Raw genomic sequence first — 57671 nt, 5'->3', positions numbered from 1 at the left:
ACTTGTCCAAATCGATGGCATTGTTGGTACCTTCTCCCACTTCCCTGAACGTGACCTCACGCTGACGCCCGATCTCGTTCAAACAAAAGGGCATATCCTTGGCCTGGGCCAAGAACACCTCATAGTTCTTGCTCTGGAGCATACGGCAATCCTTCTCGCGCAATTTTTCGATTTCGCCCTCCAAAACCTTTGCACTGATCGCCGAGGCAATTTTTTTGGGCGGCTTGGGGATTTTGAGGGAGGTCGGCACCTTGTCCAAGAAGCGTTCCTTTTCAAAAACATTGGCCAACAAATAGGTTTTCTTTCGGAGCAGTTCCGCAAATCCTTCTAAAGTATCCTCCTCATTTTGGGTTTGGACGGAAATGGGTTGACCAATCCGCACTTTGATGGGACGACGGCTTTGGGATGTCAATTCCGAAGGTAATTTGGCCGTTCGGAATACATCGTCAATTTTAGAGAGGCGATAGAACAACCTACTATTTCGGGCATGAAAATAAATGGGTACTACGGGCACTTCTGCCTTTCGAATCAGTTTTATGGCGGCCTCTTCCCATGGTCGGTCCACCACCAACTTTCCATCGCGATAGGTAGACACCTCGCCGGCAGGGAAAATCCCGAGCGGATGCCCATCGCGTAAATGTTGTAGCGCATTTTTAAACCCTACGATGCTGCTCTTGGCATCCTTATGGTTCTCAAAGGGGTTCACCGGCATAATGTAGGGCTTCAAAGGCTCGATCCGGTGCAACAAAAAATTGGCAATTATCTTATAATCCGGCCGCTCGTTCAATAATAACTTGAGCAACAGCACGCCATCAATACCGCCCAAGGGATGATTGCTAATGGTAATATAGGGGCCCGATTTAGGGAGTCGCTTTAGGTCTTCTTCGGGAATCTCAAAATCTATTTCATAATGTTCTAGAATAGCATCCAGAAACTCAGGACCCGAAAGGTCTTTGTTCTTATCGTAAAACCTGTTGATAGTGCTAATTCGGGTAGCCACCATTAAAAGCCATCCTACAAACGTGCCCAAAAAGCCATATTTGTCCAGATGGATGACCTTCGCCACCTCTTTAGCAGAAACCAAGCCCATAGAAAACGTATTTAGGTACGCGTAAAGATAGAAAATAAACCCTATAGGGTTTTTTACCCAAATATTAAGGCTAAATAATTACTTCACAACCAATTGAACCGTTTCCTTGCCTCGCTGCTCCACCAGTACGGACTTTCCATTTTGAAGGGATTTGACCGAATCGTCGTTAAAATGGCGAATGGTGTATAACGACACATCCTCATGGCAAACCACCTTAAATTTGCGTTTAAGCTCTTCCAGCAATGGCGGAAGACCCCTAAACTTATTGTCCAAACAGACCGAAAAGCTGATGGCGGAATTTTGGATCAAATCCACTTTTAAGCGGTGGTCATGGAACAACTTGAAGATTTCGCTGATGTTATCCTCCACGATAAATGAAAAATCCAGTGAAGATAGTTTGAGCAACACTTGGTTCTTCTTTACGATAAAGCAGGGCACCTTGGGCTCAATACCGTTGCCCTTGCCCACAGTAGTGCCCTTATCCTTTGGATTCACAAAGGATTTTACATGAAGGGGTATCTCCTTACGCTGAAGCGGCTGTAAGGTTTTGGGGTGGATTACCGAAGCCCCATAAAACGCTAGTTCGATGGCTTCGCGGTATGAAATCTTGTCCAACAATTGGGCGTTCTCAAAATTTCTGGGGTCGGCGTTCAACACTCCGGGAACATCCTTCCAAATGGTAACGGATTCCGCATTGAGGCAATAGGCCAAAATTGCAGCAGAATAATCGGAACCCTCCCTTCCCAAGGTGGTCGTAAAGTTGTTGTCGTCACTTCCCAAAAAGCCTTGGGTAATGTTCAATTTGGAAACGTCGACACGGGAAAGTACTTCTGCTTGGGTACGGTCCCAAAGCACTTGCGCATCCCTGTTGGTCGTATCGGTCTTGATAAGGGTTCGGACATCCAACCATTGATTGGAAATCCCAACCTCGTTCAAATAGGCACTGACGATGGTACTGGACAATAGTTCGCCATAACAGACCACCTGATCGTACACAAAGCCATATTTGGGTGACTTATTCCAAGCCAAAAAGCCTCTTACTTCATCAAAGAGAATCTTTACTCGGTTATAAACCGGGTGGTTTTGGTTTTGAAAAAGTTCGGTAATAATATTATGATGATACTCCACCACCTCTTGTAGCGATGACTGTACATTGGCCTTGTCATTAAAATAGGACTCCACCACCTTTTCCATGGCATTGGTCATCTTCCCCATCGCAGAAATGACGACCAAAGTATCTTGGTAACCCACCTCTTTTAGCACATTCACCACATTTCTCACTGCGTCGGCATCCTTCACCGATGCTCCACCAAACTTAAATACCCTCATGTATCTTATCTTCTATAAATTGTTGGCCTAATTAAGGCTCTCCATGTAATTTTTTATTCCTTCTTCATCCAGTTGTACCACGTCCCAATCCCTTAGCACATGGGCCCCTTTCTTTTCATAAAATTCGATAGCAGGCTCGTTCCAATCGAGCACTTCCCAACATATCCGTTTTACCCCAAGATTGTGTCCATATTTAACGACCTCATCCAGCAAAGCGGTTCCCAAACCACTTCCACGCATCTTCTCGGAAACAATTAAATCCTCCAAATGGACGGCAGGTCCTTTCCATGTGGAGTACCTTGGGTATACCAAGGCAATGCCCGCGATTCCATCGTTGGTATCGGCAACAAAGCAATGGAACATCTTTTGGTCGCCAAAACCGTGCTGTACCAAATCCTCTTCGGTAATCTCTACAGCATCGGGCTCCTTTTCATAATGCGCCAATTCCTGAATCAGTTGAAAAACTTGCCCCATGTCTTCGGGTTGGGCCGCCCTGATTGTATACTCCATAATTGTTACAAATAAAACTCAAAGTTATAAAATTACATAATTAAAGTCTTTCGAAAACGTTGTAGTTTCACAAAATGCCCGATATTTGTCCTCAAATAAAACAGCCTTTTCATGTTTGAAAAACAACATCGCACGCTCGGTGAATTCATCATCGCCAATCAAAATTCATTTCAATACACTTCTGGGGAACTTTCACGACTGCTCAACGGGATTCGCTTGGCCGCTAAAGTAGTGAATCACGAAGTGAACAAAGCGGGATTGGTAGATATTATCGGCGCTGCGGGAGATACCAACATTCAAGGGGAAAACCAACAAAAATTGGATGTTCTGGCCAATGAAAAATTCATCCAGACCCTTAAAAATCGAGAAATTGTTTGTGGCATTGCTTCGGAAGAGGAAGATGACTTTATCAGCATCAACAGTTTTGACAAACAGCACCAAAACAAATATGTGGTTTTGATAGACCCTTTGGACGGCTCTTCCAATATTGATGTAAACGTTTCGGTGGGGACCATTTTTTCCATTTACAGAAGGGTCACTCCAGTAGGAACCCCGGTGACCTTGGAGGACTTTTTACAGCCCGGAAAGAATCAGATTGCGGCGGGTTACATTATTTACGGCACATCGACCATGCTGGTCTACACCACTGGGGACGGGGTAAACGGTTTCACCCTAAATCCAGCCTTGGGCACCTTTTACCTATCCCATCCAAACATGAAATATCCCGAAACAGGAAATATCTACACTATTAACGAGGGCAACTATGTCCATTTTCCCCAAGGCGTAAAGGATTTTATCAAATACTGTCAAATGGAAGAAGACGATAGGCCCTATACTTCACGGTATATCGGTTCGCTGGTCTCGGATTTTCATCGGAACATGATCAAGGGGGGAATTTACATCTATCCCAAAACCAGCAAGGCGCAAAATGGAAAACTTCGTTTGCTTTACGAATGCAACCCCATGGCGTTTTTGGCCGAACAGGCCAATGGTAAGGCGAGCGATGGCTTTCAGCGAATCATGGAAATCCAGCCCACCAAATTGCACCAAAGGGTTCCTTTTTTCTGCGGAAGCAAAAAAATGGTAGAGAAAGCGGAAGAATTTATGGCGAAATACTAGCTTTCGCGCCTTACCAATTCGTGATAATCCTCGAATGGGATTCTTCCTGTAAAAATTTTGATGGATTTATCGACGAGTTCTGCTGCCGATTTCGGTGAGAAGCCAAGGCCAATAGCATATTTCTCCACTATGCGCCTCTCTTGTTCGTCAATATCATGGTCTGAGAAAATAATCTGAAAAAATTCGAATAGCCTCTTATATCGTTGCTCGCCACTGTGAGGAGTCTCGATTGGATATTTGTTCTCCTTTTTCATCACCTCCTTAAATTCCTCCTCGCTGATGTTCAATTTAAAGGCAAACTTTTCCAAAACGGCCATCTCCTTGGGGTTGATTTCCCCATCAACAGCTGCCAAACTTGCCAAAGTGGCAAAATGAGCCAAGTTTTTCTTGTGGTCCCCGTGCTCGTAAAGATCTAAAATGGGCATATCTCAAATTTTGTGGGACAAATATAAATCTTTAAAAGAGATTAAAATATATAAAATGGGCACCAAAAGAAATTTGTAATTTACGGCTGCTATGAAAACACCTTTGCTGCAATTTACCCCCAAAGGAATCTACTGTGAACAAGCGGATGTGTATTTGGACCCATGGAGACCCGTGGATAAAGCCATCATTTCGCACGGACATGCCGACCACAGCAGATGGGGGCATCAAAAATACATTACCCAACACAAGAATGTTCCCATTGTACAACATCGTCTAGGCGATGTGAACATTTCCGGTAAGGATTGGGGCGAGACCTTCAAAGTCAAAAATGTAAAGTTCAGTTTACATCCTTCCGGACATATTGTGGGTTCTTCCCAAATACGGGTAGAACACAAAGGGGAGGTTTGGGTCTTTACAGGGGATTACAAAATCGAGGACGACGGCCTCACCACGCCCTTCGAATTGGTAAAGTGCCACACCTTCATCACAGAATGTACCTTTGGATTGCCCGCCTTTCAATGGCGACCGCAACAAGAGGTCTTCAACGACATCAACCAGTGGTGGGCCCAGAACAAATCGGAAGGAAAAACCTCCGTGCTGTTTGGTTATTCCTTGGGCAAGGCACAGCGTTTGCTCAAACATTTGGACACTTCCATCGGAAAAATTTACACACACGGTGCCGTGGAGAACATGACAGAGGTACTGCGGCCCTTGGTCGATTTACCCCCGACGCATTTGATTACCAAGGACACCAAAAAAGACGAGCTTTTGGGCAACATCGTGGTAGCACCTCCTAGTGCCCACGGTAGCACTTGGATCCGCAAAATGGTGCCCTATGTTACAGCTACGGCAAGCGGATGGATGGCGTTTCGGGGTGCCCGAAGACGCAGGGCCATTGATAAAGGCTTTGTGTTGAGCGACCACTGTGATTGGAGCGGACTGTTGGAAACAGTGGAAGCTACGGGAGCTGAAAAAGTCATCTGTACCCATGGCTACACCGATATTTTCTCCAAATATTTGCAAGAATTGGGGTACGATGCCCGAACAGAAGCAACACAATACGAAGGAGAGCTGTCCGAGGTCAATGCTACCGAACAGGAAAAATCGGAAGTGGAATGAGACAGTTTGCCCAACTCATAAAAACCTTGGATGGCACCAACAAAACCAATGTAAAGGTACAGGCGCTTTCCAACTATTTTTTAGAGGCGACCGATAAGGATAAGGTTTGGACCATTGCGATTCTCTCCCACCGTAGACCTCCACGACCAGTAAACACAACTTTGCTGCGCACATGGGCCGCGGAGCTCTCCCACATCCCTGCTTGGCTGTTCGAAGAAAGTTACCATATTGTTGGGGATTTGGCAGAGACCATTGCCTTGGTAGTACCCTCTTCAGAAAAAGGCTCCAAAAAATCATTGACCACATTTTTACAGGAGATGATTGCCCTAAAACCAAAGTCCGAAGCAGAAAAAAAAGAATACCTATTTCAAAATTGGTCCGTGCTGGATTACTACGAACGATTTGTCTTCACCAAATTGATTACAGGCGGTTTCCGTATCGGGGTAAGCCAAAAATTAATGACCCGGGCACTTTCCAAAGCTACGGGTATCGAGGAGGATATTCTCGCCTACAAGTTAATGGGGAATTGGGACCCGAACCGCATTTCATTTCACGATCTTGTTTTGGAAGAAAAGGAGAGCGATTACCTATCCAAACCCTATCCTTTTTACTTGGCGTATGCTGTGGAAGAAGATGTTTCCGACTTGGGGGATGTGAACCAATGGTCCGTAGAACACAAATGGGATGGTATTCGCTGCCAAGTGATTCTTCGAAATGATGAACTCTTTGTTTGGAGCCGTGGGGAAGAACTGGTCACCGATAAATATCCAGAATTTGAAGCCTTCGTTGGCGTTATCCCCAATGGAACCGTTCTGGACGGCGAACTGCTCCCCTATCCCAAGGGCGAAATCGGCACTTTTAAAGATTTGCAGACACGCATCGGCCGCAAAAATATTTCAAGATCACTTTTAGAAAAGATTCCCGTCAAATTGAAAGTATATGATATTTTGGAATGGAAGGGGAAGGACATCAGGGATACGACTTATCTGGAGCGAAGAAAAATTTTAGAGTCTGTGATTTCGACTACGCTCAATCATCAGGACGCCGAGCGCTGGTCATTGAGCGCCCGCCTGCCGGATGGGCAGGAAGTCGAAATGAGTCGAAGCAACTCATCTGGTAACGAATTACCGTTGCTCCTATCCGAACGAATGCAATTCGATTCTTGGGACGAAGTGGCCAAAGAAAGGGAAAAGTCTAGGGAAAAACGCAGCGAGGGCCTTATGCTCAAACGAAACGAATCCACCTATCAAGTTGGGCGCAAAAAAGGGGACTGGTGGAAATGGAAGGTAGACCCGCTCACCATTGATGCCGTACTTACCTATGCTATGAGGGGACATGGTCGCCGCAGTAACCTTTTTACCGACTACACTTTTGCCCTCTGGGATGAAAACGAAGAAGGTGATAAAGAACTGGTCACCTTTGCCAAGGCATATTCCGGGCTTACCGACAAAGAGTTTAGACAAGTGGATGCCTGGATCAAGAAAAATACCTTGGACCGTTTCGGCCCTGTCCGAAGCGTCACCCCGCAGCATGTGTTTGAAATCGCTTTTGAAGGTATCGCTCCTTCTAAACGCCACAAAAGCGGTGTCGCTACCCGTTTTCCAAGAATTTTGAGATGGCGAAAGGACAAGAAAATCGAAGAAGCGAACACATTGGACGAATTAAAAGAGCTAATCCCGAGTGGAACGAAGGAATCCAATAAGAAATGAGTCAAAAGGACCTCTTTCATATCGCCGAAAATTGGTTCCAAGAACAAGATTGGAAGCCATTCCCATTTCAAAAAGAGAGCTGGAAAGCTTTTTTGGATGGAAAACACGGCCTATTAAATGCTCCCACCGGTAGCGGAAAAACATACGCACTTTGGTTTCCCATCGTGCTCAACTACATTAAAAACAACCCTGACTACAAGACAAAACATAAAAAGGGATTAAAAGCCATTTGGATTACGCCGCTACGGGCGCTTTCGCAGGAAATCAAACAATCCGCTGAACGCATCACCCAAGATTTGGAAACGCAAATGACCGTGGGCATCCGTACAGGCGATACCTCCACCAAGGAAAGGGCCAAAATGCGTACCAACATGCCCGACCTTTTGATTACTACCCCCGAAAGTTTACAATTGTTGCTATCCTCCAAAAATTATGCTAAAACGTTTAAGGATTGCTCGGCCATTGTAGTGGACGAATGGCACGAATTGTTGGGCACCAAACGGGGCGTTCAAATGGAACTCGGGCTATCCCGCCTAAAAACAATTTGCAAAGAGTTACGGATTTGGGGCATATCGGCCACCATTGGGAATTTGGAACAAGCACGGGAAGTACTGTTGGGGCCCACCTCTCCGGAACTGGAAAATTCGGTTTTGGTCAAGGCCAACCTCAACAAGAAAATCACCGTCAAAAGTATTATTCCGAAGCAAATGGAAACCTTTCCTTGGCGCGGACATTTGGGACTGCATCTTTTGGACCAGGTGGTGCCCATCATCAATAATAGTAAAACTACCTTGCTTTTTACCAATACGCGCAGTCAATGCGAAATATGGTTTCAGAAAATATTGGAAAAATATCCTGAGTTCGCCGGGGAAATGGCCATGCACCACGGCAGCATCAATAAGGAAACCCGATTATGGGTAGAGCAGGCCATTCGCAACGAAAGCCTAAAGGCTGTGGTCTGCACATCGAGTTTGGACCTTGGTGTGGATTTTGCCCCTGTGGAAACCGTTATCCAAATTGGTGGACCCAAAGGCGTTGCCCGTTTCTTGCAGCGCGCGGGACGTAGCGGTCACCGACCTGGCAAAGAAAGCGTCATCCATTTTTTGCCCACTCATGCCATAGAGTTAGTGGAGGCTTCGGCCATGCAAAAAGCGGTTTTGAACAGTGCTGTGGAAGACCGTATCCCCTACTTGAACAGTTTTGATGTCCTTATTCAATATTTGACCACCTTGGCGGTTTCAGATGGGTTTCATGCTGATGAAATCTATCCAGAAATCAAACAAACCTTTTGTTATCAGACCTTGACCGAAGAACAGTGGCAATGGCTGCTCAATTTTTTGGTTATGGGAAGCCAAAGTCTCAAGAGCTATGATGAATACAAAAAAGTAGAGGTAGAAGAAGACGGCAAATTTAAAGTAAACAGCAGGGCGGTGGCCATGCGTCACCGTTTTCAAATAGGAACCATTGTTGGGGATGCCACCATTTCGGTTCGCTATCAAAAAGGAGGGTACATTGGCAGTATCGAGGAATATTTTATCTCCAAATTGAGCCCCGGCGATGTTTTCACCTTTGCAGGGCGAAATTTGGAATTCATAAGGATCAAGGGAATGGCCGCGCACGTTCGAAATTCCTCCAAACGGACAAACAAGGTTCCTAGCTGGATGGGTGGACGTTTGAGCTTTTCTGCAAAGATGTCCGAGTTGTTGCGTCAAGAATTGTACACCGCCGAACTGGAATTTGACGAGCAATCGGAAGAGATACAGGCTTTACAGCCCATGTTCAACAAACAACGGGAGGAAAGCATTGTACCCCAGCCCCATCAGTTTTTGATCGAAACCTTCAAGACCCGTGATGGCTACCATCATATGTTTTATCCGTTTGAGGGCAGAGCCATTCACGAAGGGATGAGCAGTTTGTTGGCGTATCGGATCAGCTTGTTGGCTCCCATTACCTGCTCACTTGCCTTCAACGATTACGGTTTTGAATTGCTATCGGACCGTGAAATCAACATTCAGGAGATTTTGGACAACAACCTTTTTACGCCAGAGTATATGTTGTCCGACCTACAAAAAAGTTTGAATTCCAACGAAATGGCACGTAGAAAGTTCCGTGATATTGCCGTTATCAGCGGCATGGTGTTTACGGGCTATCCGGAAAAAGGTGTCAAAATGAAGCATCTGCAAAGCAGTTCGGAATTGTTGTTCGATGTGTTCCGTGATTTTGAGGATGACAACCTGCTCTACCAGCAAGCCTATACCGAAACCTTTGAGCACCAATTGGAAGAAGGTCGACTGCGATTGGCTTTGGAACGTATCGGCGAACAAGAAATCGTTTGGCGAAAATGCTCACAACCTACACCCCTATCGTTTCCCATTATCACGGACAGGTTGCGGGAAAAATTATCCAATGAAAAATTGGCGGACCGTATTAAAAGAATGATGGCTAAATTGACGAAATAACCAACCAACATCCAAACATCTGTCATTCCGTGCCCCGACACGGAATCTCATCCAATAAGGGTACTGAAATATGTTTTGAATCACCATGTGTGGTTATTTTTAATATAAACAGACTATCATTTGAGAAATTCAGCGTCAAATAGATTTCTCGACTGCGCTCGAAATGACAATTGAACTAACTTTGCGGTATCTGGTTTTAATGACGGAAAATATTCAAATACACAACCAAACATTTCACCTCCACCCTTTGGGTGGCCTATTCTGGGAAGAGAAGTCGTTATTGTTGATCAGCGATGTGCATCTGGGCAAAGTATCCCATTTTAGAAAATTTGGGGCTGCTGTTCCCCGAAAGGCCATTCACAAGAATTTCCTGCTGCTGGACCAAATCGTTTCCGATGTCCAACCCTTTCAAATCTGCTTTTTGGGCGACCTATTCCATTCTTCATTAAACAAGGAATGGGAATTGTTCGAGAACTGGGTCGCTAAAACTCCTGCTGAAATTTTATTGGTGGCAGGCAACCACGACATTATTGCTCCCGAAAAGTTCGAAAAACTGAAAGTCTCCATATTCCCTGAGTTGATCATCGACTCTTTCTTATTGACCCACCATCCCGAGGAGCGCGAAGGGTATTTTACGTTTTGCGGCCATGTGCACCCCTCCATTAAACTCAGGGGTTTTGGCAGGGAACGCATTAAACTTCCCTGCTTTTTCAAGTCCCGCAACCAAATGATCTTGCCCGCTTTTGGCCAGTTTACCGGAACCCATGCCCTTGAGCCCAAAGATTCGGATGAAGTCTTTGCCATTGTGGAGGATAGCATAATCAAAGTTTAACATTACTTCGTCTTTTCTACATAAAGAGCGAGATTAATATTGAAGAATCCGCTGTAAAAACTCAAGTTCAAATTCAAAAGTCAAGTTCAAAAAAGGTCATTTCGATATGAGATGCAATGCATCGATTGAGAAATCTGTTTGAATGGTCAAGTTCAAACTCAAAGGTCAAGTAGAAGTTGCAGGTTCAAAGTTTAAGGTTTTACTTCAAAAGGTCATTTCAAATGACAAAGAACCCTATTCGTGCCAATTCGTGAAATAAGTGTCAACTGCCCATTACCTTCGGTCTTCGGACTTCTTATTGTCGCTTCGACTCATTTCGACTCCGCTCAATGACCAACGCTCAGCGACCACTGCCCACTGCTGCCTGACTTCCGACTCCCAATAGATTTCTCACTTCGTTTCGAAATGACATCCTAACTCGCAACACGAAACCCGAAACCTATAACTCGCAACTTACCACTTCCGACTTCAAAAATCCCATTTCTAACACCAAAAATCCATCCCCCCAAAAAAATCCGTCAGATCAAACAGGGCATCCGTCAGATCAGAAGGGGCATCCGTCAGATCGCACCCTTTTGTAATCCCAAAATACCGCATCTTGCTCCTTATTTTACTTAAACCAAGAAATTATGAACTTGAAAAAATTAGTATGGTCGCTCCTGGCCATTACCCTATTGTGGTCCTGTAGCAAGGACGATGGGCCTACTACACCCAACAATGCTGCACCAGTGATTGCAGCGCAGAGCTTTACCGTAGCGGAGAATATATCCGATACGGCTACCATTGGTACCGTTAAAGCCACCGATGGCGATGAGGACCCACTTGAATTTAGTATCCAGACCAACTCCGATAACCTGTTCGAGATTACAGAGGCCGGGGTACTGAGTTTGGCAACAGGCAAAAGTTTGAGCTTTGCCACAAAGGCTTCCCATAGCCTTACCATTGCCGTTACCGATGGGATTGCAACTGCAACGGGAATAGTGACTATAAAGGTAACCGAAGTTGAGACAATTAATGAGGCGCCCTCGGTAAACAATCAAGAATTTGAGGTCGCTGAGGACGCGGTAGAAGGTTTTGTAATCGGTACTGTGGAGGCAATTGATCCCGAGGGAGATACCTTGACGTTCGATTTATTGGAGGATGCCAGTGAACTTTTCCAGGTGACCGAGAACGGGGAGATTAGCTTGGCCGAAGGTAAGAGCTTGGATTATGAGACCTCAACGGGGTATAGTTTAACCCTCAGTGTTAGCGATGGGACCAATGACCCATTGAATTTTACCGTTATTATCAAGGTGACAAACGTTATCGAAAGCTTGTTCGAGGACCCGGCCTCTTTTATTATGGAGTTTGATGTAGCCGCCCAACAAACATTGGAGATTGGCCTAAACCAAGGTTTTGAATATGATTATACCATAGATTGGGGAGATGGAACCATAGAAAACTTCTCGACCAATGAAAATCCTGTACACCCATATGAAATGGCCGACACCTACCGCGTGGCCATTAAAGGCACTTTTCCCGCTCTTCGAATGGGTAATGCAGATTCACTAAGTGGTGATGCTTTGATTGATGTGACCCAATGGGGTACCCAAAAATGGCAGTCTATGTACCAAGCCTTTGCACATTGTAATAATTTAGAGCAGTTTAGTGCCACAGATCAGCCTGATTTATCCGAGACTACATCAATGGTAGAAATGTTCTGGAGTGCAGATTTGTTTAATGGAGATATTGGTGACTGGGACACCAGCAATGTAACCGATATGAACGTGGTGTTTGCAGCAGCAACCTCTTTTAATCAGCAATTAAATTGGGATACTTCTAAAGTTACGAGTATGATAGGAATGTTTGAGGATGCAACTGCCTTCGATCAACCCTTGGTCCAAACTGATAGTGGTTGGAACACAAGCAACGTAACCGATATGAGTTATATGTTCGACGGGGCTATTAATTTTAACCAAAGTTTGGGCTCATGGGACATCAGCAGTGTTACCAATATGAGCAGTATGCTCGATAATTGTGGGATGAGCCCGGAAAACTTAAACGCAACGCTTATTGGTTGGGCCAACTTCGTTGAGGCTAACAATGGCCCTTCTAACATCACACTTGGTCTGGAAGGACTTACCACCTGTGGGCCCGATGTTATTGCTGCATCCCAAACATTTGGTTTTTATGGTTGGGATACAATTGGTCAAACCTATTTAGTGAACTGTCCATAATAGTACTGATCCAAATACTATCTTGTCCTAGTCCCATACAGGGCAAGCAGAGCCACCGGCGGCCTTCGGGTTTCCGGTGGTTTTTGCATTCCGTACTCCTGCCAACTGGCAGGAGATACGGAATCATTTTTTAGGTGGTGAGTAAGTCGCTTCGGCTCATTTCGACTACGCTCAATGACCGCCGCTCAGCGACCACTGCCCACTGCTGAATGACTTCCGACTCCCGACAGATTTCTCACATTCGTTCGAAATGACAAAGAACCCTATTCGTGCCAATTCGTGAAATTAGTGTCAACTGCCTATTGACTATTTCCCATCAAACCAAGTCTATTTTCTATGGTCTTTTCTCTCTTGGATCTTGATTTTTGGTTCTTGGCTCCTCACTGAACTAAGTTCTCGATACATTTTTTGACTCCTTTTTTCAAAAACTCATCAAAAAACACTCGAACTGACATCTTAACCTGAAACCTGAAACCCCTAACTCTAAACTTCCGACTTCCGACTTCCGACTTCGGACTTCCAACTGCCCATCAAACCAAGTCTATTTTCTATGGTCTTTTCTCTCTTGGATCTTGATTTTTGGTTCTTGGTTCATAGCTCTCCACAGAACTAGGTTCTCGATACATTTTTTGCCTCTTTTTTTGCAAAAATCGCCAAAAAACACTCGAACTGACCCGTTATCTTACAAGACCATCAACTGCATACTGCCAACTGCCAACTGACTTCCGACTCCCGACCCTAGTTCCATAAACTCACTTTAATGCCCTCATCACGCCAATCACACACATTCTGCCCAAGTCAAAACAAACCCAAAAAAACATTTTCAGCAAAAGGTTACGCGGTTTATCTTTGCGGCAAAGTTTTTTGGATTGACCAAAACCCAGATTTCCCAACTTTTTGAACAGTCTCCCCAACTCGGGAAACTGAGGGAAGCTATTGCCCAACCTGTCACTTCGAGCTGTCACCCTGAGCTTGTCGAAGGGGCAGTCGATAAGTCATCGGTATCACAAAAAATCAACATTAAAGGACTTGTTGGTTCTTCCCTATCCTTTGTGATTGCAGAAACGTTTAAGTCGGTTGATTTCCCCTTTTTGCTGATTTTGAACGATAAGGAGGAGGCAGCCTATCATCTCAATGACCTGGAACAGCTTATCGGCGAAAAAGATGTACTTTTTTATCCGGGTAGTTACCGCAGGCCCTATCAAATCGAGGAAACGGACAATGCCAATGTGCTCTTGCGCGCGGAAGTGCTCAACCGCATCAACTCCAGAAAAAAACCTGCCGTTATCGTCACCTATCCCGATGCGCTTTTTGAAAAAGTGGTCACTCGGAAGGAACTGGACAAGAATACCCAAAAAATAAAATTGGGCGACGAGATTTCATTGGACTTTTTAAACGAAGTCCTTTTTGAATACCAGTTCAAGCGGGTAGACTTTGTGACCGAACCGGGCGAATTCTCTGTTCGGGGCGGTATTGTGGATGTTTTCTCCTTCTCCCACGATGAGCCTTACCGAATCGAGTTTTTTGGGGACGAAGTGGACAGTATCCGAACCTTTGATGTAGAAACACAGCTTTCTACGGACAAGGTGAAAAAAATCACGATTATTCCCAATGTAGAAAACAAGTTCACCGAAGAAATACGGGAGAGTTTCCTCAAATATATTTCGGCCAACACGGTGGTCTTTGCCAAGAACCCGGCCTTGATCTATGACCGTATCGATTCCTTTTTCGAAAAAGCAGAGGAAAGCTTTGCCAAGCTGAGCCAAGAAATCAAACATGCAGCTCCCAAAGAACTTTTTGTGGATTCAACTTTGTTGAAAGAGCAGTTGAAGGATTACTTGTTCGTTGAAATTGGGTCTTCGACTCCGCTCAGCCATCAAAATACAGGAGAAACGGTCACTGAGCGAAGTCGAAGTGACATCATCCAATTCAATACCAAACCCCAGCCCTCGTTCAACAAAAAGTTCGATTTGCTCATTGAAAATCTCAATGACAACCGGGACGCGGGTTACAGTAACTATATTTTCTGTTCCACGGAGCAGCAGGCCAAGCGTTTTCACGATATTTTTGATGAAGTGGATGAGACGGTGCACTACCAGACTATCATTTTTCCGCTGTTCCAGGGTTTTGTGGACCAAGATCTAAAAATAGCCTGCTACACCGACCATCAAATTTTTGAGCGCTACCATAAGTTCCATTTAAAGAATGGCTACGCCAAAAAGCAGGCCATCACCCTTAAGGAACTCAACAAACTGGAAATCGGTGATTACGTTACCCATATCGATCATGGCATCGGGAAATTCGGTGGACTACAAAAAATCGATGTGGAGGGCAAAAAGCAGGAAGCCATCAAATTGATCTATGGCGACCGTGACATTTTGTACGTGAGTATCCACTCGTTGCACAAAATTTCCAAATACAACGGCAAGGACGGTGCTCCTCCCAAAATCTTTAAACTGGGCTCGGCGGCTTGGAAAAAACTCAAGCAAAAGACCAAGGCGAGGGTCAAAAAGATTGCCTTCGACCTCATTAAGGTGTATGCCAAACGAAGACTTGAGAAGGGTTTTCAGTATGCGCCCGATAGCTATCTCCAGCACGAATTGGAGGCTTCCTTCCTCTACGAAGACACCCCGGACCAAGAAAAAAGCACCCAAGACGTCAAGAAGGACATGGAAAGCGAACGTCCGATGGACCGCCTGATTTGTGGCGATGTAGGCTTTGGAAAAACAGAGGTTGCCATTCGTGCCGCATTCAAGGCCGTGGACAACGGCAAACAGGTGGCCGTTTTGGTCCCTACCACCATTTTGGCTTTTCAGCACCATAGAACATTTTCCGAACGATTGAAAGAAATGCCCGTAACCGTGGATTACCTCAACCGTTTTAGAACAGCGAAGGAGAAAAGGGAGACCCTGGAGAATTTGGAAAGTGGGAAAGTGGATATCATTATTGGAACACACCAACTGGTCAACAAAAATGTAAAATTCAAGGATTTAGGATTGTTGATAGTAGACGAGGAGCAAAAATTTGGAGTGTCCGTCAAAGAAAAACTACGTTCCATCAAAGAAAACGTGGATGTGCTCACCTTAACGGCCACACCTATTCCAAGGACCCTTCAATTTAGTTTGATGGCCGCCCGTGACCTGTCCGTTATCAATACGCCACCACCGAACCGCTATCCCATCGAGAGTCAGGTGATTCAGTTGAACGAAGAAATTATTCGGGATGCCATTTCTTACGAAATCCAACGGGGCGGACAGGTGTTCTTTATCCATAATAGAATTGAAAACATCAAAGAGGTAGCAGGGATGATTCAACGCTTGGTACCTGATGCCAAAATTGGAATCGGCCATGGACAAATGGAAGGCAAAAAATTGGAAAACCTTATGCTTGCCTTTATGAACGGGGAGTTTGATGTTTTGGTGTCGACCACGATCATTGAAAGTGGGCTGGATGTAACCAACGCCAATACCATTTTTATACATAATGCCAACAATTTTGGATTGAGCGACCTGCACCAAATGCGCGGACGTGTGGGCCGAAGCAATAAAAAGGCTTTCTGCTATTTCATTACCCCGCCTTACGAAGTGATGACCACCGAAGCGCGCAAACGTATCGAGGCTTTGGAGCAATTCACAGACCTGGGCAGTGGCTTTAACATTGCGATGAAGGATTTGGAAATTCGCGGTGCCGGAGATCTATTGGGCGGTGAACAGAGTGGGTTCATTAATGAAATAGGGTTTGAAACCTATCAAAAAATATTGTCCGAAGCCATTGAGGAGCTCAAGGAAAACGAGTTCAAAGAATTGTATGAGGAAGTCGAGGGCGACAAGGAAAAGGTATATGTGAAGGAAATGCAGCTAGATACCGATTTTGAACTGCTCTTCCCAGATGATTACATCAACAATATTACGGAGCGACTCAACCTCTACACCCAACTGAATGAAGTGGAAGATGAAGAAGGCCTTCAAAAGTTTGAAGCACAGCTGGTGGATCGTTTTGGGGAGTTACCGGAACCTGCTGTTGACTTGATGAACTCCGTTCGTATTAAATGGATTGCCACGCATATTGGTCTGGAAAAGGTGATAATGAAAAAAGGCAAGTTTATCGGTTACTTTATTGCTGACCAACAATCCAGTTTTTACCAAAGTGCCGTGTTTACCCAAGTGCTGCAATATGTTCAGAGCCATCCCCAACAGGCCAAGCTCAAGGAAAAACAGACCCGAACTGGGTTACGGTTACTGTTGACGTTTGACAGGATTACGAGTGTGGATAAGGCTTTGAAGGTCTTGGAGCCCTTTACACCTCAAAAAGAGAAAGTCTCTGTTTAAATAATTTTGAACAAATTCCGTGTCATACTTCGATATCGTTCAGAATGATACCAATTTTGATTTGTGAAGATTCGTGTCATTCGTGTCATTTTTAATGACAAACCAACATCAAAACATATGAGACCCTGAAACCTGCCTTTGTTGGCAGGCAGGCAAGTCTAAGGTGACGGACTATTACTTCTTAAAAAGCCTCATACACCTGCTTTACAAACTCCCCGATTTTTGAGGGCTCCAACCAACGGGTCACAATGACCAACCCATTTTTTTGGTCCACCACAATAAAGTTGCCTCCAAAACCTGCAGCGTAGAACACATGCTCCGGAACACCCTCCCAATGGCGGTCTCCTTTTTGGTTGAGCCACCACATGTAGCCATAATTTACATTGGGTATAGAAGGCGTAATGGCTTTCTTAATCCAATTTTCGCTGATGAGCTGCTCATTTTCCCATTTCCCGTTATTCAAAAACAAGGTTCCAAAACGGGCCATATCCTCTGTGGAAATAAAAAGTCCAGCACCCGAATGTCCTCCGCCGGTCACGGATTTCATTTTAATACCATCGACAACAGTCCAGGCATTCTCGTAGCCAAACCAACGCCAAGAGGTCGTTGCCCCAATTTTATCCATCACTTCTTCTTTGAGGACCATGGGAACAGGTTTTCTCCACACATGAGTAAGCGAATAGGCAAGAACGTTAACACGAACGTCGTTGTATTCCATCACGGTTCCCGGTTCGTTCAGTTTGCGGAACTTCCAATCGTCCAATCCACCTTCTCGGGGCGGACGGTCCGCCCAATCCTTGCCACCCCAGAGCTCACCCGACCAATCGGAATTCTGTTGCAACAAATGCTCCCATGTAATCTTGGAATTATGTTCTCCATCAAAAGTGCCATCCCAAATGTAATCGACTACTTTATCCTTAGTGTCATTTATCAAGCCATGATCTTCGGCAAGTCCAGCAACGGTGGATAAAAAACTCTTGGTAACGCTAAAGGTCATGTCCACGCGTTTGGTATCGCCCCAAGAGGCCAAAACATAGCCGTTCTTCATAATCATACCCGCGGGACCTCCTCGTTTTTTGGTCGGACCCAAAATTTGATGGAAGGGTTCGCGTTTAAAACCTTCCAAAATGGCAATACGCAAGTCCCGAGACCCTGAATATTCGTTGGCATTGGCAAATGCTACGGCTTTGTCCAATGCAGATTGGTCAAACTTAAATTGTCCGTTTTCCGCAGTTTGCCAAGTTTCGTAGCGTTGAGGAAAGTTGATTTCTTGCCCGTGGACCATAAAGGTTGTGGCAAAGGTCAACAGAAGTGCTGTTGTTGCTAAACAGTTTTTCATTTTTCGGAGGTTTGGTTTGGGTAAGAAAGGTAGTGATTGTTGGGGAATTTATCCTTTGTCAATTCAAAGGATATCTTTTTAGATTCTTCGCGGCGCTCAGAATGACAAATCAGATTTCTCACGTTCGTTCGAAATGACATCACCCTTCAATGGTCATTTCGACAGAGCGAAGCGACGAGAAATCTAAAAAAGTCATCTTTCCAGGCATGCTTTAGCATGTAGCTCGGACAAAAATAGATTTCTCACTGCGTTCGAAATGACATCACCCTTCAATGGTCATTTCGACATAGCGGAGCGACGAGAAATCTAAAACCGTTTCTTATGCAATTGATCGCCTTCTTTGTTATAGAAGCGCCAAGTGCCCACTTGCTCATCCTCCCGAAACCGACCCCTTATTTTTCGAGTACCGTCGGGATAGAATTCTTCGTAGCGACCATGTTTTAGGCCATCTTTCAAATCCACTTCAAACCAAGTGTTCCCATTGGTGTATTGCTTACGGAACGATTTGGCATTCAAATCGGTTGGATAGATAGGTTTAAGGTCAAAAATGGCATCGGTAATTTCCATTGAGTCGGAAACTGGCTTTTTTACCGTTGTTATATCCACGGACCCTTCCTGTTTCATGGCTTTTTTGACTTCTCCCACATCCTGATACTTCAGGACCAATCGACTTTCAAAGAGGTCATCCTCAGGAGTCAGTTGCAGCCCTACCTGTGGAAAGCAAATGATAAAATCCTTGTTCTTCAGCATTTTTTGTTTGGTCGGTGCATCGGCCAAAGCATACATGTTGTCAAACAGCAAAGGCACATTACTGTACACAAAAACCGTAGATTCGGAATCGAACTTTTCATCAAAACTTTTGAACTCTTTTGAAGTTGCGAGGATTTCACCTTCCGATACTTTATCAATTATACCCTTTAGGGTATTGGGACTATCACTAAAGATCACGAAATCGTCGATTTGGGTGAAGTAGGGTTTGTCAAACTCATCAAACCTACCGCCCAGTAGCATCTTAAAAAAGCCTTTGATGGAGAGAAAATTGATTTCGTAATCCTTATAATTGACCGCCTTAAACTTGACAGGCGTTTTTTTACGGATCTGCTCTACCACAAAATCCAGATGGGTCTTGGCAGCTTCGGCATCGTTGGCCTTGAGTACCAAGGCCATGTCGTTCTTGCCCTTGTTGATGTGGGATTGAATCTGAAGCACGGCAATTTCGTCCCCAATCCAGCTTATAAAACGTTCCTTAACATCGATTTTTAGGAACTTCTCCACCTTGGCAATACTTGTTTGGTAACTCTCGAACTGCTCAGGGTCGTTCTGTTGGACAATTTCGAAATTCTTATAGAACTCAGCGAAGCTATCAAACCCATAACTGATGTACAGTGCCGTACTGTTAGGGGCCACTTCGGGAACAGACCGTTTGGCCGTGCCCGATTTTTGCAGCGCTTCCAAATAATATTCGTTCACGCCGCTGATGTTGGTATATCCATTGGCAGTGAGGGTACTGTTCTCATCCAGATCAAAATAGAAACCAGAGAACAGGAAATTTTCACTCACCCGCTTTACCCAATCCGAAGGGCGGTCCGAGTACATTTGAACGTAATCATCAAAATAATGGTATTGCACATACATTCTGAAGAGATCTTCATGTCCCACTTTTTGATTGATCTCCAAAAAATTGAGATTGCGTCCCAAAACCGGTTCCAAATATTGATCAATGGAAGCTTCTACCAAAGTATGGGTATACGATGCCACCAACTGGTTTTTGATAAAGGCCAAATACATGGTCTCTTTGCTTTCCCTGTCGTGGACTTCCAAAATCTCATGTTCGTGATAGGTACGCTTGCTCAACACGTAACCATCATCCAACAAGGTGTTCAGATAGGTTTTGAGCAGTTGCAGTTTGGCTATTCGTTTTAAATCCAGTACATAAAAAATCCCATAATCCTTTGGGGAAATCATATGGATGGAGATGAACAGGGAACGATTGTCGAAAAACTCGAACAGTTTATGGTTGTTGTTGAAAATCGTATCTACCCGTTGAATGTTCTCGGTGAGGTCCGAAAAATAGGCGTTTTTCTTGAGGTGGCGCCATCCTTCGCTCTTGCTGATCTGCTCCCAACTCTCTACGGGCTGTTCCGATTCAATAATGAAAACCGCATCTTTGGGAATCAGGTAAATGGACTGTAGATTGGTCTTTGGAGAAAGAATAAAAATATAGGCCAGATAGCACAGGTACAGTACCATCAGACCCAAAAAACCGAACAAAATCCTTTTTTTGGTCATCTTTCAAAAAAGCGTCTTTTTCAAGAACGAAGAAGATGCCGTTTTAGTTTAGACCAATAAACTGGAAACCGATTTTAAAGTGATTTTAAATCCTTAATGGTCTTGAAGGCAACATCCACCTGTTCGTCGTTCACCAGAATGGTAAACTCATTGGTCGTGGAAATCACCTCATAGAGCACAATGCCCTCCCAGGCCAATCGCTGAAAAATGAAGTAATAGATTCCAGGCACCGAGACGTTTTCAGCAGGCAACTTTACCGTAATGGAAGAAAGTCCTTCGGCCTTTTGGGTACAGCGTTCCATTTTGAAGTATTTCTCCACTACCCCGTCCATTACATTGCTGATGACAATATTTATTTCGTTCACGCCACGCGACGAAGTGTAGAACACATCCTGATTCGCGTTTACCTCTTCCAACAGCCTTGCCTGTTGTTCCAAAATCGTGTCCGAAGCCAAAAAGGTGTAATCAGTTAGGTTGGAACGTACCGTAATCTCCCCAATATTTTTAAGGACCTTTACAATTTTATGGGTGGCCCTAAACTCCAAATCATCCGAAAGGCGTTTGAGTGCCATCACAATGGCGCCGTCCTTTACATCCTTTCCAAGCTCTTCGGCGATTTCCGGTTTTATTTGGCGTGACAAAGAGGTCAGGTTAATGATTCCCTGCGCCAAAGCTGTTTGCAAAAAGGGCTTTTTCTTGATGTAATGCTCGACTACCGCTGATATTGTTTTCATGGATTGGCTTGGTTTTCAACAAAAATAACATATTGTTATAAAACAAACAAATGGTTAGAAATGATAGAAGGCATTTTCAATATGCTCAATATCAAAACGGTCAGCATATTTGATTACGGTGATAATGTCAAACCTCACCTCCACATCATCTTCCATTTCCTCCACAAAGTGATTGGCCGCCATGGTCAATAACTTAATCTTTTTAGGATTGATGGTATTGGAAATATCTTCCAAAAAACCACTGGTTCTCGACTTTACCTCTATAATCACTAAGATATCCCCTTGCCTTGCGATAATGTCGATTTCGGCCTTGAGATAACGGTAGTTTTGCCTTACTATCTGATATCCCGAAGCTTTTAAAAAGTCGATTGCTTTTTGCTCTCCAAGCTTGCCAAATGTGTTGTGATCACCCATAGATTTGGTAAAATTCTAAAAATTTACTGCATTTCATCGAAAAATTTGGTAGTTCACGGACTTTAGAGCGTTAAGATTGTAATTTGTTGGCTCAATTGAACCACATCCAATACTAGCATAAACATATAGTTGCCCCAAAACTATGTACCTAATTAACGCCAGACATTGCTATGGAGTACTTTATCAATTGTAATTCCTCAACCTTGGCGCCGTACACTACTCCATTGGACGAGTTGCGTGCGGCCCACTTGTATCGAAGGCTCGGATTCAGCGCCTCGGTGCAGACCATTAACGCCGCTGTTGGACAAACAGCAGGCACCCTAATCGACAATTTGGTAGATCAGGCGCTCGCCACCCCGGCCATTCCCGCACCGGAATGGGCAGATTGGAACAACGCCAATTATCCGGAAGACGACGATCTTGCCCGCCAACTAAGAAGGGCCCATATTGAAGATTTCACCACGGCCTACGGAAATGCCTTGGTCAATAACGAACTGCACGAAAGGATGAGTTTCTTTTGGAGCAATCACTTTGTGACCCAATTGGAAATCTACGATTGCCCCGGATTCCTTTATTACTATATCAATTGCTTACAGCGCAATGCCTTGGGCAACTTTAAGACATTCACCAGTGAAATCGGTTTGACCAGTGCCATGCTCTATTATTTGGATGGCGTCCGAAACCGGGGAAACAATCCGAACGAAAATTATGCCCGTGAGCTTTATGAGCTCTTTACCATGGGCGAAGGGAACAACTATACCGAAGAAGATATCATTGAAACCTCCAAGGCGCTATCCGGTTACACCGAACGTGGCGAAGAAGGATGTACCCAAGTCACTTTTGACCCCACGGAGTTCAACACCGACAACAAGACCATTTTTGGTCAAACTGGAAATTGGGATTACGATGACGTTATCGACATTCTGTTCAATGAACGCCCCAATGAAATCGGTTGGTTTATCTGTAAAAAATTATACGAATTCTTTGTTCACCCAGATTCTACCGGTGACGAAGGAAACGGCATTGCCCCACAGATCATTGATGGGATGGCCCAAACGTTTATCAGCAGTGGGTTTGAGATTGCTCCCGTACTGCGACAACTGTTCAAGAGCCAGCACTTTTTTGATGAAACCGCTATTGGGGTCATTATAAAAAGCCCCGCAGATCTCTATTTCAATTTTTTGAAAGAGACTGGTTTCTCTTATGATGATGGTACCATTATGAATATGATGGATTCGTGTTCCCTGATCGGCCAACGCTTTTTCAACCCTCCAGAAGTGGAAGGTTGGCAACGCGACCGAACCTGGATCAATACCAATTTCATCATTGGTCGATGGTTGACCATGGAGGTGTTCTTGGAACGATTTTTCCAAAATAACCCAGAAGAGTTTAGGGATTTAGCGGTAGCTGCCGTTGGACCTGCCAATAGCAATACCAGCAATCCTGAAATTGTGGTCAGGGCCTTGGTCAACAAGTTCACGCCCAAGGGCCTTTTAACGGATGCCGATTTTGAACGGGCCATGGATGCCTTCAAGATTGACGATGTTCCCGAGGAATATTATTCTCCCGATTACTATCCGGGAGGTACGAGCCAGTGGATGCTGCAAATCAGTGCAGAAACTCCAACACAGGTGTATATCCTGTTGCGCCATTTGTCCCGCGAACCCGAATTTCAACTCAAATAACCCCATCACCATGTGCGATAATCACCACACCCACGATAATTCCCCTTTCAAAGGCCTAGAACATGAAGGCCACGACCTGGAACACAAAAAATGGAGCCGACGCTCGTTTATCCAAGCTTTGGGCATAGCAGGTTCGGGATCCATGTTCTTGGGAAGTCATTTTGTAACAGCTTCTTCACCATCACCGTTAACGGCTGCCGTAGCGGCTGCAGAAACGGATAATATTTTGATATTGATTCGATTATCAGGTGGGAACGACGGTCTCAGTACCGTTATCCCTATTCAACAATATGATACCTACGCCAATGCTAGGCCCAATATCTACATCCCGGAAAGTAAGGTCCTAAAGCTTACCGACGATTTTGGAATCCCTACTTATATGAGTGCACTCGAATCGCTTTGGGGCGATGGCCAGTTTAAGGCCGTGCACGGGGTTGGGTACGAAAACCAAAGTCTTTCCCATTTTACGGGATCGGATATTTTTGCCAACACAGACTTGACCACAACCGGATTTTCCGGTGAAAATACAGGCTGGATGGGCCGTCACTTTGAAAACCTGTATCCCGATTACCTCATTAATCCGCCAGCGGCTCCTGCGGCCATTCAAATTGGCAACTTGGCCAACTTGGTCTTCCAAGGGGAAGAAACCAACTACGCCTTTGTGACCAACAATGTGGATCAATTGGAACAAATTGCAGAAACAGGTTCCTTCTACGAAATTGAAAATGCACCTTTTGGCGATTGTATGTACGGTGACCAACTTCGATTCTTAAGGGGAGTGGCCAACACCACCTACGAATATGCGGGCACCATTCACGATGCCTACATGAGGGGGCAAAACCAAGTGGAGTATCAGGATAACGGCTTCGCCCGTCAATTGGCGCTCTTGGCGCGATTGATCAAAGGAAACCTGGGTACCAAAGTATATATGATCTCCTTGGGAGGTTTTGATACACATGGAAATCAGCCCATCGTTCACGAACGTTTGATGTCCAACCTATCCGTAGCCATCAACAATTTTTATGAGGATTTGGCCTTTACCGAACAAGACGACAAGGTGTTGAGCATGACATTCTCCGAATTCGGGCGTAGGATCTTCGAAAATGGTTCCAACGGTACGGATCACGGAAAAGCGGCCCCCACCCTCTTCTTCGGTTCAGGATTGAGCGGAAGCGCCTTTGTGGGCGACCACCCATCCTTGGACGAACCCAACAATCGTGGTAACTTGGATTACACCATGGACTTCCGAAACCTTTACGGCACCGTATTGGCGGAGTGGCTCTGTGTTCCTAGACAAACGGTGGAACAGCATTTATTGGGACACCCCTACCAAGCCGTGGACTTAGGGTTCAACTGTAGTGGAGAGGTGTTCGACGATATTGCGATGGACAATGATCCTCCGACCTTACCGGAAACACCGCCAAGCCAAGACCCTTTGGATCCAAACATCGATATTTTGGATACGATAGAACACGCCGCAATCTATCCCGCGACCTCACCAAGAGATCCCTACATCCATCTGGAAATGCCTGTTTCGGCCCATGTGGATATTGAGCTCTTCAATATTCTGGGACAACGGGTGGGCACACTGTTCAACGAGATGATGTTGGAAGGAGCTGTGGACATCAATATCCGTCAACGCATGCGTGACAGCTTGTCCACAGGAAAATATATTTACCGAATCTCTGTGGGAGATAAGAAAATGAGCAAATCCGTGATGATTGCTTAACGATTATACTTAGTCATTCATTTTTTGGAAGCCCTTCGGAAATGCACCCCTCACCCCAAATAGGGTCGCATTTTCGGGGCTTTCGTTTTTTGTGCGTATCCCGTTAAAATCAGTATTTTTGGGGCTTAATTAAAAATTACATGGCTCAAAATACTTCTCCTTCCAGATACACCATCACAGCGGCACTCCCCTACACCAACGGTCCCATTCATATTGGGCACTTGGCCGGTGTTTACGTTCCAGCAGATATCTATTCCCGCTATTTACGGTTAAAGGGCAAGGATGTGGCCTTTGTATGCGGGAGCGACGAACACGGTGTGGCCATATCCATGAAGGCCAAAAAGGAAGGGGTAACCCCAACCGAAATTATTGATAAATACCACGGCATCATCAAAAAATCCTTTGCCGATTTTGGAATTTCCTTTGACAACTACTCTCGGACTTCTGCGGAAGTGCATCATAAAACCGCCTCTGAATTTTTCAAAAAAATGTACGGGCAAGGAGATTTTATCGAAGAGGAGACCGAACAATTGTACGACGAAGAGGCCAACCAATTTTTGGCTGACCGATTTGTTATCGGAACCTGTCCCCGTTGTGGCCACGAAGAAGCCTATGGGGACCAGTGCGAAAATTGCGGCTCTTCCTTGAATGCCACGGATTTGATCAACCCAAAATCCACCATCACAGGAACCGTTCCTACCTTAAAAAAGACCAAACACTGGTTTTTGCCCTTGGATCGGTACGAAGGTTTTTTGAAACAGTGGATATTGGAAGACCATAAATCGGACTGGAAACCCAATGTCTACGGACAATGCAAATCGTGGATTGATGAAGGTTTGAAGCCACGGGCCGTTACCCGCGATCTCGACTGGGGCATTCCTGTTCCCGTTCAGGGCGGCGAAGGAAAAGTGCTCTATGTTTGGTTCGATGCGCCCATTGGCTATATTTCTTCCACCAAGGAGTGGGCCGCACGCGAAGGCAAGGATTGGGAGCCCTACTGGAAGGATAAGGACACCAAATTGGTGCACTTTATCGGTAAGGACAATATTGTGTTCCACTGTATCATCTTCCCGAGCATGTTGAAGGCAAACGGTGACTTTATCCTTCCCGATAACGTACCCGCCAATGAATTCTTGAACCTTGAGGGCAACAAACTTTCCACCTCCAAAAACTGGGCAGTCTGGTTGCACGAATATTTGGAAGAGTTTCCCGATATGCAGGATGTACTCCGCTACGCATTAACGGCAAATGCTCCGGAGACCAAGGACAACGATTTTACGTGGAAGGATTTTCAATCCCGAAACAATAACGAGCTTGTGGCCATTTTTGGGAATTTTGTAAACCGTGTGGCCGTTTTGACCCATAAATATTATGATGGCAAAGTGCCAACACCCACTGAACTTTTGGCGGTTGACGAGGAGGCCCTAAAAGCTTTAAAAGAATTTCCCGAAACACTTTCCTCATCCTTGGAGCGCTACCGTTTCCGGGAAGGAAGTCAGCAATTGATGAACTTGGCGCGTTTGGGCAACAAATATTTGGCCGACCAAGAGCCTTGGAAACTGATTAAAACGGACGAAAAGCGCGTACAGACCATTATGTATGTTGCCCTCCAGATTGCTACAGGACTCGCTATTTTAAGTGAGCCCTTTTTGCCGTTTACCTCGAATAAGCTAAAGGGGATTTTACGTCATGCTGAACTTGATTCAGCATCCCATTGGGATGACATTGCAACAAATGATGTGCTACTTCCTGCTGGACACCAACTCAACCCAAGCGAGCTACTTTTTAGGAAAATCGAGGATACCGAAATTCAACAACAACTGGACAAATTGGAAGCCACTAAAAAAGCAAACGCATCAATCTCCACCAACTCAACTGACATGGACAAGGAAATAGCACCCAAAAAAGATACCATTACCTATGATGATTTCTCCAAACTCGACATGCGGGTGGGAACAATCGTCGAAGCCGAAAAAATGCCAAAGGCAGACAAACTCTTGGTCTTAAAAGTGGACACAGGTTTGGATACCCGGACCATTGTATCGGGCATTGCCAATAGCTTTAAACCCGAGGACATTGTGGGAAAAAAGGTAACTGTCTTGGTCAATTTGGCTCCCAGAAAATTACGCGGAGTTGAAAGCGAAGGGATGATCTTGATGACGGAGAGTACCGAAGGAAAGTTGGTTTTTGTCAATCCTGATGAGGACAGAGTAGCGAATGGGGAGACCATAAACTAATTTATACCCAAAGAAATTGTAAGGTCAAGAACCCGCCTGCCTAAGTGGAAAAACTTCTCGACTGCGATCGAAGTGACAACTACCAAAAAAACATCAATGCAACTCGTTCCCTACATCGTCCAACACACCCAACTATCACAAAAAAGTGTGGAAAATACGGTCGCCTTGTTAAATCAGGATTGTACTGTTCCCTTTATTTCAAGGTATAGAAAAGAGCTGACCGGAAATTTGGACGAGGTGCAGATTGGGTCAATCGTCGAATTCAAAAACCAGTTCGAGGCCCTGGAAAAGCGAAAAGCGGCCATCATTAAAGCGGTTGCAGAGCAAGATGCCCTTACCCCTGAACTGGAAGCAAAATTTTTGAATTGTGCTGACCTGACCAGTTTGGAAGACCTGTATCTCCCGTTCAAAAAAAGTAAGAAGACCAAGGCTGAGACCGCCCGAAAAAATGGCCTGGAACCTTTGGCCAAGATCATCATGGCCCAAAGGAACGATGATATCGAGTTTACAGCTTCCAAATACCTTAACGAGGAGGTCACCAACGAAGATGAGGCCTTGGAAGGGGCAAGACACATCATTTCTGAGTGGATCAACGAAAGAACGGACATCCGAAATCAATTAAGGGGTCAATTGGAACGCTATGCTTTAATCACCACAAAGGTGGTCAAAACCAAAAAGGATGATGAAAAAGCCCAAAAATTCCGTGATTATTTTGATTGGAGCGAACCTTTGAACCGCTGTCCATCACACCGGTTTTTAGCTATCATGCGTGCGGAAAAAGAAGGTTTTATCCGGGTAAAAATTGAAATTGATGATGAACGGGCCATTCAAAACATGGAACGTCGCCTCATCAAATCCAATAATGCCTGCACCGAACAAATAGAACTCGCCATTGCAGATGCCTACAAAAGACTTCTGCTACCTTCACTGTCCAACGAACTTTTAAAAAACGCCAAAGAAAAGGCAGATGCTGCTGCCATTCAGGTATTTTCGAAAAACCTCAAGCAACTGTTGCTCGGTGCTCCGTTGGGCGAAAAGCGAATCTTGGCCATCGACCCGGGGTTTCGAACAGGCTGTAAGTTGGTTTGTTTGGATGAACAGGGCGATTTAAAGCACAACGAAACGATTTATCCCCATCCGCCACAACGGGATAGTTCCGGTGCCATCAAAAAAATAAGTTCTTTGGTAGATACCTATAAAATCGAGGCCATCGCCATTGGGAATGGGACAGCATCGCGGGAGACAGAACAGTTGGTAAAGCGAATTCCCTTTAAAAAACCTATGGAGGTTTTTGTGGTCAGCGAAGCTGGGGCTTCCATTTACTCCGCCTCTAAAATTGCAAGGGAGGAATTTCCCAATTACGATGTTACCGTTCGTGGAGCGGTTTCCATAGGTCGCCGATTGGCCGACCCCTTGGCGGAATTGGTCAAGATCGATGCCAAATCCATTGGTGTGGGCCAGTACCAGCACGATGTAGATCAGACCCAATTAAAAAATTCCTTGGACACAGTGGTGGAAAGTTGTGTGAACTCCGTAGGGGTGAATATCAACACGGCCAGTGTACCTCTTTTGAGCTATGTTTCGGGCATTGGACCTAAACTTGCCGAAAACATTGTGGCACATCGGAATGAAAACGGTGCTTTTAAAAACAGGGAGGAAATCAAAAATGTGCCCCGTTTGGGCGGAAAGGCCTTTGAACAGAGTGCAGGGTTTTTGCGCATCAAAAATGGGGACAATCCTTTGGATGACTCAGCCGTGCACCCAGAAAGCTATGGTATTGTATCGCAAATGGCCAAGGATAAAGGCATTTCATTAAAAGAAATTGTCGGAAATAAGTCAGCGCTCCAAGGCATTGAACTGAAATCGTATTGTACGGACACCATTGGAATGCCCACTTTGCAGGACATTTTGAAGGAACTGGAAAAACCGGGCTTGGACCTTAGGGAAAAGGCCAAAGTGTTCACTTTTAACCAAAACATCAAAGAAATCACCGATTTACGTCAAGGTCAATTATTGCCGGGGATCGTCAACAACATCACCAATTTTGGATGTTTTGTGGACATCGGCATCAAGGAAAGTGGACTTATCCATATTTCCAATCTCTCCGATACCTTCGTAAAAGATGTGAATGAACACGTGAGCCTGCATCAACAAGTGGTGGTGAAGGTGTTGGATGTAGATGTGCAAAGAAAACGCATACAATTGGCGCTGCATAAACAGGGTTCGTAATATGCTGAAAATAGCCTATCATCCTATTTACAAACATCCCTTGCCCGAAGGGCATCGCTTCCCCATGATCAAATATGAGTTGTTGCCACAACAATTATTGCATGAAGGAACCTGCACACCGGCCAACTTTTTTGAACCCGAACTTCCCAACGACCACGACATTTTGGCCGCGCACGATGCCACTTACTACAAAGATTTGGTCGCGTTGGACCTTTCCAAGAGTGCCGCTCGCAAAATTGGATTCCCCCTCAGTGCGGAACTGGTGCTTCGGGAACGCATTATTGCTGATGGCACCATAAAAGGTTGCCATTTCGCCCTCGAAAATGGTATTGCCATGAATATTGCAGGGGGAACGCACCATGCCTATTCCAATCGCGGTGAAGCTTTTTGCATGCTCAATGATCAGGCCATTGGTGCACGCTACCTGTTGAACAAAGGTTTGGCTCGAAAAATACTGATTGTGGATTTGGATGTGCACCAAGGTAATGGAACGGCTGAAATTTTCCAGACGGACCCTAGTGTTTTTACGTTCTCCATGCACGGCAAAGGCAACTATCCCTTCAAGAAAGAGGTCTCGGACTTGGACGTTCCTTTGGAAAAAGGCACTACCGATGAGGAATATTTGTCCATCCTAAAAACCACCTTGCCCGAATTACTGGAGCAGGTACAGCCCGATTTCATCTTTTACCTGTGCGGGGTTGATGTGCTCGAATCGGATAAGTTGGGCACCCTTTCCATGACCTTGGATGGTTGCAAGGAACGCGACCGTTTTGTACTCCAAAGCTGTTTTGATGCCCAAATTCCTGTGCAATGCAGCATGGGCGGCGGGTATTCACCAGAAATCAAGGTGATTGTGGAGGCACATGCCAATACTTTTCGCCTTGCCCAAGATATGTATGAAGAATTTTAGCGACTACTTTTGTTTTACACCATCATGAAAACCTATCTCTATCTCGCATTGCTTTTGTTGACCACTGTCCTTACTGGTCAAGAATTGCCCCAAAAAGAAGAAAAAAACCTTTGGAACAACTTTACCTACGATATCGGAAATATTTTCGGCGGAGTCGGTCATGCTTATTCCAGACCATTTCATTGGAAAGGTAACGACTGGGCGAACTTTGGCTACTTGAGCGGAGGAACCTTGCTGTTATTTACCGTAGACGATGAACTGAACGATTGGAAAAATGGTTTTGAACAGGATGTTCCCGATGTCATCAAAGACTACGGAAACAAATATGGTGCTCCCGAAAACAACTATATGCTCACCGGCGGGGTGTACTTGGCCGGACTTTTTACAAAAAATGAAAAACTCAGGCGTACCGGGGTGCTTTTGATTTCATCGGCTACAGCTGGAGGCTTTCTGCAACAAGTCAGTAAACGAATCATTGGGCGTGCACGTCCAAAGAGTGGCACTGGTTCCGCTACTTTTGACCCTCTACATCTGGATAGGGTCTACGATTACGACTCTTTTCCTTCCGGACATGCCATGCTGGCCTTTAGCAACGCTTACGCCATTGCGAAACAATTTAAGAGCCCGTGGATTAAGGGTGGACTTTATGCTGTAGGAATGATTCCAGGCATGGTAAGGGTACTCGATGACTTCCATTGGGTATCCGACGTAGCCTTTAGTACGGTACTGAGTATATTTATCGTGGAGTCCATCGACAAATACTTGGACTCCAAGTACAATGAAAAATACAATAATCAAAAACCAAAGAACGTGAGCTGGAACCTGTCCTTTGGACCGAATACATTGGGAGTTTCCGTTCACTTCTAGAAGATTAGGACCCAGTTTTTTGTTAAATTTTATTTAGATTGATTTAAAACAATTAATTTTGTCGCCTATTCTGTCCGCAATGGGAAAGAAAAAAGACAAAAAAAAACTCAAAAAGGCCATGCTTCGGGAATTGCCTCCTACAGGGAAGGTGAAATCCAAATGCTGCAAAAAATACAAGAAGAGCGAAAGCAAGCGTTGTAAAAAATGTCCCTGCTTTGATTTGCTCAAGAAAGTGGCCTAATCAGCTCCATCAAAAAAGCACCCTACTTTCTCCCATCCCAACCTTTGGTTTTTTTATTTGTGCTATTTTTAAGGCAAACTAGAAACCATGATCAAAAAAACCTCTTTTTTATTTGCCCTTCTCCTTAGCTGCGGTATGTCGCTGCTGGCACAGGACAAAGAAACCGTAATTGAAGCCATTATTACGGAAGCCAACGAAAATTCCCAACTCGAAGCATTGGGTCACGAACTTATGGATGGCATTGGCCCCCGATTGGTAGGAACACCCCAAATGAAAAATGCGCACGACTGGGCCGTTGCCAAATATGCGAGTTGGGGCATTCCAGCCCGTAACGAGCAATGGGGCGAATGGAAGGGATGGGAGCGCGGTATTACCCACATCGATATGGTTTCTCCAAGGGTTCAAAGTCTACGGGGAACACAATTGGCTTGGAGCCCTAGTACGCCCAAAAAAGGGGTTACGGCGGAGCTCGTTGTTTTACCGACCGTATCAAATTCGTCGGAGTTTACCAATTGGTTGCCGAACGTGAAGGGTAAACTGGTGATGATATCGATGCCGCAACCTACTGGCAGACCTGATTACAATTGGGAGGAGTTTGCCACCGAAAAGTCCTTCGAAAAAATGAAAAAGGAACGCGAAGAGCAGACCGAAGCCTGGAACAAGAACATGGACAACATAGGTTTGGACAGACGTTCGCTTCCGGTTGCTATAGAGGAAGCAGGGGCAGTCGGGATAGTTGCTTCCTATTGGTCCAGAGGTTTTGGAGTGAACAAAATCTTTGGTGCCTACACCAAAGAGATTCCAACCGTAGATTTGGAACTGGAGGATTATGGCATGCTGTACCGTTTGGTGGAGTCTGGTCAAAAACCTCAACTGCATGTGGTCGCAGAATCCAAGGAATTGGGCAAGGTGCCCACTTTTAACACCATTGCCGAAATAAAGGGTTCCGAAAAACCCGATGAATATGTCATCCTTTCTGCCCATTTTGATTCGTGGGACGGTGCCACGGGCGCAACGGACAATGGAACAGGAACCTTGGTCATGATGGAAGCCATGCGGATTTTGAAAAAGGTATACCCAAATCCAAAGCGCACCATTCTTGTGGGCCATTGGGGAAGCGAGGAACAGGGTTTGAACGGGTCCAGGGCCTTTGTGGAGGACAACCCTGAAATCGTTGACGGTGTACAGGCCGTTTTCAATCAAGATAATGGCACCGGACGGGTAGTCCGTATTTCCGGTGGCGGCTTTTTGAATTCGTACGATTATCTCGGCAAGTGGCTGCACGAAGTGCCATCGGAAATCACCGACGAAATCGAAACCACCTTTCCCGGAACCCCAGCACGCGGAGGATCGGACTACGCATCCTTTCAAGCTGCGGGAGCACCTGCCTTTAGTCTTAGTTCTTTGAGCTGGGCCTACTGGAACTACACCTGGCATACCAATAGGGACACTTACGACAAGATTGTTTTTGATGATGTTCGGAACAACGCCATACTTACAGCCATTCTGGCATATATGGCCAGTGAGCATCCTGAAAAAACATCGAGGGAGAAAGCAGTTTTACCTGTAAGCAGCAGAACTGGAGAGCAAATGGAGTGGCCCACACCGCGTTCACCCGAGCGTGATGGCGGTCAGAATTAAGTCCATACCCAACTCCATATAAAAAAGGTGCCCAATTGGGCACCTTTTTTTGACTAACTAACTAAAACACATTCAAAATATGCGTGGTGAAGCTACTTGGACTACAGTCCCCACTGCTTCTTTGGAGTATATGGTATCGTCCGAATAAATAAAATAAAATCCCGCTTGCTTATAATAAAGGTCGCTATGCATACAGCCGTTTTTACATTTTTCGGCATGTTCGGAATATGCCATTCTTTTTTCATTCATGTAAACCTGATATGCAGGGACATTTTGGACCTTTAAATCATTTTCAAATTGAATCTGGTCCTTCCAAAAATCCTTTTCGTCCTCTATATTGGAAAAAGCAACCGTTTGTTCGCGATGGGCATCTTTTCGGGCCAATTCTTTATAAAAGGACAGGCCATTATGTTGAGCCATACTTGCGGTCGCCAAACCTAAAGTAAACCATATCGCAATGTAAATTTGTAATCTCATCTTTTCTGATGTTAATGGATACGTAGTTCATTTACTAAAGTTCTGGCGTTTGGTCATATAACAACCAAAAAAGTTTTTTCCCTACCTCGGAAACAAAAAAAGGGGCTGTTACACCCCTTTAGTCCATATTGGATTGAAAAGCTTACTTGCCCAACATTAATAATTCATTGCATTTGATCTCGGTGATATATCTTTTTTCACCCTCGTTGGTTTCGTAGGAGCGATTCACGAGCTTACCCTCTACCATAATTTCCTTACCCTTGGAGAGGAATTCTTCGGCAATCTCGGCCAATTTGCCCCACGCGACGATGTTGTGCCATTGGGTATCGGTTATTTTTTCACCTTTGGCGTTTTTATAGGTTTCATTGGTAGCGATGGAAAACTTGGCCAATTTGGTGCCATTTTCAAGAGTGATGATTTCTGGATCGTTTCCCAAATTACCGATCAACTGAACTTTGTTTCTAAGTGAATTCATAATAGTAAGATTTAAGTTTAACACGTATTCATCGAACTTCCTTGGTCCGACGGGGCAAACTTAGAGCCACTTCAACACATCATTTGGCTTGTAATTATTTGTTTTCGTTTGTAAACGTATGTAAGTAATTATACCTGTTTAAAAGTGACTTGACATACAAATCGGTGTCTAACTAAATGACCAAAACCACTTAGTGATGCCCATACGAAGTATCAACAAATACACCGTGATCAAACGGTTTAGTTTAGGAAAGAAATTATACGACAAACTGGATACCATCTACGTTCAGGAACACGACCCTATAAACATGGAGCCCCAAAAAGTCTTTAATGGAGAAAAGGAATATGTAACCGACATTTCATCCGATGTATATCTATCGCTACGGAAAGGCTTCATTATCGACGAGCAGCAAAGCTCAATCGACCCTAACCACTCCAAATAATCGTTAATTTTTGTTAAATGCTTGATTACCTTGTTATTGCACTCAGCTTCACAAGTGTGAAACAACATTGAAAATAGCGCATATTGCCCTTAAAATGGGACTTTTTATGCCTTTTTGGCATCCAAACACCAATAGCATCAAGAATTACATCATTCCCATCAATCCCAGCGTCACTCTTCCTGTACTTTAGTAGTGTATAAATCAAAAACCTATTATATGGAAACTATTAAAGCACAGAATAAGACATTTAAAAAATTAGGATTCACCTATTTGGAGACCGCGGAAATTGTAGTCAGCCTCAATACGCTGCTGGCCAATTATCAGGTATTTTACAATAAGCTAAGAAATTTTCACTGGAACATCGAAGGACCAGATTTCTTTGAACTCCATGAAGAATTTGAAAATGAATACAATACCGTAAAGGAAAATATTGACATCGTAGCGGAAAGAATCCGAGTGTTTGGCGTAAAAACCAACTTTACCATGAAGAAAACCATGGAGCTCTCCAAAATTGAGGAAAAAGATAAAAACTTCTCCGCTTTGGAAATGGTACGGGAAGTACTCAACGATTACGAAATTCTCCACGACAATATGTTGGACGCCGTAAATGCATCACTGGAGACCGGGGATGTTGTTACTGAAAACATGATGACAGAATTTATGACCGAGCTGGAGAAGAGGCACTGGATGTTCACTTCCTACCTCAAGTAAGAAACGAACATTTTTGCCGAAGAACTGATTTATTAATCACTAAAAACAAGACTATGAAAAAGATATTCACTATACTATCATTCGCGACCTTGACCGCATTTGCGGGATATGGCCAAAGCCAAAATTCCGGAGTCATGAAAGCAACTACGCAAATGAAGACCTTTACCGTTTCTGAAGACGGTGTAGAAAAGGAATACAGCGTAAAAGTGATGGAACGAAGGAAGTACGGTATGGAATTGAACAGTAAGGATAGAGGAATGGTCAATCAAGACAGAAAACTATCATCACCATTTGTTACCAAATTGGTAGCCATTGATAGCGATTCCGACCCGAACTACGACGATTATATGGTACTGAAATACAAGGGTACCGTAAACAATGATTTTGACGTAGTCCAGACCGAGAAAGGATTTGATATCAATGTAGACGATAAAACAATGCACTATGATGTATTGGAAAGCAATTACCTCGTAGATAAGAAGAGTAAGAACTTCTTTATCATTGAGGAATTTGAATCGAAATAGTTGATATAATTTCGTTTTTTGATTGATGAGAAGCCAGGGATTTTCCCTGGCTTTTTCTTTGTTCAAATCGCCGGATTAAGACTTATATTTGGACCTTAAATTCAACCTATGGACCCTTGGCTACGTCCCATACAACTGGAAGGTGAATCGGTAAAGCTCGTTCCGCTTCAGAAATCACAAAAAGTGGATCTGGTCTTCGCTGCATCCGACGGCAAGCTTTGGGAACTTTGGTACACCACAGTCCCATCTCCCAAGACCATGGACTCCTATCTGGACACGGCCTTGGCACAACAAGCCGAGGGCAACGCACTGCCCTTTGCCATCATCAACAAAAAAACCAATTCCATTGTGGGGAGCACCCGTTATTTGAATGTGGATGCAAAAAACAAACGATTGGAAATCGGCGCTACATGGTATGCCAAGAAAGTGCAGCGTACAGGCATCAACACCGAGTGCAAATACCTGTTGCTCAAATATGCCTTTGAAAATTTGAACTGCATTGCCGTGGAGTTCCGTACCCATTTTCACAATCACCCATCCCGAAACGCCATTTTGCGTTTAGGAGCCAAACAAGATGGCATTTTACGCAACCATCGGGTGGATGAACACGGCAATATGAGGGATACGGTAGTCTATTCCATTTTGAACAGTGAATGGAAAACGGTCAAAACTTCGTTGGAATTCAAAATGGGCAAAAGTTATTTGGGCTGACCTTTTCCAAGACACCATAAGTTGGCAAAATTATAACTGGCCAGTTCCAAGTTTTCAATGGTTTTGGCTTTGGCATCTTCCAAATTTCCTATTTGATTGAGAATGGAAACTGCATAATCCAACCCCATATCCTGCATCGCTTCAATTGAAATATCCACCGACCCACAAAATGCTGCAACTGGGATATCATATTTTTTGGCTGAGCGAACCACACCGTTGATGGTTTTTCCGGAAAGCGTTTGTCCATCCAACTGTCCCTCGCCCGTAATTACCCAATCCGCACCTTGCAAAACGGCATCAAACTGGGCGAGTTCCATGACCAAATCAACCCCAGAGGCCAGCTCTGCGTTCAAAAAAACCACAGCTCCTCCGCCAAGTCCACCGGCAGCTCCAGCGCCCGCGATTTGTTGTACATCAACCTCAAAGGTGGATTCTAGCACTTCCGCAAAACTTTCCAAACCTTGGTTCAAAACCATGATATCTTCTTCAGATGCTCCTTTTTGCGCTCCGTACACCTTGGCAGCACCGTTTTCTCCATAAAAAGGATTGTTCACATCGCAAGCCACTTGAATCTTGGCGTCTAACAACTTAGAATTCACTTGATTTTTTTGGATCTCCTTGACCTTTCCTAAATTTTTCCCGACGGGTTCCAGTTCATTTCCGTTGACATCCAAGAATACGTATCCAAGTGCCTTGGCCATACCCATACCGCCATCGTTGGTAGCACTGCCACCTATCCCCAGCACAATGTTCCTTGCTCCCTTTTCCAGAGCATCCAAAATGAGTTCACCCGTGCCATAAGAGGTGGTTTCCATACAGTTCATTTCCTGCTTTTGAAGCAACTTATAGCCAGATGCTTCGGACATTTCAATAAAAGCCGTCTGTTTATCCTCCGACAGCAAGTAATGCGAGTCAATGTTTCGAAAAAGCGGGTCCTTTACGGTTACGGTAACTTTTGATGCGTTCAAATAATCCGCCACCACATCAATGGTACCATCCCCACCGTCGGCCAAAGGCCGATGTATCAATTCCGCATTTGGAAAAACTTTTGTTAGGCCACGGGCAACGGTTTCACAAAATTCGCGTCCTGTAAGTGATCCTTTATATTTATCGGGTGCCAAAATAAATTTCATATCCACAATGTACTCAAGTTAATCGAGTTAAGCCAGATAATTTGAGCTGCTCGATTTAAAAATAGAACACGGCACAGGTTTTGAACATATGGGGGAAGTATTTACCTTTAATAAAACTACATCATGAAAAAAACAATCTTTTTTATAGCTACGGTGCTGTTCAGCGGTGCAATTTTTGCCCAGTCGAAAAACTTTTTGGATACACCCTATCTGGAGACCCAAGCACAGGTGGACACCATGGTCACTCCGGACAAGATCTATCTCAACATTTTTATCCAAGAAAAGGATACCAAAGGCAGGGTTTCCGTGGAAGAGCAGGAAAATCAAATGGCACAGCGCTTCAAGGCTATGGGAATTGACCTAGAGAAACAATTGGTGATCAAAGATGCGAGCAGCAACTTCAAAAAATATTTTTTACGGCAAAAAGAGGTGCTCAAAAGCAAGCAATATTCCCTATTGGTCTATTCGGGCAAGCAATTGGGCGAGGTGATGATGGCCTTGGAACAACTGGAAATTGCCAACACCAGCATCGAAAAAACGGAATATTCCAAAATGGACGAATTAGAATTGGAGCTCAAAACAAGGGCCGTAAAAAAAGCCATTCAAAAGGCCGAAGCACTTACGAAACCTTTAGGTCAAAAAGTAGGAGCGGCCATCCATATTGTGGACAATTCGCAATATTATCCAAGGTACAACCAAGCACCCATGATGGAAATGAAGGCCGTGTCTTCGGATATGGGCAGCGCACAACCATTGGACCTTGATTTTGAAAAAATTCGGGTAGAAACCAATGTCAACGTCAAATTTGCCTTGTCCAATTAACGGGCAGGGTCGTATCATTCGAGCCAAAACCTATATGAAAGCAACTGTCTTACTTTTTCTCTTTACTGTCGGATTTGTTTCTGCCCAAGAAACGCTACAATTGTCCGAAGGACACGTATCTCCCCCGGCCAACTTGTCGGATGTCGCTTGGATAGCAGGTCATTGGCAAGGAGAAGCCTTCGGCGGCACGGCGGAGGAAATTTGGAGTGCCCCTTTGGGCAATTCCATGATGTTTGTGTTCCGATTGGTAAACGATGGCATGGTTTCCTTCTACGAATCGGGCCATATCCAGCAATTGGACGATTCCCTCATACTTCAGCTCAAGCATTTTGATGGCAATCTGATGGGTTGGGAAGAACGGGACGAAACCATTGACTTTAGATTGGTAAAACTAGAGCCGAACAAAGTTTTCTTTGAAGGACTGACCATGGAAAAAATAAGCGACGACCAAATGAATGTTTGGGTGCTCATTGAAGAAAATGGAAGTTCGGAGGAAATCCTTTTTGCATACGAAAGGGTAAAGTGATTTGGTTTCACGGGAAACGGTTGAATTAGTATCTTTAACGGACTAACTAAACCAACACTCCTGTGAAATCAAAATCTTTACTTTTAGTTTGTGCCATGCTCATGGCATTCCATCCTGTGGATGCACAACGCAGAAACAAAAAATCTGATCAACCTTCCATTGGCGTTAACGACTCACTTTTTCCTGGATTAAAGTGGCGAAACATCGGTCCTTTCCGTGGCGGGCGTAGCGTTGCCTCCGCTGGGGTTGTAGGGCAGCCCCACACGTATTATATGGGGACTACTGGCGGTGGCATCTGGAAAACTACGGACGATGGCATTACCTGGAAAAATGTTTCCGACGGATTCCTGAAAACGGGGACCGTTGGTGATATCGCCGTTTCCGAAAGCAACCCTAATATCGTGGTCGTCGGCATGGGCGAGCATGCGGCCAGAGGCGTCATGACCTCGATGGGCGATGGTGTTTACAAATCCACCGATGCCGGGAAAACTTGGAAACACATAGGTCTGGACTTTACGCGCCATATCTCAGATGTCATCATCCACCCTACCAATCCTGATATTCTCTTCGTTGCTGCCCAGGGTGCTCAATACGGCCCTTCCGAAGATAGGGGCATCTATCGCTCCACCAATGGAGGAAAATCTTGGGAAAAAGTGCTGTACGTGAACACGATCACTGGAGCATCATCCTTGAGCATGAACATGAGCAACCCCCTTATTCTGTACGCAGCCATGTGGCAACACAAACGAACGCCATGGACCATTACCTCAGGAGGAGCCAATTCAGGGCTTTATAAATCTACCGATGGAGGAACCACTTGGGACAAAATGAAAAAAGGTCTTCCCAAAGAATTCGGTAAATCGGGCATTTCCGTATCCAGGGCAAATGCCGATGTAGTCTATGCCGTAATCGAGGCCGAAGGCGAAAAAGGTGGGGTTTATAAAAGTGTGGATGCTGGAAAAACATGGAAACAGACCAACAAAGATCGAATCAATATTGCACGATCTTGGTACTACATGGAAATCTTTGCCGATACCCAAGACGAAAATATCGTGTACGTTTTGAATGCACCTGTCACCAAGTCCATTGATGGCGGAAAGACCTTCACGCCCGTTCCAACGCCCCATGGCGATAACCATGACCTCTGGATTCATCCGAAGAACAATCAGATCATGATCAATTCCAACGATGGTGGCGCCAATGTATCCAACAACGGAGGAATTAGCTGGAGTTCACAACAAAATCAGCCCACGGCACAATTCTATCGGGTCATCACGGACAATCTAGTCCCCTACAATGTGTACGGAGGGCAGCAGGACAATACATCCGTAGCCATTGCCAGCCGTACTAGGGATGGTGGTATTGATTGGAAGGATTGGTATGCCGTTGCTGGCTGCGAAAGCGCCTATTTGGCCTTTGACCCAAACAATCCAGAAGTGATTTTTGGCGGATGCTATCAAGGAATCATAGAAAAATGGGTGAAAGCCTCCCGTGAAGCTAAACCTATCAAAGAATACCCAGAATTGGGTCTGGGAAACATTCCAAAGGACTTTAAGTTCCGTTACAATTGGAATGCGCCCATCATTAGTTCACCACACGACCGCAACACCATTTACCATGCCGGAAATGTGGTGTTCCGAACCACCGATGGCGGTTACAGTTGGGATGTGATCAGTCCAGACCTGACCAGAAACGAAATTGAGAAACAAGGACCGGGAAGTGGTCCATACACCAATGAAGCGGCTGGTGGGGAAAACTACAACACCATCATGTACTTGGTGGAGTCTCCCCATGAACAAGGAGTGCTTTATGCAGGTACTGACGATGGATTGGTCCACATCACCAAAAATGGAGGCCAGAGTTGGGAAAATATCACCCCTCCCAATACCAAGGAAGGAATCATCAACAGTATTGAGGTATCTCCGCACGATCCAGCTACGGCCTACATCACCTTAATGCGCTACAAGTTCATGGATTTGGACACCTATATCTATAAAACATCGGATTACGGACAAACGTGGACCAAAATCACCGATGGTATTGATGGCGAACATACTTTTGCCCGCGTAGTACGTGAGGATAAAAAGCAAAAAGGACTGTTGTATGCCGGTACCGAAACCGGACTATATGTTTCTTTGGATGATGGGCAACATTGGCAACCCTTGCAATTGAATTTGCCCGTGGTCCCCATCAACGATTTGATTATTCAGGATAATGATTTGGTAGCGGCTACGGCTGGAAGGTCATTCTGGATTTTGGATGATTTGGGCGCAATTCAGCATAGCATGAGCAAGGCGAATTCGCTTCAAATGGTAACTCCGAAACCATCCTACCGAATTTTTAATGGCAGTTCCGATGAATTTGTACCGGGATTGGGACAAAATCCAAAATCCGGCGTCACTTTCGATTATTATTTACCGAAAAAATTGGATTCCACCGAACTGAAGCTAGAGGTACTTTCTGGTGGAAAGGTGATACGAACCTTCACCAACCAAGCGCCAAAAGATTTCAAAAGTTGGGCAGGCGGACCCTCCAAACCGAAGGTGCTGCCTTCGGCCAAGGGATACAATCGGTTTACTTGGGATTTTTACCGCGAACCCTCCCCTGCCATTAAGAATGTGTTTGGGTTTGATGGATATGGAAGTTCCCGTGTGGCACCCGGCACCTACACCCTTCGGCTAACCATGGGCAACGAGACCGTGGAAACAAAGGCAGCGATATTACCAGATCCTTTGATCGAGGCTACAGCTGCCGATTATGCGGAACAGCAATCCTACTTGACCCGAATCGATGAAACCTTGGTAAACATGCACAAGGCCGTGAACCAAATGCGCACGGCCAAAAGCCAACTTAACACCTATAAGAAATTGCTCAAGGACAATGAAAAGGCCAAAGAGCTATTGGAGAAAGGAGATGCATTACTGGAACGCATCAATACTTGGGAAGAGAACCTCATCCAGCCCAAGCAAAAAACCTTTCAGGATGTAGTGAACTTTAGCAGTAAACTCAATGCCGATTTCATGCATTTGAGAGGGTTTATCGATGTGGCCGAACCCAAGGTCACCGAAGGTGCAAAAGAGCTTTTCCGGGATAATATGGCCGAATGGAAGACTTTTGAAAATGAAAAGAACGCCATTGTGGGCACGGGCATGAAAGAATACAACGACATGTTCAAAGCATTGGATATTCCCGCCATTATTTTAACAGAAGAATAATGGCCGAAACCTTTTGGAACGATCAGGAGTTCACAAAACAGGATTACACCCAGCAAAAATTGCCCAAGGGCGATTATGAAAATTGCCGTTTTGTGGACTGCCTGTTCTCCGAGGGGTACTTGGACAACCAGAATTTTATTGATTGCACATTTGTGGGTTGCGACCTCACCAACGCCAACATTGCCCATACCACTTTTAACGAAGTCACCTTTACCGACTGTAAAATGGTAGGGGTCCAGTTTGAAACTTGTAACCCGCTATTGTTATCGCTCCATTTTATAGGTTGTAATCTGTCCGTAGCGTCTTTTCATGGTATGGACTTGCCACGTACCCTATTTGAAGATTGTAAGATGCATCAAACCGATTTTACGGAGACCCAACTGAAGGAGGGAAAATTTCCCAATTGTGATTTTGAAAATGCCATCTTTGACCAGACCAATCTAGAACGGGCTGATTTTACCAGCGCCCTTAACTTTAACATCGACCCCTCCATCAATCAACTCAAGAAAACGCGGTTCAGCAAAGAAGGATTGATCGGTTTATTAAAAAAGTATGATATTGTGGTTACCTAATCTTATCCTATGTCCGAAAGAAAATGCTTGGTCTGTGGAGAAAAGCTACTGGGCCGTATCGACCAAAAATACTGTTCCGACCATTGCAGAAATGCCTACAACAACCTGCTCAACCGTGACAGTAAAAATTTGGTGCGCAACATCAACAACAAACTCCGTAAAAATTATCGAATACTGGACAGTTTTCCGTTAAAGGATGGCAAAACCAAGACCACCAAGATGCGCCTGTTGGACAAAGGCTTCGATTTTGAGTACATCACCAACCTTTATACCACCAAAAAGGGCAGCACGTATTATTTCGTGTACGACCTTGGCTATTTGCCGCTCGACAACGATTATTATATGATTGTAAAAAGGGAATAGGTTATTTCCAGCTTTGTCCGCTTAATTTGAGTGCGGCCACTACGATATCCTTTCGGCTGATCTGACCCACCAAAATACCGTTTTTCATGACGGGCAATCGACGCCGGTTGTGGCGATCAAAAACACCCGCAGCATCAAAAATGGACATATCGTGAGGAATGGTCTCTACATTTTTGGTCATAAAACGCTCTACGCTCTTATCCAAAATAGGTTGGTTAAAATAGCGGCTCTCCGAAATCTGCTTCATACAATCGGCTTCGGAAACAATCCCCACCAAAAAACCATTGTTGTCCAACACAGGCCCACCAGAGATATGGTGCTTGGCAAAAATCTCCATTACTTCCAATATGGACTGGTCTGGAGAAAAGGTGATCAATTTTTTGGTCATGTAGTCCTCCACCAAAATTGGGGCATTGTACTTTTTCTTGGATTCCTCCTTAGAACGCACGCCTTGAAAACTCTTGATTGCCATAGGGTTAGATTTTAAAGTTGAATATTAAATATAGCCTTTTTTAACGAATATCCTAATTTTGGTCATCTAAATATGAGAACCTTTTAGAATTTCATACATTTAATGATGAACAATCCTAAGCCATGAAATTTTCCCGAACCCTTGCCCTTTTGCTGCTTTTCCTTGCCGTTTATTGGAGTTTTGTTTCCCTGATGCCCTCCTACAAACCGGATAAGGATGATGCAGCCACCAACTTTTCCGTTGACAGGGCGCTTGGCCACGTGGAACAATTATCCAAAGTGCCCCATGCCGTCGGCTTTCCCGGTCATGAAGACGCAAAAAAGTACATTATTTCGGAGCTGAAGAAAATGGGACTGGAGACCTTGGTCCAAGAGGGCTACACAGCAGGCGATTGGGGCAATCTGAGCAAGGCCAGCAATATCTTGGCCCGAATCGAGGGTAGCGAAGAGGGCAAAGCACTTCTTCTACTATCGCATTACGACAGTAGTCCGCACTCCTCTTATGGTGCAAGTGATGCAGGAAGTGGTGTCGCCACCATTTTGGAGGGAGTACGTGCTTTTTTGAGCGAAAATAGAGTCCCAAAAAACGATATTATCATCCTAATCAGCGATGCAGAGGAATTGGGGCTGAACGGTGCTGACCTCTTTGTAAATAATCATCCTTGGGTCAAGGACGTTGGGCTAGTCCTAAATTTTGAGGCACGGGGCAGTGGCGGACCCAGTTACATGCTTATCGAAACCAACCGGGGCAACGGAAACTTGATAAAAGAGTTCAAAAAAGCCAATCCGAAGTATCCCGTGGCCAATTCTTTGGTGTACAGTATTTACAAAATGTTGCCCAACGATACCGACCTTACGGTGTTTCGCGAAGATGCGGACATTGAAGGCTTCAATTTTGCCTTTATCGATGACCATTTTGATTATCACACCGCATTGGACAACTATGAACGATTAGATAGAAACACACTGGCCCATCAAGGAAGCTATCTAATGCCGCTCCTCACCTATTTCAGCGATGCCGATTTGGGCAGCCTAAAAAGTCTGAATGACGAAGTGTATTACAATCTGCCCTTCTACAAATTGGTTTCCTATCCGTTTGAATGGATATGGCCTATGTTCTTTTTTGGGGTGCTTGCCTTTGCAATGCTCTTGTTCTGGGGCTTCAAAAAGAAGCAATTGGAATTCAAGCCGATTTTGAAAGGCTTTCTACCCCTACTCATCTCCTTATTGGTAAATGGACTGGCCGGTTATTTTTGCTGGTCCATAATCACTTGGTGGTACCCAGGCTTTAAGGATATGCTGCACGGCTTCACTTATAATGGTTACACTTATATTGCGGTATTTGTATCCTTTGCGCTGTTCGTTTGCTTTTATACCTATCATAAATTCCGAAGAATCAGCACACCCAATCTTTTGATAGCCCCTAGTTTTTTATGGCTGGTCATTTGTGCATTGGTGGCGCATTATTTGAAAGGTGCCAGCTTTTTCATCATCCCTTTGTATGGATTGTTGGCCGGACTGTTGGTGACCATCAACCAAAAGGAACCCAATCCGTTCCTGATGGTCTTCTTGGCCCTGCCTGCCGTATTGATCTATTCGCCCTTCATCAAAATGTTTCCCGTTGGACTTGGACTCAAGATGATGATTGCGGCAACGGTACTCACCACACTGCTTTTTGTATTGATTCTCCCTTTTTTCGGGCAGTTAAAAAGCAAGGGTAGACTGGCTTACCTTTTCCTTTTTCTGTTTTTTGCCCTTGGGATTACCAGTCATGTGCAGTCCGACTTTAATGAGGAACGTCCGAAACCTAGCAGTTTGCTCTATGTGTACGATGCAGACAAACAATCCACCCTATGGGCCACCTACGACCATGTATTGATGGATTGGAACGGACAATTTTTAGGAGATGATAAGAGAAATCCTACCGCAGAGACCATTTCGAGCAAGTACCGGACCAGCCTGAATTATGTGGCCGATGCGCCCAAGAAGAATATTCCCGTCCCATACATTGACACCGTTTTGGACACCATTATCGGGGATAAAAGACATATTGAGGTTTGCATTACCCCAAAACGGAACGTGAACCGATTGGAGGTATTCACCAATCCGGTAGCCATTAGCGCTGCCAAGGTGAACCGCATTCCATTATCATCCTACTACTTGGAAAACCGAAGAAGTAGGTTGTTGACACATTATATATCCAACAACGATTTTACAGAACTACAACTGGAGTTTCCAAAGGATTCTGTGTTGGAACTCACGCTGTACGAAGCCTCCAACGATTTGCTGACTCATCCGGATTTCAGTATTCCTGAACGACCTAAAAACAGTATCCCTATGCCTTTTGTGTTGAACGACGCCATTTTGACCATAAAAACCGTTCGATTTGAATAAAAAAATAGGCATATTGGGATGTGGTTGGCTGGGTTTTCCCTTGGCCCAGCGATTGGTGGCCGAAGGATATACCGTTAAAGGAACTACTACCTCAGCTTCCAAAATGCAACATTTGCAAGATGAAGGCATCACCCCATTTCAAATTAGTTTGTCAGAAAATGGGATTCAAGGTCCCATCAACCAATTTTTGGAAGGACTGGAAACGCTGATCATCAACGTTCCGCCAGGATTGCGAAGCAACCCCTCCGAAAGCTATGTTCGTAAAATGGAGCATCTGCTCGAAGCTATTACAACGAGTGATGTCTCCCATGTGCTATTCGTGAGCAGTACCTCGGTGTATGGAAATGCCGACGGTGAGCTAACGGAAGATGCTCCCTTGATGCCAAATACCGAATCTGGAAGGCAATTGGTAGCATGTGAAAACCTTTTCCGAAACAGCAAGACATTCACTGTGACCATCATCCGGTTTGGCGGACTCATCGGACCCGACCGCAATCCTGTTACCATGCTATCGGGCAGGGAAGGACTGACCAACGGCCACCACCCCATCAACCTCATTCATTTGGAAGATTGCATCCATATGATATGGACCATTCTCAACCATTCTTACTGGGGTGAAACCTTCAACGGAGTGTATCCCCATCATCCCGAAAAACAAATCTATTATTTTGAGGAAGCACAAAAAAGGGGGCTTCCCGCACCTTCCTATCAAAGGGAACCGTCATCCAATAGTGGCAAACTTGTTCGGAGCACAAATTTCCTCAACAAGGGCCATAGCTTTACCACATCGGTAGTTTCTTAGCCTTATTGAATTCTTAACAGCTTGGTTTGGATTATTTTGTTAGTTTTGGCGCACTAAATTGAAGATCAATGAAAAAGACCGTACTCTTACTGCTCCTATTTGTGGGCTTTAGTGGTATTTCCCAAACCAACAATGCCCTTGTGGAACACTACAAGGCCTACTACCAAGAAATGCGATTGCAAGGCGATGTCGTCGGTGTTATCGGCGCACTGACCCACTTGAATGTTTTAGACCCTTCCCAAGGGCGCAGGGACACCTTGGCCTTTGTTTATATGAACAATGGACAGCACATGCAGGCCCTGAACACTATTGGTGTGGAAAAGAATGCAGATGATTCCGATTTGGCCGTACAGATCAAGGCTTTTTCATTAAAAGCCCTGAACCAGCCCAAAAGAGCCTTGGAACACTTTGAAGAGCTATACAAAAGAGAGGCTTCTCCATATATCGCTTATGAAATGGCCGACCTTAAAATACAAACCGGCGATATGCCCGGGGCGATTTCCAATATTGAATACGGTATTGCCAATGCCACAGACGAAATGACCTATGCTTTTTACGAGCGGCAACAACCCTACGAGGTTCCTTTAAAGGCCGCTTTTTATCATTTGAAAGGTTTGGCAGATTTTAATATGGATAAAGAAAATATTGATGGAGCCATTGTTTCCATTGATGAAGCCCTGAAAATTGCTCCAAACTTTAACTTGGCCAGCCTGAGCAAACAGGCCTTGGAATCCCGTAAAAAACAAGCTGCCGAAGGAGGCGAAAAATAGGTTATTGCTTATTTTTTAAATCTTGGAGCAAAGCATTGTCCTTTTCTTCCTTGATCTGGACAAGTTCGTCCACGAATTCGTTGGGCACTGCAATTGAAAGTACATAATGGGCAATTTTCCATTGCCCATTTACTTTTTTGAGCACGCCGGACCCCCTACAAATCTTCATTTGGGTGTCCAATAGCTCATCGAACCAAGCAAATTCCCTTGATTCGTCTACATAAATATTGCGCTCCACAGCGGTAAAGCTCCATGCTTTGCCCCTATCAAAATAGGGCTTGGAAAAGGCCCGGAACTCATCATTTTGCCAATTTTCCATTGCATCCGTGCCCAAAAACACCCCGTCCTCGGTCATTCTCCCAAAGTAGGACTCAAAATCAGCGTTGGCCGCATCCTTATGCCAACCGTCCAGAACATTGTTGATGGCCTCTTTTTCATTTTGTTGTGCAAACATCGTGATGGAACCCATCAAAAGGGCAATAAATAAATAGTTAAGCTTCTTCATCTAAAATCAGTTTTTTGTCCAATTGGCTGTTCATGATTAAATTCAACTGTCTGCGCATGGCGTTATAGGCTTCCAGCACTTTAACGGTTGATTCGGTGGTCGGTTGATTGTCGAGTATACTGGCCTTGGTCTTGTACAAAAAGGTACGCATGACCATTTGACGGCTCTTTAACTGAAACGAATCGAAAGGCTCGGGATAGGTTCCTTCGGCCAATTTTTTCTCCTTTTCGATAAGATCGTCGATAGCGAGGGCCAAATCTTCATTGTTGGTGGCCTTGTAGAGCACATCGACGCTTGCATTCAAATTCTTGAACTCTTGCCATTGCTCCACGATCGCACTTGCCTCTGGATTTATGGTTGCCCTATCCGGCATTTTTTGGTAGTTGAATTCCAGTGCCGTAGTATCCACTTCGGGAGCGGCTTTTTCGGACTTTTTGCATGCCCCTAACGAGACCAGCAAAATCAATATGCCTAATAATTTTCGCATAGGCGAATGTACAAATTTTAATAAAGGGTATCTTTGCCATCAAACTAAATTAACTTCAATTTTAATGCACAAACCCGTTTTGATTATTGGCGCATGCGGCCAGATAGGAACCGAACTGACCTTTGAACTACGAAACAAGTACGGAGCTGAGAATGTAATTGCCAGCGACATTCGTGAGGGCAGTGATGCCTTGATGCAGTCGGGTCCATTTGAACTATTGGATGCCACTAACTACGCCGCCATTGAAGATGTGGTGATGCATTACGAGATTGATGAGGTCTATTTAATGGCTGCCATGTTGAGCGCAACGGCGGAAAAATTCCCCATGCGCGCCTGGAACCTGAACATGAACTCCCTTTTCAATGTCCTGAATCTGGCCAAGGAGAAAAAGATTTCCAAAGTGTTCTGGCCCTCAAGTATTGCCGTTTTTGGGCCCAACACCCCAAAACAATACACGCCGCAAAATACCATCATGGAACCCAGCACCGTTTACGGAATCAGCAAACAGTCCGGTGAACGTTGGTGCGAATATTACCATAAAAAATATGGGGTCGATGTAAGAAGCATCCGTTACCCCGGTTTGATCAGTTGGAAGACCATGCCGGGCGGAGGGACTACCGACTATGCGGTTGAAATCTACCACGAAGCCCTTAAAAAAGGTTCGTATGAATGTTTTTTAACCAGCGATACCGAGCTTCCGATGATGTATATGGACGATGCCATTAGGGCAACGATAAGCCTTATGGAAAGTCCTTCGGAGAACATAAAGGTGCGGTCTTCATACAATTTGGCTGGCATGAATTTTACTCCGGCCCAAATGGCACAGAGCATCACCAAGCATATTCCCGATTTTAAAATCAGTTATGCTCCCGATTTCAGACAAGATATCGCAGACTCCTGGCCCAGCAGCATAGACGATTCATTGGCCAAGGAGCAATGGGGATGGCAGCCCAAGTTCAATTTGGACCAAACTACCAAGGAAATGCTCGAAAATTTAAAAAAGAAGTAAAGCGTTATTCTTCCTCTCCTTCATCGGAATCCGAAAACTCTTCGTCTTCATCTTCTGGTATCTTTTCAAAAGGTTCTGAATCGAAATTGTCATCGTCATCCTCGTCGAAATCCGCCATCGTACGTTCGAGCTTGGAGCTTATCTTCACCAGATACTTGGTATCCTCCGTAGATACTTCAACGGCTTCAATGTATTCCCCCTTTAGGTTTTTGAAGTGGATGACATCGTCGTCCCCATAACCGTCAGGGTATTTTTCCACCAAAAGCTTGAGCACTTCCGATGTCAGTTTTTTATAGTCTACAATTACGCGTTTGAGGTTATCCATGTTTATGGGATTGATTTGTACCGTGGCTAAATTTAGAATAAAAGTGATTACAAGTAGAAATTATAAAAAAAATCTTGGGTTGTCAAAATTGGGGCGATTTTATCGACCAAAGATCAAGCCAAGCTTAAGCTATCATTATGGGGCAATGAAGTGAACCTTGCACTTTGATGAATACATATTCGGCAAAGGATATTTGATTATTATGTATCTTACCTATCCCAAACCAATAAAGGACAGGACCATGAGCCTACAAAATGACCTGCCAGAGCTTGTGAAGGCCGGAGTGATTTCTGAAGACACCGCTGCGGATATTGCTTCATACTATCAAGGCAAACAAACATCTCCCGCGAACAAACTTTTTGTGGTTTTTGGCATTTTGGGAGCCATTTTGGTGGGTTTGGGCATCATACTCATCATTGCCCATAATTGGGACGACCTTTCACGCAGCCTGAAAACGGTCTTTGCATTCCTACCGCTAGTTATTGGACAAGCATTATGCGCATTTGCCTTTTTAAAAAAACGGGGCAATGTGGCATGGAGGGAAAGCAGCTCGGTTTTCCTCTTTTTTGCAGTGGGTGCCAGCATTGCTTTGGTGAGCCAGATTTACAATATTCCCGGAGATCTGGGCAGTTACCTGTTAACATGGATGCTTTTGACCCTGCCCTTGATCTATGTGATGCAATCGCCCATGACCTCCCTGCTTTGCCTAGTGGGAATCACCTACTACGCCTGTGAAATCAGTTATTGGGGATTCCCAACGTCAAATTCCTATCCGTACTGGGCCATGTTGGCCGCTATGGTTCCCTTCTATTACCAGCTGTTTCGAAAGAATCCCTCAAGCAATTTTGTTCGCTTCCATAACTGGCTGGTTCCCCTGTCCCTCGTTACGGTTTTGGGAACCTTATCGGCTACCTTGGACGAGTTCATGTTTATAGCGTACATATCCCTTTTTGGCTTCTTTTTTCTTTTGGGAACGGGGGCGTGGATGCCTCAAGAAAATACCAAAAACGGCTATACCATACTAGGCAGTTTGGGCACCATAATTTTACTGTTGTTTCTGAGTTTTAATGAATTCTGGGAACATCTGTTCAAAAAGGAACTGCAGCTTACGGAAATCTTCGCTTCACAAGAATTTGCCTTGATTGTGCTGCTAACCTTGGCGGCATCCGTACTGCTATACCGAACCATCCAACAGAAGGGAATCCGAAACCTATCCCTTTTCTCTGTAGTTTTTTTGGTATTTATTCCGATTTTTTTCATTGGAACAGTATCTACCATAGCCGTGGTTTTGGTAAATGTGTTGGTATTCCTGCTTGGGGTCTTTACCATTCGGGAAGGGTCACGAAAAAACCATTTGGGCCTGCTTAATTATGGCTTGCTCATCATTACAGCCTTAATTATTTGTCGGTTCTTTGATACCGACCTGAGTTTTGTGGCAAGAGGGCTATTGTTCGTTGGGGTTGGCGCTGGGTTCTTCTTCGCCAATTATTGGATGATTCAAAAACGAAAAGAAAAATGATCGGCAAGAACACCCAAATTATAGCTTTTGTAATATTGGCTTTGGCGCAACTAGTGATTCCCGCCAACATGATCTGGCAGCAAGAACGGCTATTGGAAAAGGGAACCGAGTTCAAGTTCAAGACCGCTCCTGTAGACCCGAACGACCCCTTTCGGGGAAAATACATCACACTGAGCTACGATGCGGCTTCATTCGACGTAGGCAATGAAATGGACTGGGAGCATGGGCAATCCGTTTACGTTGAGCTGACCACGGACCAAAAAGGATTTGCCAAAATAGCATCGATAGCCCATAGGGCACCTGATCATACCGAAGCATACGTTGAGGGCTCCATCCTGTTCGTAACCCGTAATGGCAGTAACCGAGTTACCATTGGCTATCCTTTTGATCGTTTTTATATGGAGGAATCCAAGGCCCAACCTGCGGAAGTGACCTATCAAACCGCACAAAGGGACACCACAAAGACCACTTACGCACTGGTCCGTGTAAAAAACGGAAAAGCAATACTAAAGGACGTCCTGATTGATAGTGTTCCTATAAAAGAACTGGTTGGAAAGGAACTAATGGGTAACTATTGAAGAAAGTAGCCCCGGCAAGAATCGAACTTGCATCTAAAGTTTAGGAAACTTCTATTCTATCCATTGAACTACGGGGCCATTCCATAAAATGGACTGCAAAAATAGGGTTTTTGACCCATCTTATGCAACCCTTTTCTGCTATTTATACGTGGGTTTTGGAACTACCCTAAGACTTTTTTGCTTCTTCTTCCTTCAGGATTTTTTCCAAATAGGATCGGGACAACGGCTTGTCCACATAACCCGAAATCATCCCGTTTTTTTTGGCAATTGCCCTATCCGAAGCATTGGTAAATGCCGAAAGTACATAAACACTGGGGAGTTTGTGTTCTTTAAACAGATTCTTCAGGTTTTCCAAAAAATCCCATCCGTTCATCCCGTCCATCACCAAATCCAAAAAGATGATATCGGGCAATCTATCGTGCTCCTCGATATATCCGAAGCAAGCTTGTATTCCTTCCTCCCCACTGGAGCAGGTCACGATATCAAAATTGCCGTGGGATTGCTGTATGCAGTACCGGGTCGCGAACTGCGACACCAAGTCATCGTCTATAATAAACGTCGTGAGTTTCATGTAGGGTCTATTACGTAAGTTTGGGACATCCAAAGCTATAGGCAAGCCCTCAATAAACCATCCATTTTCGTTGTGTGGACAAAATATACCGTCAATCCACGCTTAATGGGGCAATCTGGCCCTCATCAGGCCATACACAAAGGCACCTAAAATAGCCCCGAACAGTACGATGACGATGGGCCAATAGCCCGCTCCCACCAAAATGTAAATGGGTCCAGGACAGGCTCCCGCGAGGGCCCAACCCAATCCGAACAACGTACCTCCCAAAATATATCGAGCAAACGATTTTTCCTTGTCGGGTATTTGGATGATTTCCCCTGAAAATGATTTGATCTTGGATTTTTTGATCCAAAAGACCAAAACCACACCAACTGCTAAAGCAGAACCGATGATACCGTACATATGAAAGGAATCAAACTGGAACATTTCATAAATCCGAAACCACGAGGCCGCTTCTGACTTATATAGGACAATTCCCAAAAAGGTTCCCAACAAAATATAAACTATATTCTTCATACCGTAAAAATTAAAGGAAACAGTAGGTGTACCATGATCAGTCCACCGATAAAAAAGCCAATGACGGCAATCAAAGAAGGTCGCTGCAGATTACTCAATCCTGAAATGGCATGGCCAGAGGTGCACCCCCCTGCGTAGCGGGTTCCAAAACCTACCAGAAAACCGGCCACCACAAGAATAAACCAAACGTTGGGATTCGCTAGGGCTTCCATGCTAAAAAGTTCGGTGGGCAAATAGGCTTCCCCAGCACTTTCAAAACCAAGATTTTGGAGTTTGGTTACAGTTTGTTCCGATATATCCACAGCAGGATTGGGAGAAAGCCAATGGGCTCCCAAAAATCCACCAATAACGGAACCGAGGACGACCAAGAGATTCCAACGTTTGGATTTGGTATCTACTTTAAAATAATCCGAGAATTTTCCAGCTCCGCCCATGGAGCAAAATGTCTCCAAGTTGGAGGACATTCCAAATTTTTTGCCCATAAGTATAAGCAGCGCCATGATGATGGCGATAAGTGGGCCCGCTACATACCAAGGCCAAGGTTGATAAAGCATTTTCGTGAGGTTTTAGACAAAGGTCACGAAAATGCTTTAAATAAAAAACAATATAAAGGCCTAGCTACAGTTGTTGGTCGAGTCGGAGACCCCGAATTTCTTCAGGATATCTTCCAACAAACACCACTTGGTCAACGAGGATTGCAACAGGTTGGCCCCCACAAACGCGGTAAACCACAACCAGTTGATGTTGACATATACGGCCAAAATAAGGCTGATGAGCACAAAACTGCCCGCTACACCCCTAACGATTCTATTTCTCATTATTTGATTTTTTAAACGGTTCTGTCAATAGGTATTTCCACCGCCCTTATTGGGTTGGTGGTCTCACTTTCGGTATTGAATTGTTTGATCAATCCAAACAATTCGGTTACCTTCTCTTCTTCGGTAAAAGAGAAGAACATATTGGATGCTGCGCCGCCCTTTTCGCTAGGGAACCAGCTGCTGGTGTACATCAATCGTGCTGCACTTTTGTATCCGTCAATATCGGACTCGCTGAAACTCTCTACGCCGGCCTTTTTGAACAATTTAAAGACCTCGCTCTTATATTCCTCAACTGTGGTAACAATGATCATTTTCATGTGCTTACTTTTATTGTTTTTCAATGGTCACATGTAACCTTTGACGACTAAAAAAATCACTGACCTGTTTGTCAAAATATGCTGCTAGTCGTTTCGGTTTCATTTTAGTTGTAATTTTTACGTTCAATCATATAATACACCAATGGCACCACCAAAAGCGTCAACACCGTCGATACTATGGTTCCTCCCATCAATGAAATGGCCAATCCTTGGAAAATAGGGTCGAACAATATCACAAAAGCTCCAATGACAACCGTTCCAGCCGTTAACAGAATAGGGGTGGTACGCACGGCGCCAGCTTCGATAACAGCTTGCTTAAGGGGAACCCCTTCGTCCAATCTTAGATTGACAAAGTCGATAAGCAATACCGAGTTCCGTACCATGATTCCTGCCAAGGCAATCATCCCGATAAAGGAGGTTGCGGTAAAAAAGGCTCCCAACATCCAATGTCCTAGTACGATTCCAATTAAGGAAAGGGGTATGGCCACCATCATCACCATAGGTGCCTTAAAGTTTTGGAACCAACCTACGATCAGCATGTAGATAATCACAATGACGCCCAAAAAGGCAATCCCCAAATCACGGAACACCTCTAAGGTCACCTGCCACTCGCCATCCCATTTCACGGTATAGTCATCCTCAAATTGAGGTTGTTCCATGTAGAGTTCGTTAATGGAATAGCCTTCGGGCAGCTCCAATTGGTTCAATTTGTCCGTCATTCCCAAAATTGCATATACCGGACTTTCCAATTGCCCTGCCATATCGGACATTACGTATACCACTCTTTTTTGATTTTTTCTGTAGATGCTCTTCGCTTTGACACCTTCCTTCACCTGAACCAAGTCGCCAACGGAAACCATATTTCCCTGCTGGGATGCTATCTTCATTTGCTTGATTTCCTCCAAACTGGATTTATCCTTCTCGCTTATGGACAAGACTATCCCGATTTGATCAAAGGCATCTTCACGGTAAATGTGGGATACCGGTTGTTCGCGAAAAGCCATGGCCATCACCTGAACAATTTGTTGTGGAGTGATACCGTAGAGCATCGCTTTTTCCTTGTCAATCACAAAATCGTACTCCACCTGATCATCCTCGACCATCCAATCTACATCCACTACGTCGGTAGTGTTGTTCAAGATGCCCTTTACCTTATCGGCCAATACAATTTGCTTTTCATAATCCGGACCGTACACCTCGGCTACAATGGTGGAAAGTACAGGAGGTCCTGGTGGTACCTCCACAATCTTTATGTTGGCCTGGTATTTCTTACCCAATTCCTGAATCTTGGGCCTAAGTAATTTGGCGATATCGTGACTTTGTGCACTTCTATCGTGCTTATCCACCAGATTCACCTGAATATCGGCCATATTGCTACCTCCACGAAGATCATAGTGCCTCACCAATCCATTGAAGGTTATCGGTGCGGAGGTGCCCACATAACTTTGGTAATTGACCACTTCGGGTCGGGTGGACAAATAAGCTCCGATTTCCTTGGTTACTGCAGCCGTTCTTTCCAAGGTAGTGCCCTCGGGAAGGTCTATCACCACCTGAAACTCGTTCTTATTATCAAAAGGCAACATTTTCACCGCTACGGATTTGGTAAAGAACATGGCAACAGAGGCCAATAATAACACTACGGTGATACCCAAGAACAACCATCTCTTCTTGCCGCTCTCGATCAAAGGTCTTTCAAATCGCTCGTAAGCTTTATAAATAAAGGTGTCCTGGATTTCGACAGGTTCCTTTTCCTTTTTCTTCTTTTTGTCCTTCTCCCTTAGGAAGATGTACCCCAAATACGGAGTTATGGTCAATGCCACGAACAAGGATAACAACATGGCTATCGAGGCCCCGATGGGCATGGGCGACATGTAGGGGCCCATCAATCCAGATACAAAGGCCATGGGCAATACCGATGCAATTACTGTAAATGTGGCCAGAATGGTAGGGTTACCTACTTCGTTAATGGCGTAAATCGCAGCATCCTTGAAGGGCAATCGTTTCATTTTAAAGTGGCGGTGCATGTTCTCCGCTATAATGATGGAGTCATCCACCACAATACCCGTTACAAAAACCAAAGCAAACAGCGTGATTCGGTTCAACGTATAATCGAGCATATAATAGCTCAACAAAGTCAAGGCGAAGGTAATGGGCACGGAAAGGAACACGACCAATCCACCTCGCCACCCCATGGCCAACATCACCACAAAGGTGACGGCAATGATGGCACCGATCAAGTGCATTAATAGCTCAGATACTTTTTGGGATGCGGTTTCGCCATAGTTACGGGTGACCTCCACCTTTACTTCGTCAGGGATCAAGGTAGTTTTTAGGTGATCCACTTTTTCCAAGACCACATCGGCAATCTTCATGGCATCAGCCCCTTTACGTTTGGCAATGGAAATGGTTACCGCTGGATATTCCGATTTAAATTCTTCTGACTTTTCACTAGCGGCCCCAAATCCAAGGGAAACATAGTTTTTGGGCAGCTCGGGACCATCCAAAACAGTGGCTACCTGCTTCAAATAGATGGGCTGACCTTGTTTGGTGCCCACAATCAGGTTTTCCAGATCTTCTTTTGTTTCCAAAAAGTTTCCCGTGCTGATGTGGAACTCGGTATCGTTGGAAAGGAAGTTACCAGAATCCATCTGTTGGTTATTGGCTTGGATCATTTGGGCAACGGCCAACATATCTAAGCCTGATTCTGCCATTTTATCCTTATCCACCACCACACGAAGCTGGGGACTACGCCCTCCTATCTTTTTGGTGATCGAAACACCATTTACTTTTTCGATTTCATTTATGAGCTCGCCCGAAATCTGTCTCAACTGAAAATCATCGTAGGTATCACTCCAAAGTGTTAAGGCCAACATGGGCACATCGTCAATGGCACGGGTTTTTACCAAAGGCATGGTAACCCCTTCGGGCATTTGGTCCATGTGCTTGTTGATCTCGTCGTACAAACGTACCAACGACCTTTCGATATCTTCCCCTACATAAAACTGTACAATGGCCATCCCCTGCTCTTGCATGGAGGTGGTGTACACATACTCTACGCCTTTGATGTTCGATATAATTTTTTCGAGAGGTTTGGTTATCCTGGATTCCACCTCGGTTGGGCTGGCCCCTGGATACCCCACGAAGATATCCGCCATGGGCACATCAA

At 44.7% G+C, this 57671-nt stretch carries 51 protein-coding genes and 1 tRNA gene (2 of these 52 cut by a window edge); 30 read left to right on the top strand and 22 right to left on the bottom strand.

Translation table 11 applies throughout. The features are described 5' to 3' along the window. The 3 genes from RBB12_RS04115 to RBB12_RS04105 all read right to left on the bottom strand — a co-directional run. On the bottom strand, nucleotides 1–1090 hold the 5' portion of the coding sequence (locus tag RBB12_RS04115; protein ID WP_293281900.1) for a lysophospholipid acyltransferase family protein. 731 nt of this gene lie to the left of the window's left edge; the window shows 1090 of its 1821 coding nt (coding positions 1–1090); it begins with the start codon at nucleotides 1088–1090; the stop codon falls past the left edge of the window. A gap of 78 nt (nucleotides 1091–1168) precedes the next feature. Beyond that, the gene (locus RBB12_RS04110) at nucleotides 1169–2419 is read right to left on the bottom strand and encodes an aspartate kinase (protein ID WP_306012897.1); all 1251 of its coding nucleotides are present in this window, start codon (nucleotides 2417–2419) and stop codon (nucleotides 1169–1171) included. 27 nt (nucleotides 2420–2446) lie between these two features. Then, nucleotides 2447–2929, bottom strand: coding sequence for a GNAT family N-acetyltransferase (locus RBB12_RS04105; RefSeq protein ID WP_306012896.1), 483 nt, complete (start codon nucleotides 2927–2929; stop codon nucleotides 2447–2449). Between the two features lie 111 nt (nucleotides 2930–3040). Here RBB12_RS04105 and fbp point away from each other — a divergent pair, with 111 nt between their 5' ends. Beyond that, nucleotides 3041–4048 (top strand): class 1 fructose-bisphosphatase, encoded by a 1008-nt coding sequence (gene fbp, locus RBB12_RS04100; protein WP_306012895.1) that lies wholly within the window; start codon nucleotides 3041–3043, stop codon nucleotides 4046–4048. Here fbp and RBB12_RS04095 read toward each other — a convergent pair. Continuing rightward, the gene (locus RBB12_RS04095; protein WP_179383520.1) at nucleotides 4045–4473 is read right to left on the bottom strand and encodes a TerB family tellurite resistance protein; all 429 of its coding nucleotides are present in this window, start codon (nucleotides 4471–4473) and stop codon (nucleotides 4045–4047) included. The two genes, fbp and RBB12_RS04095, sit on opposite strands and share 4 nt — an antisense overlap. A gap of 91 nt (nucleotides 4474–4564) precedes the next feature. On the opposite strand from RBB12_RS04095, the gene RBB12_RS04090 reads away from it, so the two are divergent. From RBB12_RS04090 to mfd, 6 genes are all read left to right on the top strand, one after another. Next, nucleotides 4565–5593, top strand: coding sequence for a ligase-associated DNA damage response exonuclease (locus tag RBB12_RS04090; RefSeq protein ID WP_306012894.1), 1029 nt, complete (start codon nucleotides 4565–4567; stop codon nucleotides 5591–5593). Further along, the gene (locus RBB12_RS04085) at nucleotides 5590–7302 is read left to right on the top strand and encodes an ATP-dependent DNA ligase (RefSeq protein ID WP_306012893.1); all 1713 of its coding nucleotides are present in this window, start codon (nucleotides 5590–5592) and stop codon (nucleotides 7300–7302) included. Before RBB12_RS04090 ends, RBB12_RS04085 begins: the two co-directional genes overlap by 4 nt. Beyond that, nucleotides 7299–9761 (top strand): ligase-associated DNA damage response DEXH box helicase, encoded by a 2463-nt coding sequence (locus RBB12_RS04080; RefSeq protein ID WP_306012892.1) that lies wholly within the window; start codon nucleotides 7299–7301, stop codon nucleotides 9759–9761. The genes RBB12_RS04085 and RBB12_RS04080 overlap by 4 nt, the downstream gene beginning before the upstream one ends. A 199-nt stretch (nucleotides 9762–9960) precedes the next feature. After that, a complete protein-coding gene (gene pdeM, locus RBB12_RS04075) occupies nucleotides 9961–10593 on the top strand; it encodes a ligase-associated DNA damage response endonuclease PdeM (RefSeq protein ID WP_306012891.1) in 633 nt (210 codons plus the stop codon). Between the two features lie 629 nt (nucleotides 10594–11222). Beyond that, nucleotides 11223–12809: a BspA family leucine-rich repeat surface protein gene (locus RBB12_RS04070; protein ID WP_306012890.1), complete on the top strand. Its 1587-nt coding sequence runs from the start codon at nucleotides 11223–11225 to the stop codon at nucleotides 12807–12809. Between the two features lie 1013 nt (nucleotides 12810–13822). Continuing rightward, a complete protein-coding gene (mfd, locus tag RBB12_RS04065; RefSeq protein ID WP_409557899.1) occupies nucleotides 13823–17137 on the top strand; it encodes a transcription-repair coupling factor in 3315 nt (1104 codons plus the stop codon). 181 nt (nucleotides 17138–17318) lie between these two features. Here mfd and RBB12_RS04060 read toward each other — a convergent pair whose 3' ends face one another. From RBB12_RS04060 to RBB12_RS04045, 4 genes are all read right to left on the bottom strand, one after another. Then, nucleotides 17319–18476, bottom strand: coding sequence for a serine hydrolase (locus tag RBB12_RS04060; RefSeq protein WP_306012888.1), 1158 nt, complete (start codon nucleotides 18474–18476; stop codon nucleotides 17319–17321). Between the two features lie 306 nt (nucleotides 18477–18782). Next, on the bottom strand, nucleotides 18783–20765 hold the full coding sequence (locus RBB12_RS04055) for a DUF3352 domain-containing protein (protein ID WP_306012887.1): 1983 nt from the start codon (nucleotides 20763–20765) through the stop codon (nucleotides 18783–18785). A gap of 74 nt (nucleotides 20766–20839) precedes the next feature. After that, complete coding sequence (locus RBB12_RS04050; protein ID WP_179383509.1) at nucleotides 20840–21499, bottom strand: aspartate kinase; 660 nt, start codon at nucleotides 21497–21499, stop codon at nucleotides 20840–20842. 54 nt (nucleotides 21500–21553) lie between these two features. Further along, entirely contained in the window at nucleotides 21554–21913 is a 360-nt protein-coding gene (locus RBB12_RS04045; protein ID WP_179383508.1) for a YraN family protein, read from the bottom strand. A 170-nt stretch (nucleotides 21914–22083) separates the two neighbouring features. Between RBB12_RS04045 and RBB12_RS04040 the strand changes: the two genes are divergently transcribed. The 8 genes from RBB12_RS04040 (at nucleotide 22084) to RBB12_RS04005 (ending at nucleotide 33452) form a co-directional block, all read left to right on the top strand. Further along, nucleotides 22084–23598 (top strand): DUF1800 family protein, encoded by a 1515-nt coding sequence (locus RBB12_RS04040; RefSeq protein ID WP_179383507.1) that lies wholly within the window; start codon nucleotides 22084–22086, stop codon nucleotides 23596–23598. Nucleotides 23599–23608: 10 nt separating this feature from the next. Next, complete coding sequence (locus tag RBB12_RS04035; RefSeq protein ID WP_179383506.1) at nucleotides 23609–25327, top strand: DUF1501 domain-containing protein; 1719 nt, start codon at nucleotides 23609–23611, stop codon at nucleotides 25325–25327. 140 nt (nucleotides 25328–25467) lie between these two features. After that, a complete protein-coding gene (gene metG, locus RBB12_RS04030) occupies nucleotides 25468–27564 on the top strand; it encodes a methionine--tRNA ligase (protein ID WP_306012886.1) in 2097 nt (698 codons plus the stop codon). Nucleotides 27565–27660: 96 nt separating this feature from the next. Further along, nucleotides 27661–29793, top strand: coding sequence for a Tex family protein (locus tag RBB12_RS04025; protein ID WP_306012885.1), 2133 nt, complete (start codon nucleotides 27661–27663; stop codon nucleotides 29791–29793). 1 nt (nucleotide 29794) lies between these two features. Further along, entirely contained in the window at nucleotides 29795–30703 is a 909-nt protein-coding gene (locus RBB12_RS04020; protein WP_306012884.1) for a histone deacetylase, read from the top strand. A gap of 24 nt (nucleotides 30704–30727) precedes the next feature. Next, nucleotides 30728–31570, top strand: a complete 843-nt coding sequence (locus RBB12_RS04015; RefSeq protein WP_306012883.1) for a phosphatase PAP2 family protein — start codon at nucleotides 30728–30730, stop codon at nucleotides 31568–31570. Between the two features lie 79 nt (nucleotides 31571–31649). Then, complete coding sequence (locus RBB12_RS04010; RefSeq protein WP_179383501.1) at nucleotides 31650–31811, top strand: hypothetical protein; 162 nt, start codon at nucleotides 31650–31652, stop codon at nucleotides 31809–31811. Between the two features lie 87 nt (nucleotides 31812–31898). After that, a complete protein-coding gene (locus RBB12_RS04005; protein ID WP_306012882.1) occupies nucleotides 31899–33452 on the top strand; it encodes a M20/M25/M40 family metallo-hydrolase in 1554 nt (517 codons plus the stop codon). A 72-nt stretch (nucleotides 33453–33524) separates the two neighbouring features. Here the strand turns inward: RBB12_RS04005 and RBB12_RS04000 are convergent, their stop codons facing one another. Next, entirely contained in the window at nucleotides 33525–33929 is a 405-nt protein-coding gene (locus RBB12_RS04000; protein ID WP_306012881.1) for a hypothetical protein, read from the bottom strand. Nucleotides 33930–34071: 142 nt separating this feature from the next. After that, nucleotides 34072–34404 carry a single-stranded DNA-binding protein gene (locus tag RBB12_RS03995; protein WP_306012880.1) on the bottom strand — a complete coding sequence of 111 codons (333 nt, stop codon included), beginning with the start codon at nucleotides 34402–34404 and terminating at the stop codon, nucleotides 34072–34074. A 196-nt stretch (nucleotides 34405–34600) separates the two neighbouring features. Between RBB12_RS03995 and RBB12_RS03990 the strand changes: the two genes are divergently transcribed. From RBB12_RS03990 to RBB12_RS03975, 4 genes are all read left to right on the top strand, one after another. Next, nucleotides 34601–34846 (top strand): hypothetical protein, encoded by a 246-nt coding sequence (locus RBB12_RS03990; protein WP_306012879.1) that lies wholly within the window; start codon nucleotides 34601–34603, stop codon nucleotides 34844–34846. Nucleotides 34847–35062: 216 nt separating this feature from the next. Beyond that, nucleotides 35063–35557: a Dps family protein gene (locus tag RBB12_RS03985; protein ID WP_179383497.1), complete on the top strand. Its 495-nt coding sequence runs from the start codon at nucleotides 35063–35065 to the stop codon at nucleotides 35555–35557. A 53-nt stretch (nucleotides 35558–35610) separates the two neighbouring features. Further along, nucleotides 35611–36081, top strand: coding sequence for a hypothetical protein (locus tag RBB12_RS03980; RefSeq protein ID WP_306012878.1), 471 nt, complete (start codon nucleotides 35611–35613; stop codon nucleotides 36079–36081). Nucleotides 36082–36189: 108 nt separating this feature from the next. Continuing rightward, nucleotides 36190–36792 (top strand): GNAT family N-acetyltransferase, encoded by a 603-nt coding sequence (locus RBB12_RS03975; RefSeq protein WP_306012877.1) that lies wholly within the window; start codon nucleotides 36190–36192, stop codon nucleotides 36790–36792. Here the strand turns inward: RBB12_RS03975 and RBB12_RS03970 are convergent. Continuing rightward, nucleotides 36780–37925, bottom strand: a complete 1146-nt coding sequence (locus RBB12_RS03970; protein WP_306012876.1) for a glycerate kinase — start codon at nucleotides 37923–37925, stop codon at nucleotides 36780–36782. The genes RBB12_RS03975 and RBB12_RS03970 overlap by 13 nt on opposite strands. 123 nt (nucleotides 37926–38048) lie before the next feature. Between RBB12_RS03970 and RBB12_RS03965 the strand changes: the two genes are divergently transcribed. The 5 genes from RBB12_RS03965 (at nucleotide 38049) to RBB12_RS03945 (ending at nucleotide 43423) form a co-directional block, all read left to right on the top strand. Further along, nucleotides 38049–38747: an SIMPL domain-containing protein gene (locus RBB12_RS03965; RefSeq protein ID WP_306012875.1), complete on the top strand. Its 699-nt coding sequence runs from the start codon at nucleotides 38049–38051 to the stop codon at nucleotides 38745–38747. 34 nt (nucleotides 38748–38781) lie between these two features. Next, the gene (locus RBB12_RS03960; RefSeq protein ID WP_306012874.1) at nucleotides 38782–39273 is read left to right on the top strand and encodes a DUF6265 family protein; all 492 of its coding nucleotides are present in this window, start codon (nucleotides 38782–38784) and stop codon (nucleotides 39271–39273) included. Between the two features lie 62 nt (nucleotides 39274–39335). Next, nucleotides 39336–42488, top strand: coding sequence for a VPS10 domain-containing protein (locus RBB12_RS03955; RefSeq protein WP_306012873.1), 3153 nt, complete (start codon nucleotides 39336–39338; stop codon nucleotides 42486–42488). Then, nucleotides 42488–43060, top strand: coding sequence for a pentapeptide repeat-containing protein (locus tag RBB12_RS03950; protein WP_306012872.1), 573 nt, complete (start codon nucleotides 42488–42490; stop codon nucleotides 43058–43060). Before RBB12_RS03955 ends, RBB12_RS03950 begins: the two co-directional genes overlap by 1 nt. Nucleotides 43061–43069: 9 nt before the next feature. Beyond that, nucleotides 43070–43423: a hypothetical protein gene (locus RBB12_RS03945; protein WP_127140881.1), complete on the top strand. Its 354-nt coding sequence runs from the start codon at nucleotides 43070–43072 to the stop codon at nucleotides 43421–43423. Nucleotide 43424: 1 nt separating this feature from the next. On the opposite strand, the gene RBB12_RS03940 is transcribed toward RBB12_RS03945, so the two are convergent. Then, complete coding sequence (locus tag RBB12_RS03940; protein ID WP_179383489.1) at nucleotides 43425–43895, bottom strand: CBS domain-containing protein; 471 nt, start codon at nucleotides 43893–43895, stop codon at nucleotides 43425–43427. Nucleotides 43896–44017: 122 nt separating this feature from the next. Here RBB12_RS03940 and RBB12_RS03935 point away from each other — a divergent pair, with 122 nt between their 5' ends. From RBB12_RS03935 to RBB12_RS03925, 3 genes are all read left to right on the top strand, one after another. After that, nucleotides 44018–46288: a M28 family peptidase gene (locus tag RBB12_RS03935; protein WP_306012871.1), complete on the top strand. Its 2271-nt coding sequence runs from the start codon at nucleotides 44018–44020 to the stop codon at nucleotides 46286–46288. Further along, on the top strand, nucleotides 46281–47090 hold the full coding sequence (locus RBB12_RS03930; protein ID WP_306012870.1) for an SDR family oxidoreductase: 810 nt from the start codon (nucleotides 46281–46283) through the stop codon (nucleotides 47088–47090). The genes RBB12_RS03935 and RBB12_RS03930 overlap by 8 nt, the downstream gene beginning before the upstream one ends. 68 nt (nucleotides 47091–47158) lie before the next feature. Further along, nucleotides 47159–47860 (top strand): hypothetical protein, encoded by a 702-nt coding sequence (locus tag RBB12_RS03925; protein WP_179383486.1) that lies wholly within the window; start codon nucleotides 47159–47161, stop codon nucleotides 47858–47860. Between the two features lies 1 nt (nucleotide 47861). Here the strand turns inward: RBB12_RS03925 and RBB12_RS03920 are convergent, their stop codons facing one another. Both RBB12_RS03920 and RBB12_RS03915 read right to left on the bottom strand, forming a co-directional pair. Next, on the bottom strand, nucleotides 47862–48365 hold the full coding sequence (locus RBB12_RS03920) for a nuclear transport factor 2 family protein (protein WP_306012869.1): 504 nt from the start codon (nucleotides 48363–48365) through the stop codon (nucleotides 47862–47864). Next, the gene (locus RBB12_RS03915; protein WP_306012868.1) at nucleotides 48352–48852 is read right to left on the bottom strand and encodes a hypothetical protein; all 501 of its coding nucleotides are present in this window, start codon (nucleotides 48850–48852) and stop codon (nucleotides 48352–48354) included. Before RBB12_RS03915 ends, RBB12_RS03920 begins: the two co-directional genes overlap by 14 nt. Nucleotides 48853–48916: 64 nt before the next feature. Between RBB12_RS03915 and RBB12_RS03910 the strand changes: the two genes are divergently transcribed. Then, nucleotides 48917–49861 carry an NAD-dependent epimerase/dehydratase family protein gene (locus RBB12_RS03910; RefSeq protein ID WP_293288394.1) on the top strand — a complete coding sequence of 315 codons (945 nt, stop codon included), beginning with the start codon at nucleotides 48917–48919 and terminating at the stop codon, nucleotides 49859–49861. A 4-nt stretch (nucleotides 49862–49865) separates the two neighbouring features. Here the strand turns inward: RBB12_RS03910 and RBB12_RS03905 are convergent, their stop codons facing one another. After that, nucleotides 49866–50186 (bottom strand): hypothetical protein, encoded by a 321-nt coding sequence (locus RBB12_RS03905; RefSeq protein WP_306012867.1) that lies wholly within the window; start codon nucleotides 50184–50186, stop codon nucleotides 49866–49868. A 241-nt stretch (nucleotides 50187–50427) separates the two neighbouring features. On the opposite strand from RBB12_RS03905, the gene RBB12_RS03900 reads away from it, so the two are divergent. Together RBB12_RS03900 and RBB12_RS03895 are read left to right on the top strand one after the other, a co-directional pair. Then, nucleotides 50428–51705 carry a DUF2157 domain-containing protein gene (locus RBB12_RS03900; protein WP_306012866.1) on the top strand — a complete coding sequence of 426 codons (1278 nt, stop codon included), beginning with the start codon at nucleotides 50428–50430 and terminating at the stop codon, nucleotides 51703–51705. Beyond that, a complete protein-coding gene (locus RBB12_RS03895; protein WP_306012865.1) occupies nucleotides 51702–52283 on the top strand; it encodes a GDYXXLXY domain-containing protein in 582 nt (193 codons plus the stop codon). Before RBB12_RS03900 ends, RBB12_RS03895 begins: the two co-directional genes overlap by 4 nt. A 6-nt stretch (nucleotides 52284–52289) precedes the next feature. Here the strand turns inward: RBB12_RS03895 and RBB12_RS03890 are convergent. The 7 genes from RBB12_RS03890 to RBB12_RS03860 all read right to left on the bottom strand — a co-directional run. Then, nucleotides 52290–52361, bottom strand: a tRNA-Arg gene (locus tag RBB12_RS03890). Between the two features lie 88 nt (nucleotides 52362–52449). Beyond that, nucleotides 52450–52854: a response regulator gene (locus RBB12_RS03885; protein ID WP_306012864.1), complete on the bottom strand. Its 405-nt coding sequence runs from the start codon at nucleotides 52852–52854 to the stop codon at nucleotides 52450–52452. A 102-nt stretch (nucleotides 52855–52956) separates the two neighbouring features. Further along, entirely contained in the window at nucleotides 52957–53370 is a 414-nt protein-coding gene (locus RBB12_RS03880; protein ID WP_306012863.1) for a DUF6691 family protein, read from the bottom strand. Beyond that, a complete protein-coding gene (locus tag RBB12_RS03875) occupies nucleotides 53367–53924 on the bottom strand; it encodes a YeeE/YedE family protein (protein WP_306012862.1) in 558 nt (185 codons plus the stop codon). The genes RBB12_RS03880 and RBB12_RS03875 overlap by 4 nt, the downstream gene beginning before the upstream one ends. A 60-nt stretch (nucleotides 53925–53984) precedes the next feature. Then, complete coding sequence (locus RBB12_RS03870) at nucleotides 53985–54188, bottom strand: DUF2892 domain-containing protein (RefSeq protein WP_179383476.1); 204 nt, start codon at nucleotides 54186–54188, stop codon at nucleotides 53985–53987. Between the two features lie 11 nt (nucleotides 54189–54199). Continuing rightward, complete coding sequence (locus tag RBB12_RS03865) at nucleotides 54200–54505, bottom strand: hypothetical protein (protein ID WP_306012861.1); 306 nt, start codon at nucleotides 54503–54505, stop codon at nucleotides 54200–54202. Between the two features lie 104 nt (nucleotides 54506–54609). After that, nucleotides 54610–57671 carry the 3' portion of an efflux RND transporter permease subunit gene (locus RBB12_RS03860; protein ID WP_306012860.1) on the bottom strand. The gene runs 133 nt beyond the window's last position, so the window shows 3062 of its 3195 coding nt (coding positions 134–3195); its start codon lies beyond the right edge, outside the window; it ends in the stop codon at nucleotides 54610–54612.

It is taken from the genome of Allomuricauda sp. MMSF_3307 (assembly GCF_030733585.1).
Taxonomy (GTDB): domain Bacteria; phylum Bacteroidota; class Bacteroidia; order Flavobacteriales; family Flavobacteriaceae; genus Flagellimonas.
This window is presented reverse-complemented; position numbering and strand designations above follow the sequence as displayed.

Bases quoted from the DNA above. Each gene is read 5' to 3' on its own strand.
- RBB12_RS03925 (WP_179383486.1), top strand. From the start codon at position 47,159: ATGAAAAAGACCGTACTCTTACTGCTCCTATTTGTGGGCTTTAGTGGT.
- RBB12_RS04040 (WP_179383507.1), top strand. From the start codon at position 22,084: ATGGAGTACTTTATCAATTGTAATTCCTCAACCTTGGCGCCGTACACT.
- metG (WP_306012886.1), top strand. From the start codon at position 25,468: ATGGCTCAAAATACTTCTCCTTCCAGATACACCATCACAGCGGCACTC.
- RBB12_RS03875 (WP_306012862.1), bottom strand. From the start codon at position 53,924: ATGCTTTATCAACCTTGGCCTTGGTATGTAGCGGGCCCACTTATCGCC.
- pdeM (WP_306012891.1), top strand. From the start codon at position 9,961: ATGACGGAAAATATTCAAATACACAACCAAACATTTCACCTCCACCCT.
- RBB12_RS03905 (WP_306012867.1), bottom strand. From the start codon at position 50,186: ATGGATAACCTCAAACGCGTAATTGTAGACTATAAAAAACTGACATCG.
- RBB12_RS04000 (WP_306012881.1), bottom strand. From the start codon at position 33,929: ATGAGATTACAAATTTACATTGCGATATGGTTTACTTTAGGTTTGGCG.
- RBB12_RS04020 (WP_306012884.1), top strand. From the start codon at position 29,795: ATGCTGAAAATAGCCTATCATCCTATTTACAAACATCCCTTGCCCGAA.
- RBB12_RS04055 (WP_306012887.1), bottom strand. From the start codon at position 20,765: ATGACCAAAAAAAGGATTTTGTTCGGTTTTTTGGGTCTGATGGTACTG.
- RBB12_RS03885 (WP_306012864.1), bottom strand. From the start codon at position 52,854: ATGAAACTCACGACGTTTATTATAGACGATGACTTGGTGTCGCAGTTC.
- RBB12_RS03965 (WP_306012875.1), top strand. From the start codon at position 38,049: ATGAAAAAAACAATCTTTTTTATAGCTACGGTGCTGTTCAGCGGTGCA.
- RBB12_RS03915 (WP_306012868.1), bottom strand. From the start codon at position 48,852: ATGCGAAAATTATTAGGCATATTGATTTTGCTGGTCTCGTTAGGGGCA.
- RBB12_RS04070 (WP_306012890.1), top strand. From the start codon at position 11,223: ATGAACTTGAAAAAATTAGTATGGTCGCTCCTGGCCATTACCCTATTG.
- RBB12_RS03910 (WP_293288394.1), top strand. From the start codon at position 48,917: ATGCACAAACCCGTTTTGATTATTGGCGCATGCGGCCAGATAGGAACC.
- RBB12_RS03950 (WP_306012872.1), top strand. From the start codon at position 42,488: ATGGCCGAAACCTTTTGGAACGATCAGGAGTTCACAAAACAGGATTAC.
- RBB12_RS04045 (WP_179383508.1), bottom strand. From the start codon at position 21,913: ATGGGTGATCACAACACATTTGGCAAGCTTGGAGAGCAAAAAGCAATC.
- RBB12_RS04105 (WP_306012896.1), bottom strand. From the start codon at position 2,929: ATGGAGTATACAATCAGGGCGGCCCAACCCGAAGACATGGGGCAAGTT.
- RBB12_RS04025 (WP_306012885.1), top strand. From the start codon at position 27,661: ATGCAACTCGTTCCCTACATCGTCCAACACACCCAACTATCACAAAAA.
- RBB12_RS03870 (WP_179383476.1), bottom strand. From the start codon at position 54,188: ATGAGAAATAGAATCGTTAGGGGTGTAGCGGGCAGTTTTGTGCTCATC.
- fbp (WP_306012895.1), top strand. From the start codon at position 3,041: ATGTTTGAAAAACAACATCGCACGCTCGGTGAATTCATCATCGCCAAT.
- RBB12_RS03880 (WP_306012863.1), bottom strand. From the start codon at position 53,370: ATGAAGAATATAGTTTATATTTTGTTGGGAACCTTTTTGGGAATTGTC.
- RBB12_RS04110 (WP_306012897.1), bottom strand. From the start codon at position 2,419: ATGAGGGTATTTAAGTTTGGTGGAGCATCGGTGAAGGATGCCGACGCA.
- RBB12_RS03900 (WP_306012866.1), top strand. From the start codon at position 50,428: ATGAGCCTACAAAATGACCTGCCAGAGCTTGTGAAGGCCGGAGTGATT.
- RBB12_RS04085 (WP_306012893.1), top strand. From the start codon at position 5,590: ATGAGACAGTTTGCCCAACTCATAAAAACCTTGGATGGCACCAACAAA.
- RBB12_RS03940 (WP_179383489.1), bottom strand. From the start codon at position 43,895: ATGGCAATCAAGAGTTTTCAAGGCGTGCGTTCTAAGGAGGAATCCAAG.
- RBB12_RS03980 (WP_306012878.1), top strand. From the start codon at position 35,611: ATGAAAAAGATATTCACTATACTATCATTCGCGACCTTGACCGCATTT.
- RBB12_RS03960 (WP_306012874.1), top strand. From the start codon at position 38,782: ATGAAAGCAACTGTCTTACTTTTTCTCTTTACTGTCGGATTTGTTTCT.
- RBB12_RS03975 (WP_306012877.1), top strand. From the start codon at position 36,190: ATGGACCCTTGGCTACGTCCCATACAACTGGAAGGTGAATCGGTAAAG.
- RBB12_RS04010 (WP_179383501.1), top strand. From the start codon at position 31,650: ATGGGAAAGAAAAAAGACAAAAAAAAACTCAAAAAGGCCATGCTTCGG.
- RBB12_RS04095 (WP_179383520.1), bottom strand. From the start codon at position 4,473: ATGCCCATTTTAGATCTTTACGAGCACGGGGACCACAAGAAAAACTTG.
- RBB12_RS03895 (WP_306012865.1), top strand. From the start codon at position 51,702: ATGATCGGCAAGAACACCCAAATTATAGCTTTTGTAATATTGGCTTTG.
- RBB12_RS03990 (WP_306012879.1), top strand. From the start codon at position 34,601: ATGCCCATACGAAGTATCAACAAATACACCGTGATCAAACGGTTTAGT.
- RBB12_RS03995 (WP_306012880.1), bottom strand. From the start codon at position 34,404: ATGAATTCACTTAGAAACAAAGTTCAGTTGATCGGTAATTTGGGAAAC.
- RBB12_RS03865 (WP_306012861.1), bottom strand. From the start codon at position 54,505: ATGAAAATGATCATTGTTACCACAGTTGAGGAATATAAGAGCGAGGTC.
- RBB12_RS03945 (WP_127140881.1), top strand. From the start codon at position 43,070: ATGTCCGAAAGAAAATGCTTGGTCTGTGGAGAAAAGCTACTGGGCCGT.
- RBB12_RS03920 (WP_306012869.1), bottom strand. From the start codon at position 48,365: ATGAAGAAGCTTAACTATTTATTTATTGCCCTTTTGATGGGTTCCATC.
- RBB12_RS04015 (WP_306012883.1), top strand. From the start codon at position 30,728: ATGAAAACCTATCTCTATCTCGCATTGCTTTTGTTGACCACTGTCCTT.
- RBB12_RS04080 (WP_306012892.1), top strand. From the start codon at position 7,299: ATGAGTCAAAAGGACCTCTTTCATATCGCCGAAAATTGGTTCCAAGAA.
- RBB12_RS04090 (WP_306012894.1), top strand. From the start codon at position 4,565: ATGAAAACACCTTTGCTGCAATTTACCCCCAAAGGAATCTACTGTGAA.
- RBB12_RS03935 (WP_306012871.1), top strand. From the start codon at position 44,018: ATGAAATTTTCCCGAACCCTTGCCCTTTTGCTGCTTTTCCTTGCCGTT.
- RBB12_RS04035 (WP_179383506.1), top strand. From the start codon at position 23,609: ATGTGCGATAATCACCACACCCACGATAATTCCCCTTTCAAAGGCCTA.
- RBB12_RS04005 (WP_306012882.1), top strand. From the start codon at position 31,899: ATGATCAAAAAAACCTCTTTTTTATTTGCCCTTCTCCTTAGCTGCGGT.
- RBB12_RS04060 (WP_306012888.1), bottom strand. From the start codon at position 18,476: ATGAAAAACTGTTTAGCAACAACAGCACTTCTGTTGACCTTTGCCACA.
- RBB12_RS04050 (WP_179383509.1), bottom strand. From the start codon at position 21,499: ATGAAAACAATATCAGCGGTAGTCGAGCATTACATCAAGAAAAAGCCC.
- RBB12_RS03970 (WP_306012876.1), bottom strand. From the start codon at position 37,925: ATGAAATTTATTTTGGCACCCGATAAATATAAAGGATCACTTACAGGA.
- RBB12_RS03985 (WP_179383497.1), top strand. From the start codon at position 35,063: ATGGAAACTATTAAAGCACAGAATAAGACATTTAAAAAATTAGGATTC.